Raw genomic sequence first — 56,755 nt, 5'->3', positions numbered from 1 at the left:
TCGCGCACCGCCTTCTTGGCGGCCAGGTCCACCGTGAAGCCCTCGGTCGCCACGACCACCTCGTCCTCGCCGGACCCGGCGGACGGTTCGGCCCGGCGGACGGCGGCGCGCAGCCTGGCCAGCAGCTCGTCCATGCCGAAGGGCTTGGTGACGTAGTCGTCGGCGCCCGCGTCCAGGGCCTCGACCTTCTCGTCGGAGCTGTGCCGGGCGGAGAGGACCAGGATCGGCACGCGGGTCCAACCGCGCAGCCCCCTGATCACCTCCACCCCGTCCATGTCCGGCAGGCCGAGGTCGAGGACGACCACGTCGGGGTGGCGGGCCGCCGCGAGCTCCAGTGCGCTCGCGCCGTCGGCGGCGGCGTCGACCTCGTACTTGCGTGCCTTCAGATTGATCACGAGGGCTCGGACGATCTGCGGCTCGTCGTCCACCACGAGCACCCGGGTCATTGGGGTCCTGCCTTCTGTCGTGTCGTCCGGTCACGGTCGTGACCGGTGTCGAGGGGGTGGTCCGTACCGGCGCCGTCCACCGTGCCACGGGCCGGTGCCGGGCCGCGGGGCACCGCGCGCAGGGTCAGCACCATGGTCAGCCCGCCGCCGGGGGTGTCCTCGGCGGCGAGGGTGCCGTTCATGGACTCGGTGAAACCGCGGGCGACGGCCAGTCCCAGGCCGACTCCGGCGCCGCGCGGGGCGTCCCCGTACCGCTGGAAGGGGGCGAAGATCCGGTCCTTCGCCTCGTCGGGGACCCCCGGCCCGCGGTCGACGACCCGCACCTCGACCCGGTCGTCGAGGCTGCTGGCCGCCACCAGTACCGGTGTGCCGGCCGGGCTGTACTTGACGGCGTTCTCCACGACGTTGGCCACGGCCCGCTCCAGCAGCCCGGGGTCCACCGCCACCATCGGCAGCGACTCGGGCACGTCCAGCAGCACGCTGTCCTCCGGTACGCCGCCCAGCGCCATCGGGACCACCTCGTCGAGGTCGATCTCCCGGATCAGCGGGGTGACGGTCCCGGTCTGCAGCCGCGACATGTCCAGCAGGTTGCCCACGAGGTGGTCGAGGCGGTCGGCCCCGTCCTCGATGCCCTCCAGGAGCACGGCGCGGTCCTCCTCCGACCATTCCACGTCGTCGGAGCGCAGCGAGGTCACGGAGGCCTTGATGGAGGCCAGCGGCGTACGCAGGTCATGGCTGACGGCGGCCAGCAGGGCGGTCCTGATCCGGTTGCCCTCGGCCTGCCGGCGGGCGTCCTCCGCCTCGCCGACCAGCCGCTGGCGGTCCAGGACCACGGCGGCCTGGGCGGCGAAGGCGCCGAGCACCCGGCGGTCCTCGGCGGGCAGGACCCGCCCGGACAGGGCGAGCGCCATGTGGTCGCCGATGGGCATGTCCACGTCGGCGTCCTCGGGCCGGGCGACCGGGCCGGGGCCGACGCTGCCGGCCGGTTTCCAGGGCTCCAGGTCGTTCGCCCGCTCCAGCAGGGCCACCGACTCCATGGCGAAGGTCTCGCGCACCCGCTCCAGCAGCGCGTCCAGCGTGGTCTCCCCCCGCAGCACGCTCCCGGCGAGGAAGGAGAGGATCTCGGACTCGGCGCGCAGCCGGGCGGCCTGGTGGGTGCGGCGGGCGGCCAGGTCCACCACCGAGGCCACCGAGACGGCGACGCCGAAGAAGACGGTGATGGCCACGATGTTCCTGGGGTCGGACACGGTGAACCGGTGGAGCGGCGGCGCGAAGAAGTAGTTCATCAGCAGCGAGCCGAGGGCGGCGGAGGCGAGGGCCGGCCAGAGCCCGCCCAGCAGCGCGGCGGCCACCGTCAGCGCCAGGAACAGCAGCATGTCGTTGGCGAGCCCGAGGTCGGCGTCGACGTGGGTGAGCAGCAGGCACAGCAGCACCGGGAAGACCGTACCCACCACCCAGCCGGCCACGATCCGGTTGCGGCCGAGCCGGGCCGCCGAGCGGGCGACGGGCAGGCCGCGCCCCTTGGCGACCTCCTCGTGCGTGACGATGTGGACGTCGAGGTCGGGTCCCGAGTCGCGGGCCACGCTCGCGCCGACGCCGGGGCCGAGGACGTACTGCCAGGAGCGGCGGCGGCTGGAGCCGAGCACGATCTGGGTGGCGTTGACCCCGCGCGCGAAGGCGAGCAGGGCGTCGGGGATGTTGTCGCCGATGACGTGGTGAAACGTTCCTCCGACGTCCTCCACCAGCGTCCGCTGGACCGCGAGCTCCTTCGGCGAGGCGGCGGTCAGGCCGTCGCTGCGGGCGATGTAGACGGCGAGGATCTCGCTGCCCGAGCCCTTGGCCGCCATCCGCGACGCGCGCCGGATGAGGGTGCGTCCCTCGGGCCCGCCGGTGAGCCCGACGACGATCCGCTCCCGCGCCTGCCAGGTCGAGCGGATGCCCTGCTCGCCCCGGTACTGCTGGAGGTACTCGTCCGCCCGGTCGGCCACCCACAGCAGTGCGAGCTCGCGCAGGGCGGTGAGGTTGCCCGGCCGGAAGTAGTTGGAAAGGGCCGCGTCGACCTTCTCGGGCTTGTATATGTTCCCGTGCGCCATCCGCCGGCGCAGCGCCTGCGGGGACATGTCGACGAGCTCGACCTGGTCGGCCCGGCGGACGACCTCGTCGGGCACGGTCTCCCGCTGCCGCACCCCGGTGATCGCCTCGACCACGTCCCCGAGGGACTCCAGGTGCTGGATGTTGACGGTCGACACGACGTCGATGCCGGCCCGCAGCAGCTCCTCCACGTCCTGCCAGCGCTTGGCGTTGCGCGATCCGGGGACGTTGGTGTGCGCGAGCTCGTCCACGAGCGCTATGGCCGGTCGGCGGGCGAGGAGCGCGTCCACGTCCATCTCGGTGAAGGTGGCCCCGCGGTAGGTCAGGGTCCGGCGTTCCACCTGTTCGAGTCCGTGGAGCATGACCTCCGTACGCGGCCGCCCGTGGTGCTCGACGAAGCCGACGACGCAGTCCGCGCCCCGCTCCGTCCTGCGGTGCCCCTCGGAGAGCATCGCGTAGGTCTTGCCCACGCCGGGTGCCGCGCCGAGATAGATCCTGAGCTTGCCGCGTCCCATGCGCTCATTCTCGGGGACGTACGGGCCGGGCACGCACCGATCCCGTCCCGGGGGCCGATCCCTGACGGATCTCTGACGCGGGCCGCGGCGCCTCCTCCGCGGTGCGCGAAAGCCGGTGGGCCCCACCCCGAAGGAGTGGGGCCCACCGGCCGGAAAGACGACGAGCCCCCCTGTGCGCGGGGGCCGTCCGGGATCCGCGGGTCAGCGGACCTCGGTGATCTCCGGGCCGCGCTCCAGCTGGCCCATGCCGCCGCCGAAGCGGGAGCCTTCCTGCTCCTCCGTCTGCACGCCGTCCGGCACCATCTGGGCGTCGTTCGGCAGCTTCAGGACGATCGGGTCGCGCGGGGCCATCGGGCCGTCGCCGCGGACGACGACGGTGTCCCGGAAGATCTGCTCCAGCACGCCCGCCGACTCGGGGCGCACCGCGCCCTGGCCGGAGATGACGCCCCGCAGGAACCAGCGCGGGCCGTCCACGCCGACGAAGCGGACCAGCTGGGCGCCGGTCTGCCCGTCGGGCAGCGGGACGGGAACCTGCGCGCGCAGCTCCCAGCCCAGGGTGCCCTGGACCTCGTCGATGATGCCGCCCTGCTGGGTGATGCCCGCGGCGATCTCGTCGCGGACCTCGCCCCAGATGCCTTCCTTCTTGGGCGCGGCGAAGGCCTGCAGCTGCACGGCGCTGTCGCCCAGCACCACGGTGGCGGCCACGATGGCGTCCCCGGCGACCTCGACGCGCAGTTCCATGCCGTCGACACCGGGTACGAAGATGCCGCCCAGGTCGACCCGGCCGTCGGCCGGGTTCCCGAGTACCTCGGAGACGTCCCAGGGGCCGTCCGGCCGCGGGGCCGGGGGCAGGTTGATCCGGCGCGGCGCGGCAGCGCCGCCGTCCGACTCGCCCGCGTCGTCCTGCTCAGCGGCGGCGACGCCGTCTACGACCTGCTCGGCCGCGCCGCCGTCATGGGCGGAGTCGTTCTTCTTGCGACGTCCGAACACGTCACTGTCCTTCCCGGTCGGTTACGACCGAAGCGTAGCCATTCCCACCCTGCTGACCAGCCCCGGATCCGGCCACGGCCGCATGACCGCCGGTGGAGCCGAAGCCCCCCTCGGCCCGGGCCGAGCCGGGAAGTTCCGCCACCTCGTGGAAGCGCACCTTCTCGACCCGCTGGACAACCAGCTGGGCAATGCGGTCGAAACGCTCGAACCTGACGCTCTCGCGAGGGTCGAGATTGACCACGATCACCTTGATCTCTCCACGGTACCCGGCATCCACCGTCCCCGGGGCATTCACGAGCGCGAGCCCGCAGCGTGCGGCCAGACCCGAGCGCGGGTGCACGAAGGCCGCGTACCCGTCGGGGAGGGCGATCGCGACCCCGGTGGGCAGCACCGCGCGCTCACCGGGCTCCAGTACGGCGGCCTCGGTGGTGACCAGGTCGCAGCCGGCGTCACCGGGGTGCCCGTACGCCGGAATCGGAACCTCCGGGTCGACGCGGCGAATCAGCACGTCGACGTCATGGCGGGATCCGTTGTTGTTCAGGGACATCAGGGGTTCACCTCAAAGGCGCGTGCGCGCCTGACCTGGTCCGGGTCGGCCATGGCCGCCTGGATCTCCTCGGGCCGTCCGTTGTCGATGAAGTGGTCGACCTTCACTTCGATGAAGAGCGCGTCGGCGCGGACCGCGACCGGGCCCTCCGGCCCGCCTATCCGGCCCACGGCCGTGCAGTAGATCTTCCGGCCGGCGACGGCGGTCACCTCGGCCTCCAGGTACAGCACGGTGTCCACGGGCACCGGCCGCACGAAGTCCGTCTCCAGCCGTCCGGTCACGGCGATGACGCGCAGCAGCCAGTTCAGCGAGCCCAGTGTCTCGTCGAGTGCGGTGGCGAGCACCCCGCCGTGGGCGAGCCCGGGCGCGCCCTGGTGGGCGGGCTTGACGGTGAACTCGGCGGTGACGCGCACGCCGTCGCCGGCCCGGGCCTCCAGGTGGAGTCCGTGCGGCTGGCCCCCGCCGCAGCCGAAACAGTGCTCGTAGTGGGCACCGAGGAGCTCACCGGGTGCCGGCGCGTCGGGATGCCGGACCGGTGCGGCGGCATCGGCCGGGGGCGTCAACGCTGTGTTTCGTCCACTCACAGCCGCAGACCTTACCCGCGCGGCTACCCGCCGGTCGCCTCGTGGCAGGCTTGAGCACATGCAGCTCTCCACCGCGCACCACGACGAACGCCTGACCGCCCCCCGCTCCTGGTGGGGCATCGCCGTCATGACCGGCCTCGCCGGCGCGCTGATGCTGCTGCCCCTGGGCACGCTGCCGCTGCTGGCCGGCCTCGTGGGCGGCACCGCGCTGGCCGGGCTGGTGGTGAGCTCGTACGGCTCCGCGCGCGTGCGTGTGGTGAACGGTGCGCTGGCCGTGGGCGACGCCCGGATCCCGGTGTCGGCGCTGGGCGAGGCCGAGATCCTGGACGCCGAGCAGGCGCGCGCCTGGCGCACGTACAAGGCGGACACCCGGGCCTTCATGCTGATGCGCAGCTACGTGCCGACGGCGGTCCGTATCGAGGTCACCGACCCCGCCGACCCCACCCCGTACGTCTACGTCTCCACCCGCGAACCGCAGGCCCTGGTCTCGGCCCTGCGCGCGGCGCGGGCGGCCTGATCCGCCGGGTCCACGGCGGGGCCGCGGACGCCGTCAGTCGCGCCTGAAGTGACCCGGCCCCTCCAAGGCGGCCCTGGTGGCCTCGGGAAGGGGCTCCACGGGCCGCTCCAGGGGCGGCAGGGTGCGCAGGGCCTCCCAGGCCACCGCCTGCCTGCGCAGGTCCGCACGGACCTTCTCGGCGAGTTTGCGGGTGTCGCGGCGGTTCATGACCGCTCCGACCGCCGCGCCCACCATGAACGGCATGAGGTTCGGCAGGCTGCGGATCATCCGCTTCATGATCTGCTGGCGCAGTTCGCGCTTCATCTGCCCCCCGAGCGCCGCGTTCAGCGTCGTGGGCTTGGTGAGGTCGACCCCGCGCTCTTCCGTCCACGCGGTCAGGTAGGCGAACGTGCGCTCCTTGAGGTTGCCGTGCGGCCGCTGGCCGTAGACCTCGTGGAGCTCCGCGATGAGTTTCAGCTCGATCGCCGCGACGCCGGTGATCTCCGCCGCGAGTTCGGCGGGCATCGCGGGCGGCACGGGCAGCATGGCCGCCGCGCCGATGCTGGCGCCGACGGTCGCCGAGGCGGCGGTGGCGCCCGAGATCAGCTTGTCGGCGAGCTGGTCGGGACCGAGGCCGGGGAACTGCGCGCGCAGCGTCGCCAGGTCCCGGACCGGAACGCGCGGTGCGTTCTCGATGATGCGGTCGGTGATGTAGAGGGCGGCGCCGCGCACGCCTTCGCCGCCCTTGCGCACGCCGTTCCTGACGGCTTGCAGCCGACGGCCCCCGGCACCGCGCCGGGACTCCTCGCCGGGCTCCGCGACCGACGCCGCCGGGGCGGTGTCGGAGGGAGCGGCGAGTACCGCACTGGCGGAGCCGCCGGGGGCTTCGGGACCCGTCTCCGGGTCCGTGGTCACCACCTGCGTCTCCGCCGGATCACCCTGCTTTCGGAAGGGGCGCCTCCGAAAGGGTGTCGAGCCAGCCACGGCCGACGCCTCTCAGTCGCAGTCGCGACAGATCGGCTGACCGTTCTTCTCACGTGCCAGCTGGCTGCGGTGGTGCACCAGGAAGCAGCTCATGCAGGTGAACTCATCGGCCTGCTTGGGCAGGACTCGAACGGCCAGCTCCTCGTTGGAGAGGTCCGCGCCGGGAAGCTCAAGGCTCTCGGCCGAGTCGAATTCGTCCATGTCGACGGACGAGGACGACTTCTCATTGCGTCGAGCCTTCAGCTCTTCAATGCTGTCGTTGTCGACGTCGTCGTCGGTCTTGCGCGGGGTGTCGTAGTCCGTTGCCATTGTTCGCTCTCCCCCTCTGGGTGTTAGCGGTGTCTCAGCGCACGTAACGCACGAGAGGCCGGACTTGTGCCCGACCTGAGGCGGAGATTTTGCCTCACATCAAGGTCTGTTACTCAATCGACACCCAGCCGCCGACCTGAAGGGGCGATCGGCTGGGATGACGACCGGGACCGTACACGGTCCGGGCGCCGTCTTGCACAAACGCCACCCCGTGTATTTCCCGCCATTCGGGGGGCCGGAAACCCGGACTTCCCGGGCGTTCCGGCCGCCCCCGGGTCACCGAACGCACATGACCCGCCACCGCCGACTGTGATCGATCACACAGGGGCGAATGGGTTCAGGGGCCAAGTATTCAGCCAAAAGCGAACACGGGGTGGGGGGTCTCACAAAGGCAGAGTGACACGCATCACGAGGCCACCGCCTTCCCGGGGCATCGCCTGGATCCTGCCGCCGTGTGCGCGCGCCACGGAGCGCGCGATCGACAGACCCAGTCCTACACCCTTGTCGCTGCCCGTGCGCTCCGTACGCAGCCGCCTGAACGGCTCGAAGAGGTTGTCCACCTCGTACGCGGGAACCACGGGACCCGTGTTCGACACCAGGAGCACCGCCTGGCCGTGCTGGGCCTCGGTGGTGACCTCCACCCAGCCGTCCTCCGGCACGTTGTACCGGACGGCGTTCTGCACCAGGTTGAGGGCGATCCGCTCCAGCAGGACGCCGTTGCCCTGCACCACGGCCGGCTCGCGCTCGCCGCGGATCTCCACGCCCTTGGCGTCGGCCTCGGCCCGCACCTGGTCGACGGCGCGCGAGGCGACCTCCGCCAGGTCCACGGGCTTGCGCTCGACGATCTGGTTCTCGCTGCGGGCCAGCAGCAGCAGGCCCTCGACCAGCTGCTCGCTGCGCTCGTTGGTGGCGAGCAGGGTCTTGCCGAGCTGCTGGAGCTCCACCGGGGCGCCCGGATCGGACAGGTGCACCTCCAGCAGGGTCCGGTTGATCGCCAGCGGTGTCCGCAGCTCGTGCGAGGCGTTGGCGACGAACCGCTGCTGGGCCGTGAAGGCCCGCTCCAGCCGGTCCAGCATCTCGTCGAAGGTGTCGGCGAGCTCCTTGAGCTCGTCGTCCGGCCCGTCCAGCTCGATCCGCCGGGTCAGGTCGGAGCCGACCACCCGGCGGGCGGTACGGGTGATCTTGCCCAACGGCGAGAGCACCCGGCCGGCCATCGCGTAGCCGAAGGCGAAGGCGATGATGCTCAGGCCCAGCAGGGCCATCAGCGAGCGGCTGAGCAGGTCGTCCAGGGCGTGCCTGCGCTGTTCGAGGGCACACTTGCTGATCGCAGCGTTGAACTGGTCGTACGACTGGCCGATGCCCACGCCGGGACAGGCGGTGCTGGAGACCTGGACGTTCTGGCCGCCGACGATCTGGAACGGCATGGCGTTGCCCTGCCGCAGCGCCTGGGCCGCCAGCAGGTAGATGATCGACAGCAGCAGGATGCCCGCGATCAGGAACATCCCGCCGTAGAGCAGCGTGAGGCGTATCCGGATGGTCGGCCTCAGCCACGGGAAGGGACCCTCGGGCTGGCCGGGGTCCCAGGTCGGTTTCGGTGGCGCCGTCGGTGGCGCCGGGGTGGTCGCCACGTGGTCAGATCCGGTATCCGGAGCCGGGCACCGTCACGATGACGGGCGGCTCGCCCAGCTTGCGGCGCAGGGTCATCACCGTCACGCGCACCACGTTGGTGAACGGGTCGGTGTTCTCGTCCCAGGCCTTCTCCAGCAGCTGCTCGGCGGAGACCACGGTCCCCTCGCTGCGCATGAGGACCTCCAGCACCGCGAACTCCTTCGGGGCCAGCTGCACCTCCTTGCCTTCACGGAAGACCTCGCGCCGGTTCGGGTCCAGCTTGATCCCGGCCCGCTCCAGTACGGGCGGCAGCGCGACGGTGGTGCGCCGGCCGAGGGCCCGCACACGGGCGGTCAGCTCGGTGAAGGCGAAGGGCTTGGGCAGGTAGTCGTCCGCCCCGAGCTCCAGGCCCTCCACGCGGTCGCTCACATCTCCGGAGGCGGTCAGCATCAGCACGCGGGTGGGCATGCCGAGCTCGACGATCTTCCGGCACACGTCGTCACCGTGCACGAGCGGGAGGTCCCGGTCGAGCACGACCACGTCGTAGTCGTTCACGCCGACCCGCTCCAGGGCGGCGGCGCCGTCGTACACGACGTCCACGGCCATGGCCTCCCGGCGCAGGCCGGTGGCCACCGCATCGGCGAGCAGCTGCTCGTCCTCGACGACGAGTACGCGCACGTCGTTTCCTTCCTCCGAGCCCAGAAGGGCACACGTGTATTGCGTCGTACATCCTGCCCGTTTCAGCCGTAAACCGGCTGTAAGACGGGTCATGGAGGGGGCCCGCGGGACGGAAGTGAGGATTCCCTCGCCTCCGGAGGTTTCTGCGCCCAGGGTGCCGGGGAGGACGTGAGCACACCCCATCCACTCCCTGACGGCGGTATTGCCACGTGCCGCCGCCGACCCACGAAGAGGGGGCGAACCCATCATGGACGCATTCAGCGCGGGTCTCCTGCAGCGCATCAGGGCCACGCAGTCGGATCTCAGGCACGCCCGCGAGACGGGCGACGACTTCCTCGCGGAAGTGGAACAGGCGGAGCTGGAAGACCTCCAGCGTCTGGCCGCCGAGCACGGTGTGCCGGTCACGGCCGCCGCGCCCGCCTGCTGACCGGCCGCTGAGCGGCTGCTGAGCGGCTGCGAGAGCCGACTCCGGGACGCACGTGGACCCCGGCCGCCCGAAGGGGCGGCCGGGGTCCACGTGCGTCCACCGCCGCAGCGCTCAGTCGTGCCAGGCCCCGGCCTCTTCCAGCAGCGGCTGGAGCGAGGCGAACACGGCCGGGGTGGCGGCCAGCGCCAGCTCGCCCGAGGCCGGCTCCCCGGGACGGCCGCCGGTCACGGCACCGGCCTCCCGGGCGATCAGGTCGCCGGCGGCCAGGTCCCAGGGGTTCAGGCCGCGCTCGTAGTAGCCGTCCAGCCGCCCCGCGGCCACGTCGCACAGGTCCAGGGCCGCCGAGCCGCCCCGCCGGATGTCGCGCACCAGCGGGATGATCCGCTGCACCACGTCGGCCTGGTGCGCCCGCCGGGCCTGGACGTAGGCGAAGCCGGTGCCGACCAGCGCCTGGTCCAGCGGGGCCGCCGAACGGCAGGCGAGGCGTGCCGTGCCCAGCCAGGCGCCGCCCCCGAGCACCGCGTGGTAGACCTCCCCGCGCATCGGCGCCGCCACGACGCCCACCACGGTCTCGCCCCCGTACTCGGCGGCGATGGACACGCCCCAGCTCGGGAGGCCGTAGAGGTAGTTCACGGTGCCGTCCAGCGGGTCGACGACCCACCGCACCCCGCTCGTCCCCGGGGTGTCCGCGCCCTCCTCGCCCAGCAGCCCGTCCTCGGGCCGCCGCTCGGCGAGGATGCCGGTGATCAACTTCTCCGCCGCGATGTCCATCTCGGTCACCACGTCGATCGGGCTGGTCTTCGTCGCCGCCACCGCCAGGTCGGCCGGGCGGCCGTCGCGCAGCAGCGCCCCGGCCTGCCGGGCGGCCTCCATGCCGGCCTCCAGCAGCTCGGCCTTCAGCTCTTCGGAGATCACGCTCGTCCTCCTCGTTCCGGGGCGTCGTACGGGCTGTCCGCGCCCGCGGCGGCCGGCCGCGGGGCCCGGGCCGGGCAGCAGCCCGCCGCGCACAGGTCGTGGCTCTGTCCCAGCGTGCCCACCCAGCACTCCTCGGCCGCCTCGCCGCGCTCCTTGGCGGCCCGCTCCAGGACGAGCTCCCGCACGGCCCCGGCGAAGCGCGGGTCGGCGCCGACGGTCGCGGAGCGCGCGACGGGCAGGCCCAGCTCGGCAGCCTTGGCCGTGGCCTCGGTGTCCAGGTCGTACAGGACTTCCATGTGGTCGGAGACGAAGCCGATGGGGACCATGACCACGGCGGGGGCCCCCTCGGCGTGCAGGGCCTCCAGGTGGTCGCAGATGTCCGGCTCCAGCCAGGGGATGTGCGGGGCGCCGCTGCGGGACTGGTAGACGAGCTGCCAGGGGCGGGCGACGCCGGTCCGTACCGCGACCTCGTCGGCGATGACCCGGGCGACGTCGAGGTGCTGCTTGACGTACGCGCCGCCCTCACCGCCCGCGGTGTGGTCCTCGACCGGGCCGGAGGTGTCTGCGGCGGCGGTCGGGATGGAGTGCGTGGTGAAGGCGAGGTGCGCTCCGGCGCGCACCTCCTCGGGCAGGGCGTCGAGCGAGGCCACCACGCCGTCGATCATGGGCTCCACGAAGCCGGGGTGGTTGAAGTAGTGCCGCAGCTTGTCGACCCGTGGCGGCTCCACGCCGTCCCGCTCCAGCGCGGCCAGGGCGTCGGCGAGGTTCTCGCGGTACTGCCGGCAGCCCGAGTACGAGGCGTACGCGCTGGTGGCGAGGACCGCGATCCGGCGGCGCCCGTCGGCGGCCATCTCGCGCATCACGTCGTCCAGGTAGGGGGCCCAGTTCCGGTTGCCCCAGTAGACCGGCAGGTCCAGCCCCTGTCCGGCGAAGTCCTTGCGCAGGGCGTCGAGCAGCTCGCGGTTCTGCCCGTTGATCGGACTGACCCCGCCGAAGCCGAAGTAGTGCTGTCCGACCTCCTTGAGCCGCTCGCGCGGGATGCCGCGCCCGCGCGTGACGTTCTCCAGGAACGGGACGACGTCGTCGGGCCCTTCGGGTCCTCCGAAGGAGAGCAGCAGGAGTGCGTCGTACGGGGCGGCGGAGCCGGCGTCGGGGGCACGGAACTGGTCTGACATGCCTCGAATCCTGCCACCCGGCCTCCCCGCCCGGTAACGGACCCGGCGCCGTCTCACACATCGGATGACAGGTAAGGTCACCCTAAGTTCCTGCCCGGCGCCTTCCCCGTGCGTGCGCTTCGTCGGCGGACGTAATCTGTGTGAGCCAATCCAGTCCCTTACGGAGGGCACCTTGCCCAGTCCCTACCGCGCGATATTCGCGGCCCCCGGCACCAAGGGGTTCACAGCCGCCGGCCTCATAGGCCGGATGCCGCTGTCCATGGTGGGCATCGGTGTCCTCACGATGATCACCGAGCTGGGCGGCAGCTACGCCCTGGCCGGCGGGATCACCGCGACCATCGCCCTCTCCGCCGCGGCCGTGGGCCCCCAGGTCTCCCGGCTGGTCGACCAGCACGGACAGCGCCGGGTGCTGCGCCCCGCCACCCTGATCGCGGCCGCTTCGGTGACCGGCCTGCTGATCTCCGCCGCCCGGGGCTGGCCGAGCTGGACGCTCTTCGTCTTCGCTGTCGTCGCCGGGTGCGTGCCCAGCGTCGGCTCGATGGTCCGGGCCCGCTGGACGGCCCTGTTCCGCGACACCCCCCAGCTGCACACGGCCTATTCGTTCGAGTCGATCGTCGACGAGCTGTGCTTCATCGTCGGCCCGCCGCTCGCCGCGACGCTCTCGGCCGGCTGGTTCCCCGAGGCCGGCCCGGTGGTCGCCGTCGTCTTCCTGGTGGCGGGCGTGTGGTGGCTGACGGCCCTGACGGCGACCGAGCCGAAGCCGCATCCGCGCCACGAGCACTCGGACCTCTCGTCCGCGCTGCGCTCCCCCGGCCTGCAGGTACTCGTGGCGACCTTCGTCGCGACCGGCGCGATCTTCGGCTCCGTGGACGTGGCCACCCTCGCCTTCGCCGAGGAGCACGGCAGCAAGTCCCTCGGCGGCGTCCTCCTCGCCGTGTGGGCCTTCGGCTCCTGCCTGGCGGGCATCGTCTTCGGCCTGCTGCACTTCAAGGGCAAGGCCGAACCTCGCTGGGTCGTGGGCATCAGTGCGATGGCCGTGAGTATGATCCCCCTCCTACTGGCCGGGAACCTTCCGTTTCTGGCCGTGGCGCTCTTCGTCTCGGGCCTCGCCATCGCTCCCACGATGATCACCACGATGGCCCTGATCGAGGCGCACGTACCACACGCGAAGCTGACCGAGGGCATGACCTGGATCAGCACCGGCCTCGCGGTCGGTATCGCGCTCGGGTCCTCCGTGACCGGCTGGGTCGTCGACGCGGCCGGCGCGCGGACCGGGTACGTCGTCTCCATCTCGGCGGGAGCGGCCGCGGCGGCGGTTGCGTTCGCGGGATACCGCCGGCTGACGAGGCCGGCGCAAGGGGAGGAGCCAGCAACCGATGGGGACGGCGACAGCACGGAACGGCAGCACGGCGACCGCGTGGCGTAACTGGGCGGGCAACGTCACCGCCACGCCCACCCGCGTGGTGACCCCGGCATCGGTCGGGGAGCTCCAGGAGGCGGTCCGCCGGGCCGCCGAGGAAGGGCTGCGGGTGAAGGCCGTCGGCACCGGCCACTCCTTCACCGCGGCCGCCGCGACCGACGGGGTCCTCGTCCGGCCGCAGGCCCTGGCCGGGATCCGGTCGCTCGACCGTGCCGCGGGCACCGTCACGGTGGCGGCGGGCACGGCGCTGAAGGACCTGAACCGGGTCCTCGCCGCCGAGGGCCTCTCGCTCACCAACATGGGCGACATCATGGAGCAGACGGTCTCCGGCGCCACCAGCACCGGCACCCACGGCACCGGCCGGGACTCGGCCTCCATCGCCGCCCAGATCCGCGCCCTGGAGCTGGTCACGGCGGACGGCGAGCTGCTGACGTGTTCCGAGAAGGAGAATCCCGAGGTCTTCGCGGCGGCCCGGGTGGGCATCGGTGCGCTCGGCATCGTCACCGCGATCACCTTTGCCGTGGAGCCGCTCTTCTTCCTGACCGCCCGTGAGGAGCCCATGGGCTTCGACCGGGTGACGGCCGAGTTCGAGGAGCACTTCGCGGAGAACGAGCACTTCGAGTTCTACTGGTTCCCGCACACCGGCAACTGCAACACCAAGCGCAACAACCGCAGCCAGGGCCCGGCCGCCCCGCCCGGACCGGTGAGCGCCTGGGTCGAGGACGAGCTGCTCTCCAACGGCCTCTTCCAGGCCGTCAACACTCTGGGCCGGGCCGTCCCGGGCACCATCCCCTCCATAGCCCGCGTGGCCAGCCGCGCCCTGTCGGCGCGCACCTACACGGACATCCCGTACAAGGTGTTCACCAGCCCGCGCCGGGTGCGGTTCGTGGAGATGGAGTACGCCCTCCCGCGCGAGGCCGTGGTCGAGGCGCTGCGGGAGCTGCGGGCGATGGTCGACCGCTCCGGGCTGCGGATCAGCTTTCCGGTGGAGGTGCGGACGGCTCCGGCGGACGACATCGCGCTGTCCACGGCCTGCGGGCGCGACACGGCCTACATCGCGGTGCACATGTACAAGGGCACCCCGTACCAGGCCTACTTCACCGCGGCCGAGCACATCTTCACGGCGCACGGCGGCCGCCCGCACTGGGGCAAGGTGCACACCCGGGACGCGGAGTACTTCTCCCGGATCTACCCGCGCTTCGGCGAGTTCACCGCGCTGCGGGACCGCCTCGACCCGGACCGGGTCTTCGGCAACGACTACCTGCGGCGCGTCCTGGGGGTCTGAGCGGGGTCAGGAGGCACTGGGCCGCGCCGACGGCGTGGCAGCGCCGGTACCCGGTGTCGGGGTCGGGTCCGGCGCCGACGGCGTGGGGGTCGGCGCCGGCGCCGGCCCGCGCGTCGGCTCCGAGGGGCCGGGCGCCGGCTCGCCGGAGCGCGACGGGCCCGGGTCCGGGCCCGGGCTCCGGCCGCTCTCCGGACGGGAGGGGCTCGGGGAGGTACCCGGGCCGGGGGCGTCGGTGCCGCCCCGCCGTTCCTCCTCCCCGCCGGCCGGACCGCGTTCGGACGGGCCGGGCCGGTCCTCGCCCGCGGTGCGGGTTCCGCCGGAGAAGAGCGTGCCGCCGCCGCTGCTGACGGAGGTGCCCGCCACGGCCTCGTAGGTGCCGAGGCCTCCGACGGCGATGGCGAAGGCCGCGCCGGATGCCACCGCGGTGCGCTTCCATCCGCGCATCCGGGTTCCGTGCACGGTGGGCTCGCCGAACTCCCCGGCCGGTCCGGAGGCCGTGGCCGCGGCCCCGCCTTCCCCGCGGGGCGCGGGCGCCTGACGGGCCTTCGGCCGGGCCCCTTCGCGCAGCTGGTCGCCGGTGCGCCGGAAGAGGTGCTGGATGACGGGTCCGCCCGCGGTGGCGACGACGCTGACCACGCCGGCGCCGAGGATGGTCCCGTAGACGCCCATCTTCGAGGCGAGCAGCGCGGCCGCGACGGTGGCGAGGGAGGATCCGGCGACCTGGGCCACGCTCAGGTCGAGCTTCTTCGCCTCCGGTTCGGTCCCGACGTCACGCGTCGCCTTCTGACCCATCGCCATCCCCTGTGTGCCCGGCCTCTCGTGCTTCTCCTCTTTCAGCAATTACTGACAGCTGAGCGAAGGGGATAGTTCCGTTTCGGGTGATTCTGTGAAGCAGGACACCCGCGTTCGGGCACAGGACGCAGGTGGGACCCGACAGCGGGCAGCCCAACTCCCGCCGTCCGAGGAAACTTCGGCGGCGCGGCGGTCCACCCAGGTGGCCCGAATGGAGTACTGTGGCGAGCCCTGGGTCTGTCCTTCCTTTCGGATGTCCGGATCCGGGAGAGGGGGCCGGCTGACGGAAAGCGGCACTCGAAGACCGGTGATGCCGCGGCATTGCACGGATCCTGCTGCGCACAGTAACCATTCGGTCACTGTGCGTGCCCAACAGGTAACCGTGCCATAACGGCGATCAAGGGCGCATGCCCGACACGCCGGTTTAACTCGGCAAGGTTGTGGCAGGCTGCACCCGGGCAGGCCACACTCGACTAGCGGAAGCAGCGACGCACGTGACGTCGGCAGGCACCACCCGGGAGGTCCCCATGCCCGAACTGCGTGTCGTGGCCGTCTCCAATGACGGCACACGACTGGTGCTCAAAGCTGCGGACAGTACGGAGTACACGCTTCCGATCGATGAGCGGCTTCGGGCTGCCGTACGCAACGACCGTGCGCGCCTGAACCAGATCGAGATCGAGGTCGAGAGCCACCTCCGGCCCCGCGACATCCAGGCCCGCATACGAGCCGGTGCCTCCGCGGAGGAGGTCGCCCAACTCGCCGGCATCCCCGTCGACCGCGTACGCCGCTTCGAGGGCCCCGTGCTCGCCGAGCGCGCCTTCATGGCCGAGCGCGCCCGCAAGACCCCGGTGCGTCGCCCCGGCGAGAACACCGGGCCGCAGCTCGGCGAGGCCGTGCAGGAACGCCTGACCCTGCGCGGGGCCGAGAAGGAGTCCGTCCAATGGGACTCGTGGCGCCGCGACGACGGCACCTGGGAGGTCCTCCTGGTCTACCGGGTCGCCGGCGAGCCGCACTCGGCGAGCTGGACCTACGACCCGCCGCGCCGGCTGGTCGTGGCCGTGGACGACGAGGCCCGTTCCCTCATCGGCGAGTCCGAGGACCTGCCGGCGACGCCGGAGCCGAGCTTCCCCTTCGTGCCGAGGATCGCGCGCCTGCCGCGCGACCGGCCGCTGGACCGCGCCCTGGACCGGCAGCTGGAGCGGGCCGAACCCCGGCCCGCGCCCGTACCGGAGCCGGAGGAGGAACGGGACACGCTGACCAGCCTGCTGGAGGCGGTACCGAGCTTCCGCGGCGACATGGTCGTACCCGAGCGCACCGAGCCGACGGACACGGAACCGGAGGCGGAGGAGCCGCCGGCGCCCGCCGCGTCGGCGGGCGCGGGCGCCGCGTACGCCGATGTCCTGATGCCCCGCACGGTGGCGGGCCACCGCGACCGGCTGACGGGCACCACGGACCGGCAGGCCGAGGCAGACGGGGTCCGCCCCGGGCGCCGTGCGGCGGTGCCGAGCTGGGACGAGATCGTCTTCGGCACCCGCCGCAAGAAGCAGGAGTAGCCCCTCGGGGCCGGGCGGTGCCCGGCCCCGTCACGGCTACTGGGGGTCCGGGCCCGTGGCCACCGGGCGGGCCGGGTCCATACACCAGTGCGACCAGCTGCCCGCGTAGAGGTCGGACTCGATACCGGCCACCTCCAGGGCGAGCACCTCATGGGCTCCGGAGACCCCCGAGCCGCAGTACACGCCCACCGGGGTCCCCTCCGACGCGCCGAGCGCCTCGAACCGGGCCCGCAGCGCGTCCGCCGGCAGGAAGCGGCCGTCGGGGCCCATGTTCTCGGTGGTCGGGGCCGACAGCGCGCCGGGGATGTGGCCGCCCACGGGGTCGATGGGCTCGACCTCGCCGCGGTACCTCTCCCCCGCCCGGGCGTCGAGGAGGACGCCTTCGCGCGCCCGCAGCGCCGCCGCGTCGGCGTCGAGCAGCCCGAGCGCCCCAGCGGTTGGCTTGAAATCGCCCTCCACCGGAATCACCCGTTCGGCCGTGAGCTCGCCTCCCGCCGCCGTCCAGGCGGCCAGACCGCCGTCCAGGACTCGCACGTTCGGGTGACCCGTCCAGCGCAGCAGCCACCATGCGCGGGCCGCCGCCCAGCCCTGGCCGCCGTCGTACACGACCACGGGCGCGGCCGCCGGGACCCCGGCCCTGCGCATCGCCGCGCCGAAGGCCTCCGGGTCCGGCAGCGGGTGGCGCCCGCCCGACCCGGCCGGACCTGCCAGTTCGCGGTCGAGGTCGACGTAGACGGCACCCGGCAGGTGTCCGGCCTCGTACGCGGGCCGCTGGTCGGGGCCGCCCAGCTGCCAGCGGACGTCCAGCAGGACCGGCGGCCTGGCGCCCGCCAGTTCGTTCCTCAGTTCGGCGGCGGAGAGGATCGCAGTTTTCGCAGTCATGCCGGCCATCTTCCTCCCCGCCCGGCACCCGTGTAACAGGGCCGTCATCAGCGGGGCACCCTGTTCCGGTCAACTCCGGTCCGGACCACAGGAATGCGGCGCGGCCGGGGCGCGCCGCGTCCGCCGGAGTGGAACCATCAGCACCGGTGACGGCACGACGGAGGAGACGGCTGACATGACCGAGGCAGCGGAAGCGACCCGGCGCACCCCCGGCACCCCGTGCTGGGTGAGTCTCATGGTGCACGGCCTCGGGAGCACCGAGGACTTCTACGCCGACCTGTTCGGATGGGAGTACGTGCCCGGGCCCGAGCAGCTCGGACCGTACGTCCGTGCCGTGCTGGACGGACAGGAGGTGGCCGGGATCGGCGAGATGCCGCCGGACGGACACCTTCCGATGGCGTGGACGACGTACCTGGCCACGGACGACGCGGACGCGACCGCCGAGTCGGTCCGGGCCTGCGGCGGCACGGTCGCGGTGGGACCGCTGGACGCCGGCATCGCGGGGCGGGTGGCGATCTGCTCGGACCCGCTGGGAGCGGTCTTCGGGCTGTGGCAGACACAGGCCCGCCTGGGCGCCCGGCCGGGCGGCGGTCCGGGCACCCCCGTCTGGCACGAGCTGATCACCCAGGACACCTCGGCGGTCGGCAAGTTCTACGAGCACGTATTCGGCCATGAGGCGCAGACCGACGTCACCGCCTCGGACGACTTCGACCACCTCACCCTGAACCTGGCGGGCCGGCCCGTCGCCGCCGTGCACGGCGTGGGCCGCTCCCTGCCGCACGACCGGGGGCCGCACTGGCTGGCGTACTTCGAGGTCGAGGACACCGACGCGGCCGCGCGGCGGGTCGAGGAGCTCGGCGGGCGCATCGTCGACCCGCCGCGGGAGGGCCTGCGCGGGCGGCAGGCCACGGTCGCGGACCCGGAGGGCGCGGTGTTCGCCCTCGTGCACTCACGCTCCTGAACGGCGGCGGCAGGACTCAGCCGGCGGGCCGCGCCGGCGGCCGCCCGAAGTGCCGGGCGGTGGGCACCAGCGCGGCCGCCGCGGGGACGAGGAAGCAGGCCGCGGCGCACACCCCGAGGACCGGGGTGACCCCGAAGGCATGGATGGCCGGGGCGATGAGCGCCAGGCCCACCGGGGCCAGGCCGTAGGACACGAGGAAGTCGAGTGAGGAGACCCGGGCGAGCTTGTCCGGGGCGACCTCGCGCTGGGTGGCGGTGAACCAGGGCACGTTGAACAGCTCGATCCCGATGCCGGCGACCGCGTAGGCGCCGATGACCACGGCGGGGTGCACCGGGAACATCAGGCTCAGCGGCGCGAAGCCGTAGGCGGCCAGTCCCGCGAAGGCGGCCCAGCCCCGGGAGCTCGGCCGGAACCGGGCGGTGACCAGGGCTCCGCCGAGCGCGCCGACGGTGTAGGCGGTCATGGCGGCGGCCAGCACCCACTCGGTGTCGTAGCGGTCACGGCTGATCAGGGGCAGGGCGACGCTGGTGGCGGAGTAGCCGAGCGCGATCACGGCGGTGAGGGCGCCCAGTCCGGCGAGGAACCAGGGGTGGCGGCGGGCCTCGCGTATCCCGTCGACGAACTCGGCACGCAGGGAAGCCCGCTGCGGCCGGGGCGGGGCGCCCGCGCCGGCCGCGGCTCCCCGACCCGGCAGGAGTGCCGCGACGAGCCAGAGCAGGCCGATGCCGAGCAGCAGGGTCGAGACGTCGGTGAAGGCCGCGAGCAGCGCGGTCAGTGCGGGCCCGGCCAGTGTGGAGGCGCGCACCGCCAGGGTCGTCGCGGCGTTGGCCTGCTGCCTGCGCCCGGCGTCGACGACCTCGGCCGTGAGCGCCTGGAAGGCGGGGCGGCACGCTCCCTGGCCGGCGCCGGCCAGGGCCGCGGCCGCGGTCATCAGCAGCAGGGAGCGCCCGAGTCCGACGGCGAGCAGGGGTGCGGCGGCCGCGGCCGCGAGGGCGGACCACAGGACGACGGCCCGGCGGGAGTGACGGTCGGCCAGGACCCCGCCGACGGCCACGGCGGCGAGGAAGCCGGCGGTGCGCGCCGCGAGGACGAGGCCGAGGCCGACCGCGCCCAGTTCCCGTTGCAGGACGGCGAGGCCCAGGACGAAGGGCAGGGCCCAGGTCGCGAGACCGGATGCGGTGGTGCCGGCCCACAGGCGCAGGAAGGCGGCGTCGCGCAGGACGGAACGCTCCTGCGGTGGACGGTTCTTGGGCTCCGCGGGGGCAGGTGTGGTCGCCACGATGTGGTGCTCCTCATTCCATTAATGAAAACGATAACCATTACAGTACTCTGTGAACGCGGCACTCCTGCCCGGTGCACGACCACGCCCTCACCCACGCCCTCACCCACGCCCCCAGACGGAGAACCCATGCGCCACCGCGCCCGAACCGGCCTCGCCCTGACCCTCGTTCTCGCATCCGCCGCCGCCACCGCCGGCTGCTCGACCACCACCGGCCGCGGCCCGGACCGCACCGCGCAGGGCGCTCCCGCCGCCCGGACGGCCGTCACCAGCTGCGGCAGCGGGCTCTCCTTCGACGGACCCCCGAAGCGCACCGTCGCCCTGGACCAGACCTCGACCGAGACCCTGCTGGAACTGGGCCTGCAGGACCGGATGGCCGGGACCGCGAACCTCAAGACGAAGATCCCGGCGCAGTACCGGGCCGCGTACGCGAAGGTCCCGGTGATCGCCCCCAAGATCGCGACCGGCGAGCAACTGCGCGCCGCGACACCCGACTTCGTGGTGGCCGGCTCCGCCGACCTCTACACGAAGGACCGGGCGGGCACCCGGGAGGAACTGGGGGCCCTGGGGGTCCCCGCCTTCGTCAGCGCCGTGGACTGCCCCCATCACAACGAGCCCGGTAAGTCCCCCTTCGAACTGCTCTTCTCCGACTACGAGGCGCTGGGCAGGGTCTTCGGCGCCGAGGACCGGGCCGCCGCCCTCGCCGGGGAGCAGCGCGCCGCCGTCGCCAGGGCCGGCGAGAACGCAGCCGCCACTGCCCGGGACGGCAAACAGCCCACGGTCGTCTACCTCTACTCCGTCTTCAACGGCATGCCGTACGTCGCGGGCCGGACCGGGCTGCCCAGCGAGATGAGCCGGATCGTCGGCGCGAAGAACGCCTTCGACGACGTGGAGGAGGACTGGCCGGAGGTGTCCTGGGAGGAAGTCGCCAGGCGCAACCCGGACTTCATCGTGATCGGCGACCTGTCCGAGCGCGGCCGGCCCGGTGACAGCGCCGCCGAGAAGCGCAGGGCGATGGCCGAGGACCCGGTGGTCTCCAAGCTGGCGGCGGTGCGCGACAACAGGATCGTCGAGGTGCCCGGCATCGAGCTGGACCCCTCCGTGCGCTCCGTGCACGCACTGGGCCTGCTGGCCGCCGGGATGAAGGACCTCGGGTATGTCCGCTGACGCGGGCGGCCGGGCGGCCCCTGCGACGGGACCGGCGGACCGGGCGCCGGCCCCGTCGACGGGCCCGTCCGTCGACCTGCTGCATCCCTCGGCCCGCACGGCGGGCCCGGCCGCCCCCGCGCCGTCCCCGCCGGCTCCGGCCCTTCGTTCCGGCCCCGCGCGGGCGGGACTGCTCCTCGCCATGGGGCTCGTACTGGCCGCCTCGGTGGCGGCCGCCACCCGTGTCGGCACCGCCGACGTGGGATGGACCGACCTGGCCCGGGTCCTCGGGGGGCGGCTCGGGCTGGACACCGAACCGCTGCCGCCGCTGCTGGACTCGCTCGTCTGGGACCTGCGGCTGCCGCGGGTCCTGATGGCCGCCCTGGTCGGCGCCTCCCTCGCGGTCTGCGGCACGGTCCTGCAGGCCGTCACGCGCAACGCGCTCGCCGACCCCTACCTGCTCGGGGTCTCCTCGGGCGCCGGGGCGGGCGCGGTCGCCGTGGTCGTCCTCGGCGTGGGCGCGGGCACCCTCGGGATCACCGGCGGCGCACTGGCCGGGGCGCTGCTCGCCTTCGCGGGCCTGCTGCTCCTGCTGCGCCGTACGGGGCTGGACTCGGTCCGCATCGTGCTGACCGGTGTGGTCGTGGGCCAGCTCTTCACCGCCCTGACGTCGCTCGCCCTGATGGCCTCGGCCGACGCCGACACCACGCGCGCCGTCACCCACTGGCTGATGGGCTCGATGGCCCCGGCCCGCTGGGACGCCGTGGTGGTCTGCGCGGTCGTCACCCCCCTCGGGCTGGCCGCGGCCTGGCTGTGCTCGAACGCCCTGGACGGGCTCGCCTTCGGCGCGGACACCGCCGCCTCCCTGGGGATCGGCGTCCGGCGCACCCGGATGCTGCTGCTCGTGGTGACGGCCGTGCTGACCTCGGTCGCGGTGGCCACGGTCGGCGCCATCGGCTTCGTCGGGCTGATCGTCCCGCACGGGGTGCGCTTCCTGGCCGGGCCGCTGCACCGGGTGCTGCTGCCCCACGCGGCCCTCGCCGGCGCGGTGTTCCTGGTGTGGACCGACGCCCTGGCGCGGGTGGCCTTCGCGCCCCGGGAAGTGCCCGTCGGCGTGATCACCGCGCTGATCGGGGTCCCGCTCTTCCTGCTCGTCCTGCGCAGGAGGGGGGAGCTGTGAGGATCACCGCCGAAGGGCTGAGCTGGTCCGCCTCGGGCACGCCCGTCGTCCGCGGGGTCGGCCTGGACATCGCGCCGGGCGAGACCGTCGGGCTGCTCGGGCCCAACGGCTCGGGCAAGTCCTCGCTGCTGCGCTGTCTGGCCGGGCTGCGGGTGCCCGACGCGGGCACGGTGCGCTACGACGGCCTGCCCGTACGGGACTTGAGCGCCCGCGCGATCGCCCGCCGGGTCGCCTTCGTCGCCCAGGACTCCGGCCTCGACACCGACCTGCGCGTCGCCGACGTCGTCGGGCTGGGCCGGACCCCCTTCCGCGACCGCTGGCACGGACCGGACGCCCACGACCGGGCCGTCGTCGCGGCCGCGCTCGAACGCGTCGGACTCACCGCGCTCGCCGGGCGCCGCTGGCAGCACCTGTCCGGCGGCGAGCGCCAACGGGCCCACATCGCGCGCGCGTTCGCCCAGCAGCCGTACGGACTGCTCCTCGACGAACCCACCAATCACCTCGACGTCAAACACCAGCTGGAGCTGATGGAGCTCCTCGCCGAGGCCGACCAGACGGTCCTCGTCGCCCTGCACGACCTCACCCTGGCCGCCCGCCACTGCGACCGGCTGCTGCTCATGCACGAAGGCGTACTGGTCGCCTCGGGCGCCCCCGCCGACGTCCTGACCACCGCGAACCTCGCCCGGATCTTCGAGGTGGACGCCGAACTGTCCGCCGACGCCCTGGGCCGGCCGGCGGTCACCTACCGCGGGCCGCTGCGCGGCAGCGTGCCCGGACCCCCCTCCCGAACCCCTCTCCGACAAGGAACCCCATGACGAACCGGCCCGAACCCCAGCCCCGGAGCCGCACCCAGCCCCAGCCCCGGCCCCAGCCCCAGCCCCCGGCTCGTACCGCGACCGCACCGGCGGCCGGTGTCGACGCCCTGATCGAGGCCGTGCTGGCGGGCGAACACGGACCGCTGCCCTCCGACCTGGTGGCGACCAGCGTGTTCTGGATCCACCACGGAACCCGGCTGGCCGGCGGCGACACCACCTACCTCAACCAGTACGTCCTCGTCCGGCTCGGCGACTCCTTCGGCGGCTGCGCCTTCGAGGCCGGCGAGATCGGCCCGGAGGTCTGCCGCGACTCCTCCGGCGCCCCGCTCGACGTCCTGCTGCGCGAGGCGCCGCGCCCGCTGCGGATCGCCGCCCTCGACGCCTACCTGGCCCATCGGTTCCCGCACCGCGACGCCGGGGCGGAGACGGTCACCCTGCCCGCCGGCACCCCGGAGGTCCGCGCCCGGGCCCGCGACGCGGCGATCGCCGGGCTGCTGGACATCGGCCCCGGCGCCGAGGTCGGCCTGATCGGCGTGGTGAACCCGCTGGTCGCGGCGATCCGCGAGCGCGGCGGCGAACCGCTGCCCTGCGACTTCAACCTCCGAGCAACCCAGTGGGGCGACCCCGTCACCACCGACATGCACGAGGTGCTGGAGCGCGCCGACGCCGTCGTCGCCACCGGCATGACCCTGAGCAACGGCTCCTTCGACACCGTCCTGGAGCGCTGCCGCACGCGGGGGATCCCGCTCGTCGTGTACGCGCAGAGCGGCAGCGCCGTCGCCCGCGCCTTCCTCGGCGCCGGGGTGACCGCGCTGTCCGCGGAGCCCTTCCCCTTCTCCCAGTTCAGCGCCGACCCGACCACCCTGTACCGCTACCGGACGGCGGGCCCGGCATGATTCCGGCGGCCCGCCGGGGCTCCCCCGGCGCCGACCGCCGCGGCACCCACCGCCGCGGCGCCGGGCACGCCTCCTGCCACCACGGCGAGATCCTCCAGGGCGTCTTCCTCGACGCCGCCGGGCGCCGGTGCGCCGGCCTGGTCACCCTGCCGATGAGCGGCCCGGGCAGCCGGGCCGAGTTCACCCGGCGGCCCGGCACCCCGCCGGAGCGGCTCACCGTACGGCCCGGAGACCGTACGAAAGCCGCGCGCGCGGCGGCCCTGGCCGTCGAGGAGTGCGCCCGGCGGTGCGGCGAGCGCCCCTGCGGCGGGGAGCTGCGGGTCTCCGGCGACATCCCGGTGGGACTGGGCATGGGCAGCTCCACCAGTGATGTCATCGCCGTGGTCCGCGCGGTCGCCGCCTCGTACGGGCTGCGGCTCCCGCCCGCCGCCGTCGCCCGGCTCGCGGTCCGTGCCGAGCTGGCCTGCGACCCGCTGATGCTCGGCGCCCGACCGGTGCTCTTCGCCCAGCGCGAGGGGCGGGTCCTGGAGGTGCTCGGCCACCGCCTGCCGCCCCTCGTCGTCGTGGGCTGCGCGCTGGGCGGGGGCGCGCCCGTGGACACCCTCTCCCTCCCGGCCCCGGTGCACGACGACCACGACGTACGCGCCTTCGAGCGGCTGCGGGTGCTGCTGCGGCGGGCCGTGGCCACGGGTGATGCCGCGCTGCTCGGCCGGGTGGCGACGGCCAGCGCCCGGCACGGCCAACGGCTCCTGCGCCATCCGGAGTTCGACGCGCTGGTCGGTATCGCCCGGCGGTTGGGGGCGGTGGGCGTCCAGATCGCGCACAGCGGCTCGGTGGCCGGGCTGCTGCTGGACCCGGCCGCCCCCGGGCTGCGCCACCGGGTCCGCGGCTGCGTACGGGCCCTGGAGAGCGACGGCATCCCCACCACCCGCACCTTCACCACCTTCCCGGCCGCCCCGGGCCTCCCGGACCCGGCGGACCTCCCGAACTTCCCCACGACCAAGGAGTCCCCGAGTGGACCAGCACATCGCGGAGGCCATCGGCCGACCGGACCTGATACGCCTCGACGACCGGCTCGTCTGCCTGCGCTTTGAGACGATGAAGGTGGTCTCCGCCCTCGCCGCGGTCCGCCACCTGCTCGACACGGGGGCGGTGCGTCCCGGCGACACCCTGCTGGACAGCTCCAGCGGGATCTACGCGTACGCCCTCGCCCTGGCCTGCCACCGGCACGGCATGCACTGCCACATCGTCGGCTCGACGACGGTCGACCGCACCCTGCGCACCCAACTCGCCGTCCTCGGGGCGACGCTGGAGCAGATGGAGCCCTGCAGCGACCTGAAGCTGGACCAGAAGCGGCGCGTCGAGCGCGTCCACGAGATCCTGGCCGAACACCCCGGGTACCACTGGATGCGGCAGTACCACGACGACGTCCACTACCTGGGGTACCGGGCCGTGGCCGACCTGATCCGCACGTCCACGGAGGGGCAGGAGCTCACCGTCGTCGGCGGGGTCGGGTCGGGCGCGTCCACCGGAGCCCTCGCCCACTACCTGCGCGAGGACGCGCCCCGCACCCGGCTGGTCGGCGTACAGCCCTTCGGCAGCGTCACCTTCGGCGCGGAGCACGTCGCCGACCCGGAGATCATCATCGCGGGCATCGGCAGCTCCATCCCCTTCGGGAACGTCCGCCACGCGTCGTACGACACGCTCCACTGGATCTCGTTCGACGCCGCCCTGGCCGGCGGCGTCGACCTGCTGCGCCGGCACGCGGTGTTCGCCGGGCTGTCCACCGGGGCGGGCTACCTCGCCGCCCGCTGGGAGCGTGACCGGTCGCCGGAGCGCACGGTCCTCTTCGTCGCCGCCGACACCGGCCACCGCTACGTGGACACCGTGTACGCGCGGCACCGCGAGGCCGTGCCCGTCGGCTCGCTGGCTCCCCGGCAGGTCGCCGGCCGGGACGGACTGGCCCTGCCCTGGTCCCGGATGGACTGGAACCGGGCGGACCCTCCGTCGTAGAGACCGTGGCGGGATTCGAACCCGCGTCACCGGATTTGCAGTCCGGCCCCTGGGCCACTCGGGCACACGGTCGTGGTGGCGCTTCGGGTACGACCGTAGGCGCATCCCCGGCCCGGGTGAAGGGAGCGCCGCGGCCCGACACACGACTGCCATACGCCGTTCACGAAGCCGCGTACGCGCGGCCGTCGCGGCCACGGGCCGAAGGTGCGAAGGCGTCGTGGGGGTGCTCCAATGAGCTGGAAGGCTGCCCCTCCGCCGTGTGCCGGGGAATGCGTCGCCGGAGCCAGGCGGCGGCCCACGGCGCGGCCACCTCCACCGGACAGCCTGTGAGGAGCGGTGATGAGCGACGACATCGAAACGATGGGGCCTGTCGACTACCTGATCGTCGAGTTCCCCGGCAACAAGATGACCGGTGAGGGATTCCCCCTGCTCGTCGACCTCGTGGATCGCGGCATCATCCGCATCCTCGACCTGGTCTTCGTCCGCAAGGATGCCGATGGTTCGGTCGTCGCTCTGGAACTGAAGGACGCCGGCGGCGGCGAGATGGACCTGTCCGTCTTCGAGGGCGCGGCCTCGGGCCTGCTCGGCCAGGACGACATCGACGAGGCGGGTGCCGCCCTGGAGGCGGGCAGCTCCGCCGGGATCCTGGTGTACGAGAACGTCTGGGCGGCGCCGTTCGCCCGGGCCCTGCGGCGCGGCGGCGCGCAGCTGGTGGCCGGCGGCCGCATTCCCGTCCAGGCGCTGCTGGCCTCGCTGGACGTGATGGAGGCGTGAGCCCGAGCCGCGGGCGGCGGGCAGCGGCCCGGACTCCCGACCCGCGGTGCACGACGACCCACGGACCGGACGCGTGCCGCGGCCGTCCGCCCCTCGGCAACCTGGGAGATGACCCCCCATGCCCGGACTTCTTCGCGGTATCGCCCGCACCGCCGTCGTGGCCGGAACGGCCACCGCGGTCTCCAACCGCGTGTCGCGGCGGCAGGCGGGCCGCTGGTCCCAGCAGGAGTACGACCAGCAGCAGGCCGCACCGCCCCCGCCCCCTGCGCAGCCCGTGCAGGCCGCACCGCCCCCGCCCCCGGGCGACGACATGAGCAGCAAGCTCGACCAGCTGCAGAAGCTGGGCGAGCTGAAGGCCCAAGGACTGCTCACCGAGGAGGAGTTCGCCCAGCAGAAGGCCAGGCTCCTCGCCGACTGAGAGGCCGACCGGTCCCGGGGGACGGAAGGGGATGACCCCATGACGGCACCGCGCACCCCGGCACCGGCACCCGCCGAACCGCCCCCGGAGGGCGACCGGCTGCGGGACATGCTGCGCACGCCGGGCTACCTGAAACTCCTCCTCCTGTGCGCACTCATCGGCATCCCCGTCTCCCTGGCGGCGTTCTGGTTCCTGGTGGCGCTCCACGAGCTGGAGCACCTGGTGTGGAGCGACCTCCCGGAAGCACTCGGCTGGAGCGGCCCGCCCTGGTGGTGGCCGCTGCCTCTGCTGCTGGTGGCCGGTGTCCTGGTCGGGCTGGTGGTGACCCGCCTGCCCGGTGCCGGCGGGCACATCCCCGCCTCCGGGCTGCACGCCGGAGGGGCCACGTCGGCCGCGCTGCCGGGCGTCATCCTGGCGGCGGTGCTCAGCCTGCCGCTGGGTGCGACCCTCGGCCCGGAAGCCCCGCTGATCGCCCTCGGCGGGGGGCTCGCCCTGCTGTTCCGGGACCTGGCCCAGGCGCCCGCGACCCCGCAGAGCACGGCGATCCTGGGGGCGGCCGGGGCGGCCGCGGCCATCTCCGCGATCTTCGGCAATCCGCTGATCGGCGCCGTGCTGCTGATGGAAGTGGCCGGAGTGGGCGGACCCCAGCTGTTCGCGATCATGCTGCCGGCCCTGCTGTCCAGCGGGGTCGGCGAGCTCGTGTTCACCGGCTTCGGCCGCTGGACGGGTCTGGCGACGGGCAGCCTCAAGCTGGACCTGGCCGCGCCCTTCCCCCGCCTCGACGCCCCCGACGTGCTGTGGTCGCTGCTCCTGGCGGTGTTCATGGGCGCCTTCATGCACTTCGTCCTGGCCGGCGGCCGCTACGCCTCCGTGTACGTGGCCAAACGGCCCGTGGCCCACACGGCCGTCTGCGCCGTGGCGGCCGGCGCCTTCGGCGCACTGTACGCGCTCGTCACCGGAGACTCCCCCGTCGACGTGGCCTCGTCCGGCCAGGCCGTGATGAACAGCCTGGCCTCCGATCCGCAGGCCTGGGGCATCGGGGCGCTGATCGCGGTCCTGCTGTGCAAGGGCGCGGCGTACGCGCTCTGTCTGGGCAGCCTGCGCGGCGGGCCGATCTTCCCCGCGCTGTTCCTGGGCGCGGCCGCGGGTGTGCTGTTCGCGCCGCTGCCGGGACTGGGCGTCGTTCCGGGCCTCGCGGCCGGCATGGCGGCCGCGGCCACCTGCGCGCTGAGGCTTCCCGTGAGCAGCGTGGTGCTCGTCGTCCTGCTGCTCGGCAGCGGCGCGATGATCCCCGTGATCATCCTCGCGTCCGTGGTGGCCTTCGTGGTCACCGAACTGCTGCCGCCCGGGCCCGAGGTACCCCCGGTGGGCAGGTCGGTCGCGGCCCCCGCGGCCGGCGCGAAGTGAGGAAGGAGCGTGTCATGACGAGTCACGTGGGCGGAGCCCGACCCGAGGGCGCTCCGTCGGCCGCGCACAAGGGCGGCTTCAGCGCCCGCAACGGCTGGCTGTACTTCGCCGGGTTCCTGATGGTCTTCGGCGGACTGATGATGCTCTTCTCGGGCATCTCCGCGATCGCCAGGGACGACGTCTTCATCCCCACCCCGCACTACGCGTACGAGTTCGACCTCACGAGCTGGGGCTGGATCCACCTCATCCTGGGCGTCGTGGTCCTCTGCGCCGGGCTCGCCGTGATCCGGGGCGCCGTGTGGGCCCGGGTCGTGGGCCTGGCACTGGCGGGCCTCAGCATGGTCGCGAGCTTCATGTGGCTCCCGTACACGCCGTTCTGGGCCCTGGTGCTCCTGGTGATCGACGGCCTGATCGTCTGGGCGCTGTGCACGGCACCCGGTCTGACGGAGGGCTGAGCCACGGTGCCGGCGGAAGCCGCGGGGCCGACGCCCCTGGTGCTCGTCGTCGGCGTGTCCGGTTCGGGCAAGACGACGGTGGCCGGGCTGCTCGCGGACCGGCTCGGCTGGCCCCACCGGGACGCGGACGAGTTCCACTCCCCGGCCAACCGGGCCAAGATGGCCGCCGGACACCCCCTCGACGACGCCGACCGGGCCCCGTGGCTCGCGGCCATCGGCGCCTGGATGGACCAGGAGGCCGGCGCGCACCGCCCGGCGGTCGTCACCTGCTCGGCGCTCAAGCGCTCCTACCGGGACCGGCTGCTGCGCGGGCGGCCCGGGGCGCGCCTGCTGTACCTGCACGGAACGCCGGAGCTCGTGCGGGCGCGCCTCGGCGCCCGGCACGGCCACTTCTTCCCGCCGGCCCTGCTGGACAGCCAGTTCGCCGACCTCCAGGAACCGGGACCCGACGAACATCCCGTGGTCGTGGAGGTCGACCAGCCGCCGCAGGCCGTGGCGGCTGCCGCGCTGTCCCTGCTGGGCCTCGCCGCCCCTTCCCCACCGCCCGAGGAGGCTTCCATGTCCGCGCAGACGCCCCGGTCCGCAGGCCCGACGGGTGAGCAGTGGGAGCTGCGCCACGGCGGGCAGAGCGCCGTCGTGGTCGAACTCGGCGGCGCCCTGCGCCACTACGAGGCGGACGGCGTCCCCCTGCTGGACGGCTTCGCCGCCGACGAGCCCGTCACCTCGGGCCGCGGGCAGATCCTCGTGCCCTGGCCCAACCGGGTCGGCGGCGGCCGCTACCGCTTCGACGGCGCGGACCTGCAACTCCCGCTGAGCGAGCCGGAACGGCACAACGCGATCCACGGGCTGCTGCGCTGGACCCCGTGGCGGCTGCTCGCCCACTCCGGCGACGCGGTGCGGGTCGGGACCACCCTCCACCCGCAGCCCGGGTACCCCTTCCTGCTGGAGGTGTTCGCCGAGTACCGGCTCGACGACGACGGCCTGGCGGTCCTGGTCGGCGCCGTCAACTCGGGCGGCGCGAGGGCCCCGTACGGCGTGGGGCAGCACCCGTACCTGACGGTCGGCACCGATCTCGTCGACACGGCGCTGCTGACCGTGCCCGCCCGCCACCGGCTGACCACCGACGACGAGGGCCTGCCGACGGGCGAGGAGCCCGTCGAGGGCACCGAGTACGACTTCCGCTCCGCCCGACCCATCGGAGCGGGGGCCCTGGACACCGCCTTCACCGGGCTCGAACGCGACGCCGACGGGCGGGCCGTGGTCCGGCTGGCGCACCCGTCGGGGCACCGCGGCACCGACCTGTGGCTCGGCGAGGGCACCCGGTACGTGCAGGTCTACACCGGCGACACACTGGCCGAGCCCGGGCGGCGCCGGCGCGGTGTGGCCGTGGAGGCCATGTCCTGCCCGGCGGACGCCTTCCGCACCGGCAGCGGTCTCACCGTTCTGGAACCGGGGGCCGGCCATGCGCTGCGCTGGGGGCTGCGCCCCTGGGGAACCTCCGGCTGAGGCGGCGATCCGATGACCCCGAACCCCGGACCCCCCGTCCCGCGGCCCATGAGCGCGGAGGACTTCCGGACGCTGTACGAGCGGCTGCGCCGCGGGGCCCGGTCCGGCCCGGACGGCGGCCGGCGCGGGGCACTGCGCCACCTGACGCCCGCCCGTGTCGCGGCGGCCGCGGCCGAGGTCCGGCTCGGGCGCACGGTGTCCCTGGCCGCGCCGATCGAGACCCGGCCGGGGCCGGACAACCCGGAGCCGGCGAAGCACAGGATGACCGGGCCCGCACCCGGGGAGGCGGGGGCCGACGGGCTGCACTTCGCCCTCGACCGGTTCGCCATGAACGTCCACGGGGACGCGGACAGCCACCTCGACGCGCTGAACCACGTGCTGTACGACGGCGAGCTCTACGACGGGGTCCCGGCCGGGGACGCGACGGCCCCGGAGGTCCGCTCGCTCTCCGTGGACCTGGTCCGGGAGGGCATCGTCGGACGGGGCGTGCTGCTGGACATACCGCGGCTGCGGGGCGTCCCCTGGCTGGAGCCGGGGGACCACGTGACGGCGGACGACCTGACGGCCGCGGAGTCCGCCCAGGGTGTCCGCGTCGGCCCCGGGGACCTGCTGCTGGTCCGGGTGGGGCACCGGCGCCGCCGCGGGGAGCTCGGGGCGTGGGAGGCGGCCCGGGCCAGGGCGGGCCTGCACCCGCGGGCCCTGCCGTTCCTGGCCGAACGGGAGGTCGCCGTCCTGGGCGGCGACGGAAACAACGACACCGCCCCCAGCGCGGTGGCGGACGTCGCCTTCCCCGTGCACGTCCTGGCGGTGCACGCGATGGGCGTGCACCTCATGGACTACCTGCAGTTCGAGGAGCTGGCGGGCCTCTGCGAGCGGGCCGGCCGCTGGAGCTTCCTGTGCATGGTCGCCCCGCTGCGGCTGCCGGGCGCGACCGGCTCTCCGGTGAACCCGATCGCCGTGCTGTGACGGCGGTCCGCGCCCGGGCCCCTCGGGCCGGGTCGCCGTCCGGACGAAGGGCGGCTAGCTTCGAATGGGTGGGAATGCTTGGCCTCCGCTCCGCGGAGTGACAGGTCCCGGCCCTCCGGGCGGGGCCACGAGCCCAAGGACGGTGGTCGACGTGGGCGACTCTCCCCACTACGACGTCATCATCATCGGCACCGGCGCCGGGGGCGGTACCCTCGCCCACCGGCTGGCGCCCTCCGGCAAGCGCGTGCTCCTCCTCGAACGCGGCGGCTTCCTGCCGCGGGAGCGGGACAACTGGGAGTCCACCGCCGTGTTCGTCAGGGGCAAGTACCGGGCGCCGGAGTTCTGGTTCGACAAGCACGGCAACGAGTTCCCGCCCGAGGTCAACTACTACGTCGGCGGGAACACCAAGTTCTACGGAGCCGCCCTCTTCCGGCTGCGGCCCGAGGACTTCGGCGAGATCCGGCACCACGGCGGCATCTCCCCCGCCTGGCCGCTGCGGTACGAGGACCTGGAGCCGTACTACACGCAGGCCGAGCACCTCTACCGCGTGCACGGACGCCACGGGGAGGACCCCGGCGAAGGGCCTGCGAGCGCCCAGTACGCCCACCCGCCCGTCGAACACGAGCCGCGGATCCAGCAGTTGAGCGACGACCTGGAGAAGAAGGGGCTGCACCCCTTCCACCTGCCCATCGGGGTCGACCTCGTCCAGGACGCCGACGGCAGGGCCGTTCCCTCCAGCGTGTGCATCCGGTGCAACCGGGTGGACGGCTTCCCCTGCCTGGTGCGCGGCAAGTCCGACGCCCAGGTGATCTGCGTGGAGCCCGCCCTCGAACACCCGGGCGTGGAGCTGGTCACCGACGCCCACGTGGTCCGGCTGGAGACCGACGCGACCGGCCGTACCGTCACCGCCGTCGTCGTCAGGCTCGCCGACGGCTCCGAGACCCGTTTCTCCGCGGACGTCGTGGTCGTCTCCTGCGGTGCGGTCAACTCCGCCGCCCTGCTGCTGGCCTCGGCCAACGACGCCCATCCCCGGGGACTGGCCAACAGCTCCGACGTGGTGGGCCGGCACTACATGCGGCACAACAACCTGGCCCTGATGGCGGTGTCGAAGGAGCCCAACCCCACGCAGTTCCAGAAGACCCTCGCGCTGCACGACTGGTATCTGGGCGCGGACGACTGGGACTTCCCGCTGGGCGGCATCCAGATGCTGGGCAAGTCGGATGCCGAGCAGATTCACGGGGAGGCCCCGCGCTGGGCCGGAGCGGTCATGCCGGACATGCCCTTCGAGGTGCTGGCGCACCACGCGGTGGACTTCTGGCTGTGCGGCGAGGACCTTCCGATGCCCGACAACCGGGTCACCCTGGACGGCGACGGCGCCATCCACCTCGCGCTCGACGAGAAGAACAACATCGAGGGCCTCAGCCGGCTCCGGCACAAGCTCCAGAGCATGCTCGGCCACCTGGGCATGCACGAGCACCACCTGCTGCCGCACAGCATCTACCTGCACAAGGGCATGCCGATCGGGGCGACCGCGCACCAGGCGGGCACCGTCCGCTTCGGCACGGACCCTGCCTCCTCCGCGCTGGACGTCACCTGCAAGGCCCACGACCTCGACAACCTCTACGTGGTCGACACGAGCTTCTTCCCGAGCATCGGCGCGGTCAACCCGTCCCTGACCGCCATCGCCAACGCCCTGCGGGTGGGCGACCACCTCCTGGCCCGGCTGAACTGACCCCTCCCGGAGCCGGCGCGGACCTGCGCCGACCGGAGGAAGATCCTCGGCCGAACGGCGCAACCGGGGCCCGCCCGGCGGGCCGCCCGCCACGGCCGGTGATTACGTGGGCGGTCGGTCCGGCCCACTGCGGCCGGGGCGTGCCGGGCCCGCTCATCGAGGAGGCAGCACAACGTGGATTCCACCGTGGGCGCACCGCAGGGTCTGATTCCGGCTCACCTGCTGAAGGGCCAGAAGGCGCTGGTCACCGGCGCCAACTCCGGCATCGGGAAGGCGACCGCCATCGGGCTCGGCCGGGCCGGCGCCGACGTGGTCGTCAACTACGTGGCGGACCAGGAGTCCGCCGAGGCGGTCGTCCGGGAGATCGCCTCGTTCGGGGTGCGCGCGGCGGCGTACGAGGCGGACGTGTCCCAGGAGGACCAGGTCGTCGCCATGGTGGACCGGATGGTCCGGGAGTTCGGGACGATCGACATCATGGTCGCCAACGCCGGCCTGCAACGGGACGCCGCGTTCACCGAGATGACCCTCGCCCAGTGGCAGAAGGTCCTGGACGTCAACCTGACGGGGCAGTTCCTGTGCGCCCGGGAGGCGACGAAGGAGTTCGTGCGGCGCGGCGTCGTCCCCGAGGTCTCCCGCGCGGCGGGGAAGATCATCTGTATGAGCTCGGTGCACCAGGTGATCCCCTGGGCGGGCCACGTCAACTACGCCTCCTCCAAGGGCGGCGTGCAGATGATGATGGAGACCCTGGCCCAGGAGCTCGCCCCGAAGAAGATCCGGGTGAACGCGGTCGCCCCGGGGGCCATCAAGACGCCGATCAACCGCGGCGCCTGGGAGACCGAGCAGGCCCGCGAGGACCTGCTGAAGCTGATCCCGTACGACCGGATCGGCGATCCGGACGACATCGCCCACGCGGTCGTCGCGCTCGCCTCCGACCTCATGGACTACGTGGTGGGGACCACCCTCTACGTCGACGGCGGGATGACCCTCTTCCCCGGGTTCGCCACCGGCGGCTGATCCCTCCCCCCGCCCAGGCCGTCTCAGCGAAGGCACGCATGCACACCACGGTTCTCCTGCTGGCGGCGGACGCCCCGGCGCAGCTGCTGCCTGCCCGGCAGCTCATGGCCTTCACCCTGGCCTCGCACATCATCCTGGTGCCGATGGGGGTGGCCCTGCCGTTCATCACCCTGCTGATGCACTACCGGGGGATCCGCCGCAACGACCCCACCGCGCTGCTGCTGGCGCGGCGCTGGTCGGCCGTGATGGCGGTGCAGTTCGCCGTCGGAGTCGTCACCGGCACCGTCCTGTCCTTCGAGTTCGGCCTGCTCTGGCCGGGGCTCATGGGCAAGTGGGGCGACGTGTTCGGCATCGGCTTCGGCGTCGAGGCATGGGCGTTCTTCCTCGAAGCGGTGCTCATCGCCGTCTACCTGTACGGCTGGCGCCGGCTGAAACCCCGTACGCACTTCCTGCTCGGGCTTCCGCTGCCGGCCGCCGCGCTGATGGGGGCGTTCGGCATCCTGGCCGCCAACTCGTGGATGAACACCCCGCGCGGCTTCACCCTGGACTCCGCCGGCAACCCGGTCGACGTGAACATCTGGAAGGCCATCTTCACCCCGATGTTCGGGCCGCAGTACTGGCACTTCGTCGTGGCGATGATGCTCACCGCCGGCTACGTGGTGGCCGGGGTCTACGCCGTGGGCTGGCTGCGCGGCCGCCGGGACCACTACCACCGGCTCGGCTTCACCGTGCCCTTCACCGTCGCCGCCATCGCCACCCCGATCCAGTTCTTCCTGGGCGACTCCATCGCCCGGCAGGTGTTCCAGAAGCAGCCGGTGAAGTTCGCCGCCATGGAGATCGTCTGGGAGACCGACACCCACATGCCCGAGTACCTGTTCGGCCGTCTGCATCCGGACGGGACGGTCTCGGGCGGCATCAAGATCCCCCAGCTCGACTCCATCCTGGCCGGCTTCAGCCCGGACACCAAGGTGATGGGGCTGACCGCCGTCCCGGAGAGCGACCGGCCCAACGCCACCCAGGCGACCATCGCCCACTGGGCCTTCGACCTCATGGTCGTGATCGGTTCCGTGCTGGTGCTGCTCGCCCTCTGGTACGCCGTGGTCTGGCTGCGCCACCGCAGACTGCCGGCGTCCAAGTGGTTCTGGCGCAGTGCGGCCTGCGCGGGCGTCGCGTCCGTCGTGGCCGTGGAATGCGGCTGGGTCACCACCGAGGTGGGGCGCCAGCCGTGGATCGTCTACCAGAACATGCGGGTCGCCGAGGCGGTCACCGCGACGCGCTCGACAACCTTGTGGATCATGTTCGGGCTGGTGATCGTGGTGTACGTGTTCGTCTTCGGCGCGTTCCTCGCCGTCCTGCTCAAGATGCGCACCAGATGGCGGCTCGCCGACGCGCAGCAGGGGGCGGGGAGTCCGGGCGAGGCACCGGAGGCGGACACCCCGTACGGACCGCGCTCGGCCGTCCCGTCCTCGTCGTCGTCATCGTCGTCCGCGTCCGGGGACGGCCGCCCGTGACCGCCGACGTCATCGCCTTCGTGCTGCTGCTCGCCGTGACCGCCTACACCTGCGCCGGCGGCACCGACTACGGGGCCGGCTTCTGGGACCTGACCTCGGGCGGGGCGGAGCGGGGCAAGCGCCCCCGGTGGCTCATCGACCACGCCATGGCCCCGGTGTGGGAGGTCAACAACGTCTGGCTGATCTTCATCTTCGTCATCATGTGGACGGGGTTCCCGGTCTTCTTCCAGACGGTGTTCTCCGCGATGTGGGTGCCGCTCGCCCTGGCCGCCGTCGGCATGGTCCTGCGCGGCGCGGGCTTCGCCTTCCGCAAGGCCTCCCGGCGGATCGCCGGACGGCGCCTGTTCGGGACCCTGTTCGCGGTGTCCTCGCTGGTGACCCCCTTCTTCCTCGGCGCGGCCGTCGGCGGGATCGCCTCCGGCCGGGTCGCGCTCGGCACGGAGGCCTCGGCCAGGGCCTGGTCCAACCCCACCTCCCTCGTCTTCGGACTGCTGGCCATCGCGACCACGGCCTTCCTCGGCGCCGTGTTCCTCTCCGGTGACGCCCGCCGCTTCGACGCACCCGATCTGGTCGACCACTTCCGGGGGCGGGCGCTGGGCGCGCTCGCCGTGGTCGCCGTACTGGCCGTGGTCGCGCTGTTCGTCACGCGCACGGACGCCCCCCACGTGTGGCACGGCCTCACCCACGGCATGGGGCTGGTCTTCGTCCTCCTGGCCGCGGCGGCGACGTTCGCCACGGCATGGCTGCTGCTGCGGCCGCCGGGGACCTGGGTGCGCGTCACCGCGGTGGGGGTCGTCGCGGCGGCCGTCCTGGCCTGGGGCATGGCCCAGCGGCCCTACCTCATCCCCACCTCGCTGACCGTTGCCGAGGCCGCGGGCGCCCCCTCCACGCTGACGTGGCTGGCGTTCGTGACGCTGGTCGCCCTGGTGATCGTCGCCCCGGCCGTCGTCCTCCTGTACTGGCTGGACACGCACGGCGAACTGGAGTCGCTCACCGACGCCGACCTCCAGCGCGGAGGCGCCGAACCGGGGAAGAGCGCCGATGGGAGCTGACGGCCGCCCGCCGGGGCCGGACGCCCAGAGGGGAAGACGGCGGTGACCGAGGACCAGATCCTCCTCGGCATCGCCCTGACGGTGGCGCTGGCCGCGTTCTCCCAGATCCTGGCCAACAGGCTGCGCGTGCCGGCGCTGATTCTGCTGCTTCCGGCCGGTTTCGTCGCGGGGGCGCTGACCGACATCATCCACCCGGACAACCTGATCGGGGCGGAGTTCGACGCCCTGGTCTCCCTCTCGGTGGCGGTGATCCTCTACGACGCCGGGCTCGGGCTCAACCTGCGCCAGCTCACCGGCCGCACCCGGGGCATCGTGGGAAAGCTGCTGGTGGTGGGCGTGCTCGGCACGTTCCTCGCCGTCGGTTTCATCGCACCCGCACTGTTCGGCATGTCGCTCGCCACCGGCGCGATGCTGGGCACGATCCTCGTGGTGTCCGGCCCGACGGTGGTGGGGCCGCTGCTCGAGTACGTGCGGCCGACGGACAGGGTGCGGCGCATCCTGATCTGGGAAGGGACGCTGATCGACCCGATCGGCGGCATCCTCGGCGCGCTCGTCTTCCACGCCGTCTCCTCCTCCCACCGGATCGACATCGGCCGGGGATACCAGATCGGCCAGTTCCTGATCAGCATGGGCGTGGGCCTGGTCGGCGGAGCCGTGGGCGTCGCCCTGCTGTGGGTGACGCTGCGGGTCCTGCGGCTCGGCGAGACGCTCGGCACGCTCGCCCAGCTGGCCGTCGTGATCACGGTGTCGGCGGGCTGCGACATCGTCCGCGACGACACCGGGCTGATCGCCGCGATCGTCACGGGGCTGGCGGTCACCAACATCCCCGGTTTCGACATGCCCGCCCGCCGTCCCTTCTTCGAGACCCTGGTCCAGCTGATCATCGGGCTGCTCTTCGTCTCGATCTCGTCGACCGTCACCCCGGCATCCCTGACGCCGGTGCTCCTTCCCTCCCTCATCCTCATCGTGTTCCTCGTGCTGGTCCTGCGGCCCCTGATCGCCTTCGCGTCCACCCGGAAGTCGGGACTGGGCCGCGGGGAACGAGGCTTCCTCGCCTGGATGGCGCCGCGCGGCATCGTCGCAGCCTCCACGGCCTCCGCCTTCTCCGCCACCCTGTCCGACAAGGGCTTGCCCGGGGCCTCGAAGATCCTCCCGGTCACCTTCCTGGTGATCGTGGGAACAGTCCTGCTCTACGCGCTGACCGCCGCCCCCATGGCTCGAAGACTGGGGGTCGTCCGCCCTTCCCGCACCCGTCCCCTGCTGGTGGGCGGAGACGGCTGGGTCGTCGACATGGGCAAGGCGCTGCGGTCGGCCGGACTCGACGTCCTCATGTGGGCCGGGGACGAGGACGAGCGGGAGCGGATCAAGGATGCCGGAATCGAACTGGCGCAGGGCGAGCTGCTGGCCACGGCCACCAACCCGCGCGCCCGTCTGGAGGGCGTCACCGCCGTCTTCCTGCTCACGGACGACGACGACTTCAACGCCCTGGCCTCGATCATGGTGCAGGGCAACGTCGAGGGCCCCGTGTACCGGGTCGGGCCTCCCCACGAGAGCCACGGCGTCGTCGCCCCCTACACGGGCGGCGACATCCTCTTCGGCACCCAGCTGGTCCGGCACGTGCTGGCAGAACGCTACCGGCAGGGCGCCCGGTACCTGGTGCAGCCTGCCTCCGGGCCGGTCCCGGCGGACTTCGAGACGCTGTTCGTGGTGCGGGCCGACGGCACGCTCGTTCCGGTCACCGAGGGCGGGGCCGGGGCCGTTGCCCCGGCCGAGGACGACCTCCTCGTACTGCTGGGTCCCGTACCGCCCACCGGGACCCGACCCGGGCCCGGTTGAGGGCCGCGTCCAGGACGGCGACGGCGTGCGGAGCACGGCGGGCAGCCTTAACGTGGGGCTGAAGGCCGCCCCGCACCGCGAACGGAAGGTCGGAGGTCACCCGTGCCGTTGCCGCACAGACGCACGAAAGGGCCCGTCGGGCAACCGGAATCCCACTACGGCCCCTGATGTCCTGGGCCTCCCGGTTCCGGGTGCTGCAGTACACGAAGGCCAGCCTCTGGATCGTGCCGCTGCTCGGTCTGGTCCTCGGCGTACTGCTGGCGGAATGGGCCGTCTCCGTGGACGGCACGGGGCTGCCGGCCGGCTGGCGGTACTCCGCCTCGACGGCCAGTGGCGTGCTCACCGCCATCGTCGGCGCGATGATCGCCCTGCTCGGATTCGTCGTGACCATCGGCGTGCTCGTCGTCCAGCAGGCGACGGGCACGCTGTCCCCTCGCTACATGCGCCTGTGGTACCGGGACCGGCTGCAGAAGGCGGTGCTGGCCACCTTCACCGGGACCTTCTCCTTCTCCTTCGCCCTGCTGCGCACCATCGAGTCGGACTCCGTGCCCGACCTCGGGGTCACCCTGGCCGGGGCGGCCGTGTCCGTCAGCCTGTTGCTGCTGCTCGTGTACCTCAACCGGTTCACCCACAACCTCCGGCCCGTCGCCATCGCCGAACTGGTCGGGCGGTTGGGCAAGACGGTCCTGGTCCGCGGGGAGGCCGCGGTCCTCGGCGCCGCGCCGTCGGCCGGCGCCCCGGGGGCTCCGGCCGACGGCGGCCCGGTCGCCTGCGTCCGGGCCGAACACGGTGGTGTGATCCAGGCGTTCCACCCGGGACGGCTCACGGCGCTGGCGGAACGCCACAACTGCGTCCTCGTGGTCACCCGCCTGGTCGGGGACTACGTGCCGCCGGGCGCCGTCGTCGTCGAGGTCCACGGCGGGACGCCGGCCCCCGAGCCGCGGCAGGTGACCGGGCTGATCGCCTTCGGCTCGGAGCGGACCATCGAACAGGACCCCGCGTTCGCGCTGCGGGTCCTCGTCGACATCGCCGTCCGGGCGCTCTCCCCCGCCGTGAACGACCCGACCACCGCGGTCCAAGTGCTCAACCAGATCGAGGCGTTCCTCCACACGGTCGGCCGGGCCGGCCTGCGCGATCGCTACGTGCTGGGCGACCGCCACGGCACGCCGCGGCTGGTGGTCCAGGGCCGGGACTGGGAGGACTACCTCCAGCTGGCCGTGACCGAGATCCGCGAGTACGGCACCTCGTCCGTCCAGATCTGCCGGCGGCTCCGCTCCCTGCTGGAGGGCCTGCTCACCGCCCTGCCGCCCGGCACCCTGCCGGCCGTCCGCACGGAACTGGCCCTGCTGCGGGAGTCGGTCGAGCGCGAGTACACCGACCCCGCCCGCCGCGCCCTGGCCCGCACCCCCGACCCCCAGGGCATCGGCGCCCGCCACCGCCCGGGGTGACCGGCGGCGGTCAGCCGTGGAAGACGAGGATGCGAGCGGGCACCACACGGACGAGCACACGCTCGTCGTCCGGACCGTCCCAGGGGTGCGGCTCGGTGCCGCGGTGCCGCAGGTGCTGGAAATCGATCAGTTCCCGGCCGTCGCCGTCGATCCGTGCCGTGCCGCGGATCTCCACGTAGTGGTCCTGGTCGTCGGGTGGGGAAACGAGCACCGTGACGTGGGGGTTGCGCACGATGTCGGCGTCCTACGGCCTCTGACCGTCGCGAACAGGAGGTCTTCCTCGGTGCAGTGCGCCCACACGACGGACAGCTGCGGTCGGCCGTCGGCTTCCACGGTGGCGACGGTCGGGCACGCCCCTGCTCCGAGCCAGGGCCCGACCTCCTTCGGGAGCACCCCGTTGCCGGGTGAGACCGGCGGGGTCCAGGTGTGGTCCGTCCTCATCACCCGTCGGCGCTCCCCCGAACGGCGGGAACTCCCCGGAGGGCTGGTCTGGTCGACCCCCAGGAGTCCTTCCACGAAGCCGCCGTGCGCGAGACCTACGAGGAGACCGGAGTCCTCGTCGAGGTGAACGGCCTGGTGGCGGTGTACCAGCATCCGAACGGCTGCACCCGCTCTACCGCCCCCGTCTGGAAGACGTGCTCGCCGCCACCGGCACCGCCACCCTGCGCGTCCACGAGGGCACGTCCGTCCTGTCCCTCCTGGCCTCCGCCCGCATCCACTAGGGGGCGGACCGGTCGCAGCCCCGGTGCCGTCCGCGTCAGGGGCGGTTGACCGGGAGGACGTCCGGGGAGAGGGCGGCCGCGTGGGCCGCGGCGGAGGTCATGCGGCGGCGGTGGTGGCGGCGGCAGAGGACCTCGTAGCCGATCTCCTCCGACGGGCGGTTCACGTCGCCGACGACGACCTGCTCGCCCTCGACGACCATCACGCCGCCGACCGTACGGGCGTTGTGCGTGGCCCGGGCGCCGCACCAGCACAGGGCCTCGACCTGGAGCTGCTCTATCCGGTCGGCGAGCTCGATCAGGCGCTGCGAGCCCGGGAAGAGCTTCGTGCGGAAGTCCGTGGTGATGCCGAAGGCGAAGACGTCCATCTCGAGGTCGTCGACGATCCTGGCCAGCTGGTCGATCTGCTCCGGGGCGAGGAACTGGGCCTCGTCGGCGATGACGTAGTCCGCCCGGCCGCCCTGCGAGAGCTCGCCCACGAGGTAGGCGTAGAGGTCCATGGCGTCGGTGACCTCGACGGCTTCCGTGACCAGGCCCAGGCGGGAGGACAGCTTGCCCTCGCCGGCGCGGTCCTGGCGGGTGAAGATCACGCCCTGCAGACCGCGGGCCGAGCGGTTGTGCGTGATCTGGAGCGCCAGAGTGCTCTTTCCGCAGTCCATCGTTCCGGAGAAGAACACCAGCTCGGGCATGGGAAGTAGGGGCCTTTCGGGATCGTGGGCGGGTACGGGGACGGCCGGGGGGGTCAGGTGCGGATTTCGAGCAGCGGGACGAGCTGTTCCGCCGCGGTCATGGAGCCGTGCATTCCGGCGAGCGCCGACTCGTTCGGCTCGTTGCGCGACGCGGTGATCGCGACATCGGCCTGGGCCGCCGCGACCACGTCGCCGATACGGCCGAGCACGCGCTCGTCGCACTCCCCCGGCGGGCCGAACCAGCCCAGCTCCAGGGCCTCTTCCCGGCTCGCCACCCAGAAGCGGTCGCCGAGCACCTCGCGCCAGACCGTCAGCACGTCGGCCTGCGCCCCCGGCACCGCGTACACGTGCCGGGCCCGGCCCTCTCCGCCCAGCAGGGCGACGCCGGCGCCCAGCTCCCAGTCCTCGTCGAAGTCGATCCGCGCGTCCTCGTCGAAGGGGACGTCGACCATGCCGTGGTCGGCGGTCACGTACAGGGCGGTGCGCGGCGGGAGCTGCTCGGCGAGCCGCTGGACGAGCCGGTCCACGTACATCAGCTGGCCGCGCCAGGCGTCGGAGTCCACGCCATGGCGGTGGCCGGCCCCGTCGAGCTCGCTGTAGTAGGTGTAGACGAGCGAGCGGTCACCGGCTGCGAGGCGCTCGGCGGCCACGTCCATCCGCTCCTCGCCGGTCATCCGGCCCAGGAAGGTGCCGCCGCTGAGGGCGACCTTGGTGAGCGGGGTGGTCTGGAAGGCGGGCGAGGACACCTGCGCGGTGGCCACGCCGGCCTTGTCGGCCTCCTGGAACACCGTCGGGTACGGCTGCCACGGCTTCGGCGGGGCCCACGGGTGCCAGCGGAGCTGGTTCATCAGCTCGCCGGTGGCCGGGTTGCGCACGGCGTAGCCGGGCAGCCCGTGGCGGGCCGGCGGCAGCCCGGTGCCGACGGAGGCCAGCGAGGTGGCGGTGGTCGCGGGGAAGCCCGCGGTGATCGGGCGTCCGGTGCCGCCGCGGGAGCTGCCGAGGAGGGAGGCGAGGTACGGGGCCTCGTCCGGGTGGGCCTTGATCTGCTCCCAGCCCATGCCGTCGACGAGGAACACGCAGTTGCGGTCGGCCGGGGTCAGCTCGGCGATGGCGGCGCTGTAGCCGGGCACGCCCTGCCCGGCCACGAGCGTCGGCAGCAGGTCGGCGAGCGACCCGGCGCCGTACTCCGGGACGGGGGCGCCGGCCAGGTCCAGCAGCTCCGGCTCGGTCCAGTCCTGCGGTGCGGAGTACACCATCAGCGGGCGGAGGGGGAGGACGTGGCCGCGGTCGCCTCGCTCAGCGCCTGCGCGAAGACGAGGGTCTGGCGCACCGCCTCCGGCCCGTCGCCGGCCTCGCTGACCCGCAGGCTGAGGTCGTCGGCGGTGGAGTTGCCGGTGTAGCCGTGGTCGGAGTCGCAGTTGGGGTCGCCGCAGGCGGCCGGCTCCAGGTCGATCCGCGAGACCGCGCCCCAGCCGATGGTCAGGACGACCTCGCGGGGCAGGGTGCCGGGGGTGTAGGACTCCGGGTTGGCGACGACGCGGCTGAGCACGACGGAGGAGATGCTGGAGAGCTTGACCGACTCGGTGGAGGTGGTCGCGTACGGGGACGGGGACCCGGCGTCGGCGGCCTGCTCGTCGGTGTGGCTGACGATGAAGCGGTTGCCGGTCAGGACCAGCACGGTGACGTGGCGGCGCACCTCGTTGGAGTCGAAGGTCGTCTCCTGGTGGACCAGGTACGACGAGATCGGCTCGCCGCCCACCGCGGCCTCCACCGCCTCGGCCACGAGGGCCGGGTAGTAGCCGCTGCGCTCGATCGCCGTGCGCAGCCCCTGGGTCGTCGTACCGGATTTCGCCATGGGGTCAATGGTAAGGCCCCTCGGCTGCCGTCCTACCGCGCCGTACCCGCTCAGTAACTGGGGAGGGTCCGCGGCCCGAGATCGCCGCGGGCGGGCGGATGGGCGACCCGGACCGTGGCGCTGAGCACGGAGATCCCCTCGGCGGCGACGACGACCGGTTCCAGGGAGACGCCGATCACCTCGGGATGGTCGTCCACCAGCCGGGACAGCCGCAGGAGCACCTCCTCCAGGGCGGGGGTGTCGACCGGGTCGCTGCCGCGCCAGCCGAAGAGGAGGGGCGCCGCCCGGATGGACCGGATCAGTCCGGCGGCGTCCCGGTCGGTCGCCGGGACCAGCCGGTGGGCGGTGTCGCCGAGCAGCTCGGAGGCGACCCCGGCGAGCCCGAAGGAGAGGACGGCGCCGGCGGCCGGGTCGATCACGGACCGGACGACGGTGTCGACGCCCCGCGGCACCATGGCCTGGACCACGGGCTGGAGCTCCGCCGGCTTGCCCAGCGCGTCGGTCAGCTCCTCGTACGAGCGCCTCAGCTCGGCCTCGTTCGTGAGGTCGAGCCGTACGCCGCCCAGGTCCGCGCGGTGGCGCAGGTGCGGGGCGGTGGTCTTGAGGGCGACCGGGTAGCCCAGGACCACGGCGGCCCGGACGGCGGCGTCGGCGCTGGGTGCGGGGAGCGTCGGCAGGACCCGGATCCCGTAGCGCGCGAGCAGCTCGCGGGCGTCCCAGTCGCTCAGCTTCAGCACGGCCCCGCCGTCGACGTCCGCGAGCAGCCCGGCGAGCTGGGCCGCGGCGCCGGCCTCGTCGATGTCCTCGTACTCGGGGACCTGCCCGGCGTCCGCGAGGGCCCGCCGCCACTGCCCGTAGCGCACGGCCTCGGCGACGGCCTTCACGGCGCGCTCGGCGGCGGGGTAGCTGGGGATCCGGTCCGGGTCGGCGGTGGCGGTGGTGGCCGCGAGGGCGGCCGGGGTCCAGGGGCTGCTGTCCGCGGCGGGCCGGTCCGGCGCCGCGGCGGCGGGTCCGCGGGTCGCGGACAGGGCCTGCACCAGCTCGGCGAGTTCCACGTGCACGACCGCCACCGGCTTGCCGGGGGCCTCGGCGACGGCCTCGCGGAGCGCGTCGGCGAGGTCGTCGGCGAGGGCGTGCTCGCTGACCCACGGGATGGCGGTCACGACCACCGCGTCGCAGTCGTCGGAGGCGAGGGCGGCGGCCAGCGCGGTGCGGAAGTCCGCCGGGGACGCCGCGGTGGTCAGGTCCAGGGGCGGCAGCGGCCGCAGGCCCTGCGTCAGGCAGGCGTCGTAGGTGAGGACCCCGAGGGACTCGGAGTTGCCGAGGATCGCGATCCGGGGTCCGGCGGGCAGCGGCTGGGAGGCCAGCAGCAGGCCGACGTCCACCAGCTCCGTGACCGTGTCGACCCGGATGACGCCGGCCTGCCGCAGGAGGGCCGAGACGGTGTCCTCCGACAGCCGGGTGCCGGGGACGACGTGCCCGGCGGGGGTGTGGCGGCCGCCCTTGGCGACGACGACGGGCTTGACGGCGGCGGTCCGGCGGGCGAGGCGGGTGAACTTCCGCGGGTTGCCCAGGGTTTCGAGGTAGAGCAGGGCGACGTCGGTGGCCTCGTCCTCGTACCAGTACTGGAGGATGTCGTTGCCGGAGACGTCGGCCCGGTTGCCCGCCGAGACGAAGGACGACAGGCCCTCGCCGCGCCGCAGCAGCGCCGAGAGCAGGGCGATGCCGATCGCCCCGGACTGCGTGAACAGGCCGGTCCGGCCGCGCGTCGGCATCGGCGCGGGGGTCAGCGAGGCGTTGAGCTCCACCTCCGGGGCGGTGTTGATCACCCCGTAGGCGTTGGGTCCGATGAGGCGCATCCCGTACGAGCGCACCTGCCTCAGCAGCTCGCGCTGGCGGGCGAGTCCGGCCGGGCCGCTGTCCCCGTATCCGGCGGAGAGGACGACGAGGCCCTGCACGCCGTGCTCGCCGCAGGCGGCCACCGCGTCGGGCACCCGGTCGGCCGGGACCGCGATCACCGCGAGGTCGACGGGGGCGCCGACGGCCTCGACGGAGCGGTAGGCCCGCACCCCGTCGAGGAGGTCGCGCGTGACGGCCTCGTTGACGGCGTAGAGGTGGCCGTGGAAGCCGCTGTCGCGCAGGTTGCGCAGGGCGGCGGCGCCCACGCCGGCGCCGGAGCGGCTGACCCCGACGACGGCCACGGAGCCGGGGGCCAGCAGGCGCTGCACGGAGCGGGCCTCGGCGCGCTGTTCCCGGGCGCGCTGCACGGCGAGGGACTCCGCGGTGGGTTCGAGGTCGAGGGTGAGGTGGACGGAGCCGTCCTCGAAGCTGCGCTTCTGCTCGTAGCCGACATCCGTGAACACCTTGATCATCTTGGTGTTGGCGGGCAGCACCTCGGCGGCGAACCGGCGGATGCCGCGCTCGCGCGCCACCGCGCCGATGTGTTCGAGGAGCGCGGAGGCGACCCCGCGGCCCTGGTGGGCGTCCTGGACGAGGAAGGCGACCTCGGCCTCGTCGGCGGGAGCGGAGGCGGGCCGGCCGTCGGGACCGATGCGGTCGTAGCGGACGGTGCCGATGAACTCCTCGCCGATGGTCGCGGCGAGGCCCACCCGGTCCACGTAGTCGTGGTGCGTGAAGCGGTGCACGTCGCGGTCGGAGAGGCGGGGGTAGGGCGCGAAGAAGCGGTAGTACTTCGACTCGTCCGAGACCTGCTCGTAGAAGCTGACGAGCCGGCCGGCGTCCTCGGTGGTGATGGGCCTGATCCGGGCGGTGCCGCCGTCGCGGAGAACGACGTCCGCTTCCCAGTGGGCCGGGTAGGACGGGTCCGACTCTATGGTCATGCGCATACCTTACGGCCGGACCGGGCCGGGCGGCGCTCGCGCGGCGTGGTAGGCAAGGCGGACAAACCGGTGCAAGCTGGGGAAGGTCGAGGAGCGGCGAAATTCGGGCCGAAGGTCGGTCGGAGCATTCAGGGTGCCGTGAGAGACTGGTCTAGACAACCGTAAGAACCTGAAGGGCATCACCATGGCAGAGCGCCGCGTCAACGTCGGTTGGGCCGAGGGCCTGCACGCTCGTCCCGCCTCGATCTTCGTCCGTGCGACGACCGCTTCCGGCGTCCCGGTGACCATCGCGAAGTCCGGCGGCGACCCCGTCAACGCCGCCTCCATGCTGGCGGTACTGGGCCTGGGCGCCCAGGGTGGCGAGGAGATCGTCCTCGCCTCCGAGGCCGAGGGTGCGGAGGCCGCACTGGACCGCCTCGCGAAGCTGGTCGCCGAGGGTCTCGAAGAGCTCCCCGAGACCGTCTGACCCTTCGGGTTCATCCCGCGCAACGCGAACGGCGAGGCCGCGACCCCCGCAAGGGGCCGCGGCTTCGCCGTTTCCGGAACCGGGGAAATGCGGCCCCACGGAAAAGCCGACCGGCGCCGCCGCTCCGGGCAGCATTCCACCGCGCAGCATTCCGCGGCACGACGTTCCGCCCGCCCGCAGGAATTCGGCGCAGGGCATCGCCCCGCGCATCGAATTCGCGCTATTCCACCCTTTGTATACGGCTCCTGTTAATGCCGGCCGCTCGGCATGTTTACGGCAGGTTGCGAACTGCTCACCGCCGACCGCTGCCGCAGCCGGTGCGCGGCCGCCGCGCGGTCGGCGTGGACCGCGGCCAGCGTCCGCGCCCGCTCGGCGTCACCGCGGGCCACCGCGTCCACGATCGCACCGTGTTCCGCCCAGGACTCCGCGGGCCGGACCGGCGCCTCCACCACGAACATCCACGCCACCTTGTGCCGCATCTGGGTGAGCAGCGCGATCAGTCCGGGGCTGCCGGAGGCCTGTGCGAGCGTCTCGTGGAACCAGCCCCCCAGCGCCCGCAGATCCTCGCCCTGGCCCCGCCTGGCCCGCTCCTGACCCAGCCTGACCAGCCCGCGCAGCACCTTGAGGTGCGCGTCGGTACGGCGCCGGGCGGCCCTGGCGGCCGCGAGCGGCTCCAGCAGCATCCGCAGCTCCAGCAGATCCGCCGCCTCCTGCGCGGTCGGCTCGGCCACACAGGCCCCGGCATGCCGCCGCGTGGTCACGAAACCCTCGGACTCCAGCGTCCGCAGGGCCTCGCGGACCGGGACGCGCGAGACCCCGTACCGGCGGGCCAGTACCTCCTCGGTCAGCCGGCCACCCGGTTCGAACACCCCGGAGACGATGTCGTCGCGAATTGCCGTGCATACCGCGTGCGCAGGAATACGCAAGACCGAACCTCCGCCTATTTCCGACCACCAGCCCCCATGCGCACTCACGCGCACGCATCGACTCTATTGCAGCACAGCATAATTTCGAGAGCGGACGGAAATCCGAAACATTGCGTCCGAACGCAAAAACACGAAGACCCCGGCTCGGGAGGCGGGGTCTTCGTGAAGCGGTGCGCTGGCGCTGTGCCCGGTGGGCGGCGCGGAGGGGTCAGAGGCTGACGCCGTGCGAGCGCAGGTACGCGATCGGGTCGATGTCCGAGCCGTACTGCGAGCCGCTGCGGGCCTCGAAGTGCAGGTGCGGGCCGCTGGAGTTGCCGGTGGAGCCCGACAGGCCGATCTGCTGGCCCGGGGTGACCTGCTGGCCGACGGAGACGTTCAGCGACGACATGTGGCCGTACTGCGTGAACGTGCCGTCGTTGTGCTTGATGACGACGTTGTTGCCGTACGCGCCGCCCCAGCCGGCCTCGACGACGGTACCGAAGCCCACTGCGTGGACCGAGGTGCCGGAGGCGGCGTGGAAGTCGATGCCGGTGTGGCTGCCGGAGGACCACATGCCGCCGCCCGCCTTGTACTGCGTGCTGACGTAGGAGTCGTCCAGCGGGGAGACGAAGGTGTTGAGGCGCTTGCGCTCCTCCTCGCGGGCGGCGCGCTCGGCGGCCTCGCGCTCGGCCTTCGCCTTGGCCTCGGCGAGGCGCTTGGACTCGGCGGCCTTCTGCTTGGCGTCGGCCTCGGCCTGCGCCTTGGCGGCGGCGTGCTCGGCGGCGCGCTGCTGGGCCTCGGCCTGGTCCTCGATGTCGCCCGCCAGGTCCTCGGCGACGACGACGGCACCCAGCCCGTTCTCCGGGGCGGAGCTGCTGTGGTTGTCCGCGGCGAAGGCCGGGGCGGCGAGGGAGCCGACCACGCCCGTGGTGGCGATCGCGGCGATACCGGCGTAGCCGGCGGTCTTCTTGCTCAGGCGGCTGGAACCACGGTGCTTGCCGGTACCAGCGGGACGACTGCCAAACGCCATGAAGGGTTTGATCCTTTCCTTCCTTCTCGCCTACCGGGTTAGCTGACGGGTTCGGAGCAGGAAGGTCTCCTACGGGCCTCCTCTTGCGAGGGGGTCCGATTCACCCCAGGGACTGATGTGGGTCCCCGGCTCCCCAGGCTCGCGCCTGACGGGGACTCGGCGATCGCTGCCCGGTGCCGCGGGTGCGGCGGGCACAACTGACGGACAGCACGCCCGACGCTAGGCGGATCATCAGTCAATCGCCAAACAGACGCGCCTTTTTGTTGCGTACGCCACACCGCATACAAGCAACCTCACCACTAAACGGACAAAAAGGGGCTCCGGCGGAAAACCGCCGGAGCCCCTTGCGCCCTGCGTCAGTTGGTGACGACGGTGACCTCACCGATCCCGAGGGCCCGCACGGGCTCCTCGATCAGTGCGGCGTCGCCCACCAGGATCGTGACCAGCCGGTCCGCCGGGAACGCCTTCACGGCCGCCGTGGTGGCCTCCACGGTGCCGGTTTCGGCCAACTGCGCGTACAGCTGTGCCTGGTAGTCGTCCGGCAGCTCCTGCTCGACCTGGTCGGCCAGGGTGCCGGCGACCGAGGCGGCCGTCTCGAACTTCAGCGGAGCCACGCCCACCAGGTTCTGCACGGCCACATCGCGTTCGGCGTCGGTCAGGCCGCCCTCCGCGAGGGTGCGCAGCACCTTCCAGAGGTCCTCCAGCGCCGGTCCGGTGTTGGGGGTGTCCACCGAGCCGCTGATGGCGAGCATCGAGGCGCCCTTGCCGTCCGCGGTGGAGCGCAGCACCTGGCCGAAGGCGCGCACCCCGTAGGTGTACCCCTTCTCCTCGCGCAGCACCTTGTCCAGGCGGGAGGTGAGGGTGCCGCCCAGGCAGTACGTGCCGAGCACCTGGGCCGCCCACACCCGGTCGTGGCGGTCCGCCCCGATCCGGCCGATCAGCAGCTGCGTCTGGACCGCGCCGGGCCGGTCGACGATGACCACGCGGCCGGTGTCGTCGGCGGTCACCGGCGGGACGGGGCGGGCCTCGGCCGTGTCGCCGGTCCAGGCGCCCAGGGTGTCCGCCAGCACGGCGTCCAGGTCGATGCCGGTCAGGTCGCCGACGACCACCGCGGTGGCGGTGGCGGGGCGTACGTGGGCCTCGTAGAAGGCGCGTACGGCGGCGGAGTCGATCCGCGCGACCGTCTCCTCGGTGCCCTGGCGCGGCCGGGACATGCGCAGGGACGCCGGGAAGAGCTCCTTGGAGAGCTGCTTGGCGGCGCGGCGCTGCGGGTTGGCCAGCTCGTGCGGGATCTCGTCGAGCCGGTTGCGCACCAGCCGGTCGACCTCGGCGTCGGCGAACGCGGGGGCGCGCAGCGCCTCGGCGAGCAGGCCCAGCGCCTTGGCCAGCCGGGAGGCCGGGACCTCCAGGGAGACCCGCAGGCCGGGGTGGTCGGCGTGCGCGTCGAGGGTGGCTCCGCAGCGCTCCAGCTCGGCCGCGAACTCCTCGGCGGTGTGCTTGTCGGTGCCCTCCGACAGGGCGCGCGCCATGATGGTCGCCACGCCGTCCAGGCCCTCGGGCTCGGCGTCGAGGGGCGCGGTGAGGTTGATCTCGACCGCGACGACCTGCTGGCCCGGGCGGTGGCAGCGCAGCAGGGTCAGCCCGTTGGGCAGCGTCCCGCGCTCGGGGGCCGGGAAGGCCCACGGCTGCGGCTCGCCGGCCTGCGGGCGCGGGTGGAAGGTCATCGTGACGGCTGCGGTGTCGCTCACTGCTCCGCCCCCTCGTTCTCGTCGCTGTCGGCGTTCTCTTCGCCCTCTTCGCCTTCGGCGCCGTCCGCCGCGAGCGGCTCGTAGACGAGCACCGCGCGGTTGTCCGGGCGCAGTCGGGCCGCGGCCGCGGCCTGCACCTCCTCGGCAGTGATGTCGAGGACGCGCCGGACGGCGGTGAGGGCCAGCTGCGGGTCGCCGAACAGCACCGCGTACCGGCACAGTTCGTCGGCGCGGCCGGCCACCGTGCTCAGCCGGTCCAGCCACTCGCGCTCCAGCTGCGCCTGCGCGCGCTCCATCTCCTCGGCGGTCGGGCCCTCGGCGGCGAACCGCGCGAGCTCCTCGTCGACGGCCGCCTCGATGGCGGGGATCTCGACCCCGCTGGAGGTCTTGACGTCCAGCCAGCCCAGCGACGGCGCCCCGGCCAGGCGCAGCAGGCCGAAGCCGGCGGCGACGGCCGTCTGGTCGCGGCGTACCAGCCGGTTGTGCAGCCGCGAGGACTCGCCGCCGCCCAGGATGGTCAGGGCCACGTCGGCGGCGTCGCACTCGCGGGTGCCGTCGTGCGGCAGCCGGTAGGCGGCCATCAGCGCGCGGGCCGGGACCTCCTCGACGATCTCCTCGCGCAGCTGCTCGCCCATGATGTCGGGCAGCGAGCCGTCACGGGGCGGCTGCTTGCCGTCGTGGGCGGGGATGGTGCCGAAGTACTTCTCGATCCAGGCGAGCGTCTTCTCCGGGTCGATGTCGCCGACGACCGACAGCACCGCGTTGTTGGGCGCGTAGTACGTACGGAAGAAGGCGCGGGCGTCCTCCAGGGACGCGGCGTCCAGGTCGGCCATGGAGCCGATCGGGGTGTGGTGGTACGGGTGGCCCTCGGGGTACGCCAGGGCGGTCAGCCGCTCGAAGGCGGTGCCGTACGGGACGTTGTCGTAGCGCTGGCGGCGCTCGTTCTTGACGACGTCGCGCTGGTTCTCCATCGACTCGTCGTCCAGGGCGGCCAGCAGCGACCCCATCCGGTCCGCCTCCAGCCAGAGCGCGAGCTCCAGCTGGTGGGTCGGCATCGTCTCGAAGTAGTTGGTGCGCTCGAAGCTGGTGGTGCCGTTGAGGGAGCCGCCGGCGCCCTGGACCAGCTCGAAGTGCCCGTTGCCGGATACGCTCGCCGAACCCTGGAACATCAGGTGCTCGAAGAGGTGAGCCAGGCCGGTGCGCCCCTTGACTTCGTGGCGCGAGCCGACGTCGTACCAGAGGCAGACCGCGGCGACCGGGGTCAGGTGGTCCTCGGACAGCACCACGCGCAGGCCGTTGGCCAGCCGGTGCTCGGTCGCTGTCAGGCCGCCGGAGCCGGCCTGGGCTGTGGCCGTGTGACCCATGGGCATGTGGTCCCTTCGATCGCGATGTAGAGATTTCCGTCAGACCTGCCACTGTATGCAAGCGCGTCGGCCACCGGATAAGTTCCCGGGCCAGACCTGGGTCGGAGTCGGCGTTGTCGGTCGCTCGGGACACAATGGTCCGCGTCGTACGTCCTGACGGACCCGGCACGCCCCAGCCAGACCCCACCAGACCAGCCAGACACCCAGCACATCCCATTCTTGGTTAAGGAGCCGCGCAGCGATGGCCCGCCGCAGCACGAAGACCCCGCCGCCGGAGGATTTCGAGGAGAAGATCCTCGACATCGACGTCGTCGACGAAATGCAGGGCTCCTTCCTCGAGTACGCGTACTCGGTGATCTACTCCCGTGCCCTGCCCGACGCCCGGGACGGCATGAAGCCGGTGCACCGCCGGATCGTGTACCAGATGAACGAGATGGGTCTGCGTCCCGACCGCGGGTACGTGAAGTGCGCCCGCGTCGTCGGCGAGGTGATGGGCAAGCTCCACCCCCACGGCGACGCCTCCATCTACGACGCCCTCGTGCGCATGGCCCAGCCGTTCTCGATGCGGCTGCCGCTGGTCGACGGCCACGGCAACTTCGGTTCGCTCGGCAACGACGACCCGCCGGCCGCGATGCGCTACACCGAGTGCAAGATGGCCGACGCCACGTCGCTGATGACGGAGTCGATCGACGAGGACACCGTCGACTTCACCGCCAACTACGACGGCCAGGAGCGGGAGCCGGTCGCGCTCCCCGCCGCCTACCCGAACCTGCTGGTCAACGGCGCGTCCGGGATCGCGGTCGGCATGGCGACCAACATGCCCCCGCACAACCTCGGCGAGGTCATCGCGGCCGCCCGCCACCTGATCCGGTACCCGCACGCGGACCTGGAGGCGCTGATGCGCTTCGTACCGGGTCCCGACCTGCCCACGGGCGGCCGGATCGTCGGCCTCTCGGGCATCAAGGACGCCTACGAGAACGGCCGCGGCACCTTCAAGATCCGCGCCACGGTGGCCGTGGAGAACGTGACGGCGCGCCGCAAGGGCCTGGTCGTCACCGAACTGCCCTTCACGGTCGGCCCCGAGAAGGTCATCGCGAAGATCAAGGACCTGGTCGGCTCGAAGAAGCTCCAGGGCATCGCCGACGTCAAGGACCTCACCGACCGCGCCCACGGCCTGCGCCTGGTCATCGAGATCAAGAACGGCTTCCACCCGGAGGCCGTGCTGGAGCAGCTCTACAAGCTGACGCCGATGGAGGAGTCCTTCGGCATCAACAACGTGGCGCTGGTGGACGGGCAGCCGCTCACCCTCGGCCTCAAGGAGCTGCTGGAGGTCTACCTCGACCACCGCTTCGAGGTCGTCCGGCGGCGCAGCGAGTTCCGCCGCACCAAGCGCCGGGACCGGCTGCACCTCGTCGAGGGCCTGCTCGTGGCCCTCATCGACATCGACGAGGTCATCCGGCTCATCCGCGACAGCGAGAACTCCGCCCAGGCCAAGGCCCGGCTCATGGAGCGGTTCTCGCTGAGCGAGACCCAGACCCAGTACATCCTGGACACCCCGCTGCGCCGGCTCACCAAGTTCGACCGCCTGGAGCTGGAGTCCGAGCGCGACCGGCTGACGGGCGAGATCGACGAGCTGACGGGGATCCTGGAGTCCGACAACGAGCTGCGCAAGCTGGTCTCCGCGGAACTGGCCGCCGTTGCGAAGAAGTTCGGCACCGAGCGCCGTACGGTCCTGCTGGAGTCGGCGGGCACCACGGTGGCCGCCGTTCCGCTGGAGGTCGCGGACGACCCGTGCCGGGTGCTGCTGTCCTCGACGGGCCTGTTGGCCCGTACGGCGAACGGCGAGCCGCTGCCGCAGGACGAGGGCGGCGCCCGGGCCAAGCACGACCTGATCGTCTCGCAGGTCGCGGCGACCGCGCGGGCCGACGTCGGCGTGGTCACCTCCGCGGGCCGGCTGCTGCGGCTCTCGGTGATCGACCTGCCGCAGCTGCCGGACACGCACGCCGCGCCGAACCTCGCGGGCGGCGCGCCGGTCTCGGAGTTCCTCTCCGGGCTGGAGGCGGACGAGAAGGTGGTGTGCCTGACCTCGCTGGACGAGTCCTCGCAGGGTCTGGCGCTGGGCACCGAGCAGGGCGTGGTCAAGCGCGTCGTGCCGGACTACCCGGCCAACAAGGACGAGCTGGAGGTCATCACCCTCAAGGACGGCGACCGGATCGTCGGCGGGGTGGAGCTGCGCACGGGCGAGGAGGACCTGGTCTTCATCACCGACGACGCCCAGCTGCTGCGCTACCCGGCGGCCCAGGTCCGCCCGCAGGGCCGTCCTGCGGGCGGCATGGCGGGCATCAAGCTCTCCGAGAACGCCAAGGTGATCCACTTCTCGGCCGTCGACCCGGGCCGTGAGGCCGTGGTGTTCACGGTGGCCGGCTCGCACGGGACCCTGGACGACTCGATGCTGTCCGGGAAGCTGACTCCCTTCGACCAGTACCCGCGCAAGGGTCGGGCCACCGGCGGCGTGCGCTGCCAGCGGTTCCTGAAGGGCGAGGACCTGCTGGTCCAGGCCTGGGCCGGCGGCTCCCCCGCCCGCGCGGCGGCCGCGAACGGCACTCCGGCCGAGCTGCCGGCACCGGATCCGCGCCGGGACGGCTCGGGGACGGCCCTTCCGGCGGTCGTGGCGACGCTGGCGGGACCCGCACTGTAGGGGTTCCGGACCATTCGGGTGGTACGTCCTGGGGACGTACCACCCGAATGGCGACTAGTGTTTTCCCTCTTGGCACTGTCGGGTGGGGCGGGAGAACACAGAGCTGATGAGTCGTCGGTCGGGCGGTTTGATCGGGGACTGGGCCGAGGCCCAGCGCCGGATGCAGCAGACGCAGCTGATCCAGCACCGCGAGGCGGAACGCCGACAACGGGCGTACGAACGCGATGCGGCCCGCAGCCGTCGGCAGCACCGGGAGTCCGAGGCCCGGCGGCGCACCGCCGAGATCGACGCCGAGGTGGCCGCCCTGCAGGGCCTGCTGGTCACTGGATGTCGGGCGCCTGCCTTCCGGATGACCACCCTGGTGCGATCCGAACAGCTGGAGCCGTTCAGCCCCGGCACCCTGGCGCAACCGGTGCCGATGCCCCGGATCGAGCAGTTCCAGCACCAGAGCAGCGGCTGGACCCTCGGGTCGGCCAACCGGGCCCAGGCCGAGCGGGAGGCACACGCCCGGTACACCCAGGCCTGGCAGGCAGCGAATGCCGCCGAGGCACAGCGGCAGCAGCAACTGACGGCGTACCGGCAGCAGTACGACCAGTGGGCCGCACAGCAGCTCGCCGCGATCCGGGCGCACAACGACGGGCTCACCGAACTGGCCGGGGCGCTGCGCTCGGGCGCTTCGGAAGCGGTGGTCGAATACTTCTCGGCCGCCCTGTACACCTCCACGGCCTGGCCCGAGGCGCTGCCCCGCCAGGTGACGGCGGCGTACGACCCGACGAAGCGCGAGCTCGTCCTGGACTGGGAGCTGCCCGGGTACGCGGTGGTGCCGGAGGCCCGCTCGGTCCAGTATCTGCCGAGTACGGACCAGGACAGGGTGAAGCCCCGCTCGGTCACGGAACGACGGGCGCTGTACCGGGACCTGCTGGCGCAATCCACGCTGCTGGTCATACGTGAGATGTACGCGGCGGACGAGTTCGGTGTGCTCGACTCGGTCGTGGTGAACGGCTTCGTCGACTGCCCCGATCCTGCGACGGGCCGTGAGGCACAGTTCGTGCTCGCCTCGGTGTCGGCGCCCCGCTCCGCCTTCGCGGGGCTTCGGCTGGAGCAGGTCAGCGCGGTGGACTGCCTGGTGGAGGGGTTGCGCGGGCAGCTGTCGACGCGGCCCGACCAGCTGACGGCCGTGCGTGCGGGGCGCAGGCCCGACGAGGTCGGCGGCGGAGTCGTCAGCCACGGCGGTCACGCGGGCGACGACGAGGACGAGCCGGACCTCTTCGTGATGGACCCCATCGCCTTCGAGAACCTGGTGGCGGAGCTCTTCCGGGCGATGGGCATGGAGGCGGTGACCACGCAGCGGTCCGGTGACGGCGGCGTCGACATCGAGGCGAACGACCCGTCCCCGATCACGGGCGGACGGATCGTGGTCCAGGTCAAGCGCTACCGCAACACCGTGCCGCCCACGGCGGTACGGGACCTGTACGGCACGGTCCAGGACAAGGGGGCGAACAAGGGGGTGCTGGTCACCACCTCGTCCTTCGGGCCGACGTCGTACACCTTCTCCAACGGCAAGCCGCTGGAGTTGGTTCCCGGGGAGAAGCTGGTGGAGCTCCTGCACCAGTACGGGCTGCGCGGGCGCCTCGGTGGCGGCCCGGCGGCCCCGGCCCCGGTCCCGGCGCAGCGCGCTCCCGAGCCCGCGCCGTCGGACGACCACAACGTGCTCGGCATGACCTGGTCCGGCCGGGTCGCGCTGGACGTGTGCGCGCTGGTCTGCACGGGCAACCGGGTGCTCAGCGAGGACCACTTCGTGTTCTTCAACAACCCGCGCACGCCGGAGGGTTCGGTACGCGCCCGAGCGCACGCGGCGCCGGACAAAGCGGCGCTGGAGGTCTCCTTCGAGGCCCTGCCGCGCGAGGCCGACCGGCTGGTGCTGGTGGCCGCCGTGGACCCGGAGGCCGATCCGCATGCCGACCTGGCCGGTTTCACCGACGCTCGGATCCGGCTCCTGGACGCGGCGGGCGCGGAGGCCGGGCAGCTGGAAGTCTCCGACGGCCGGGCCGGCGAGACCGCGCTGGTGCTGGGCTCGTTCCGGCGCAGGCCGAACGGCGACTGGGACTTCGTGATCGGCGGCAAGGGATACCGGGGCGGCCTGGGGGACCTGCTGCGCGAGTACGGCGTCGAGGTGGCGTAGAGGTGGACCGGGTGGACGGGTCCGGCAACGGGTCTCCGGAGCCGGTCCGGTGGGGCTGGATCGTCATCGACACGGCGACGCGCCACCTGTACGGCTTCCGGCCGAAGCTCGTCCATACCCCGCGCGTCCTGGAACGGCTGCGGGAGGAGCGCT

51 protein-coding genes, 1 tRNA gene and 1 riboswitch (1 of these 53 running past the window's edge) are annotated in these 56,755 nt (G+C 73.0%); of the genes, 28 read left to right on the top strand and 24 right to left on the bottom strand.

What is annotated here, in order from left to right:
- The 5 genes from E6U81_RS08345 to E6U81_RS08325 form a co-directional block, all read right to left on the bottom strand.
- A protein-coding gene (locus E6U81_RS08345; RefSeq protein WP_136229446.1) for a response regulator crosses the window boundary here: on the bottom strand, window positions 1–446 show its 5' portion. The gene continues 241 nt to the left of window position 1, outside the view; only the first 446 of its 687 coding nucleotides appear in the window; it begins with the start codon at window positions 444–446; its stop codon lies beyond the left edge, outside the window.
- On the bottom strand, window positions 443–3,052 hold the full coding sequence (locus tag E6U81_RS08340) for a sensor histidine kinase KdpD (protein ID WP_168714584.1): 2,610 nt from the start codon (window positions 3,050–3,052) through the stop codon (window positions 443–445). The genes E6U81_RS08345 and E6U81_RS08340 overlap by 4 nt, the downstream gene beginning before the upstream one ends.
- Before the next feature lie 201 nt (window positions 3,053–3,253).
- Window positions 3,254–4,042, bottom strand: a complete 789-nt coding sequence (locus E6U81_RS08335) for a DUF3710 domain-containing protein (protein ID WP_136229445.1) — start codon at window positions 4,040–4,042, stop codon at window positions 3,254–3,256.
- 1 nt (window position 4,043) lies between these two features.
- A complete protein-coding gene (gene dut / locus E6U81_RS08330) occupies window positions 4,044–4,589 on the bottom strand; it encodes a dUTP diphosphatase (protein WP_136229444.1) in 546 nt (181 codons plus the stop codon).
- On the bottom strand, window positions 4,589–5,173 hold the full coding sequence (locus E6U81_RS08325; protein ID WP_136229443.1) for a PaaI family thioesterase: 585 nt from the start codon (window positions 5,171–5,173) through the stop codon (window positions 4,589–4,591). The genes dut and E6U81_RS08325 overlap by 1 nt, the downstream gene beginning before the upstream one ends.
- A gap of 58 nt (window positions 5,174–5,231) precedes the next feature.
- On the opposite strand from E6U81_RS08325, the gene E6U81_RS08320 reads away from it, so the two are divergent.
- Window positions 5,232–5,690: a DUF3093 domain-containing protein gene (locus tag E6U81_RS08320; protein ID WP_136229442.1), complete on the top strand. Its 459-nt coding sequence runs from the start codon at window positions 5,232–5,234 to the stop codon at window positions 5,688–5,690.
- Window positions 5,691–5,723: 33 nt separating this feature from the next.
- Here the strand turns inward: E6U81_RS08320 and E6U81_RS08315 are convergent, their stop codons facing one another.
- The 4 genes from E6U81_RS08315 to E6U81_RS08300 all read right to left on the bottom strand — a co-directional run bounded on the left by E6U81_RS08315 (window position 5,724) and on the right by E6U81_RS08300 (window position 9,248).
- The gene (locus tag E6U81_RS08315; RefSeq protein WP_136229441.1) at window positions 5,724–6,653 is read right to left on the bottom strand and encodes a hypothetical protein; all 930 of its coding nucleotides are present in this window, start codon (window positions 6,651–6,653) and stop codon (window positions 5,724–5,726) included.
- A 12-nt stretch (window positions 6,654–6,665) separates the two neighbouring features.
- Complete coding sequence (locus E6U81_RS08310) at window positions 6,666–6,962, bottom strand: DUF4193 domain-containing protein (RefSeq protein WP_030036261.1); 297 nt, start codon at window positions 6,960–6,962, stop codon at window positions 6,666–6,668.
- A 383-nt stretch (window positions 6,963–7,345) separates the two neighbouring features.
- A complete protein-coding gene (locus E6U81_RS08305; RefSeq protein WP_136229440.1) occupies window positions 7,346–8,590 on the bottom strand; it encodes a HAMP domain-containing sensor histidine kinase in 1,245 nt (414 codons plus the stop codon).
- 4 nt (window positions 8,591–8,594) lie between these two features.
- Window positions 8,595–9,248, bottom strand: coding sequence for a response regulator transcription factor (locus E6U81_RS08300; protein ID WP_030008767.1), 654 nt, complete (start codon window positions 9,246–9,248; stop codon window positions 8,595–8,597).
- Between the two features lie 247 nt (window positions 9,249–9,495).
- Here E6U81_RS08300 and E6U81_RS08295 point away from each other — a divergent pair, with 247 nt between their 5' ends.
- Entirely contained in the window at window positions 9,496–9,675 is a 180-nt protein-coding gene (locus E6U81_RS08295; RefSeq protein WP_136229439.1) for a hypothetical protein, read from the top strand.
- Window positions 9,676–9,786: 111 nt separating this feature from the next.
- Here E6U81_RS08295 and E6U81_RS08290 read toward each other — a convergent pair whose 3' ends face one another.
- Complete coding sequence (locus E6U81_RS08290) at window positions 9,787–10,548, bottom strand: inositol monophosphatase (RefSeq protein ID WP_240803725.1); 762 nt, start codon at window positions 10,546–10,548, stop codon at window positions 9,787–9,789.
- Window positions 10,549–10,586: 38 nt separating this feature from the next.
- Window positions 10,587–11,765, bottom strand: a complete 1,179-nt coding sequence (locus tag E6U81_RS08285) for a ferrochelatase (RefSeq protein ID WP_136229438.1) — start codon at window positions 11,763–11,765, stop codon at window positions 10,587–10,589.
- 172 nt (window positions 11,766–11,937) lie between these two features.
- Between E6U81_RS08285 and E6U81_RS08280 the strand changes: the two genes are divergently transcribed.
- Both E6U81_RS08280 and E6U81_RS08275 read left to right on the top strand, forming a co-directional pair.
- Window positions 11,938–13,191, top strand: a complete 1,254-nt coding sequence (locus E6U81_RS08280; protein WP_136229437.1) for an MFS transporter — start codon at window positions 11,938–11,940, stop codon at window positions 13,189–13,191.
- Complete coding sequence (locus E6U81_RS08275; protein ID WP_136229436.1) at window positions 13,142–14,470, top strand: D-arabinono-1,4-lactone oxidase; 1,329 nt, start codon at window positions 13,142–13,144, stop codon at window positions 14,468–14,470. Before E6U81_RS08280 ends, E6U81_RS08275 begins: the two co-directional genes overlap by 50 nt.
- Before the next feature lie 6 nt (window positions 14,471–14,476).
- Here E6U81_RS08275 and E6U81_RS08270 read toward each other — a convergent pair whose 3' ends face one another.
- Window positions 14,477–15,262, bottom strand: a complete 786-nt coding sequence (locus E6U81_RS08270) for a hypothetical protein (protein WP_240803714.1) — start codon at window positions 15,260–15,262, stop codon at window positions 14,477–14,479.
- Between the two features lie 527 nt (window positions 15,263–15,789).
- On the opposite strand from E6U81_RS08270, the gene sepH reads away from it, so the two are divergent.
- Window positions 15,790–16,815, top strand: a complete 1,026-nt coding sequence (sepH, locus tag E6U81_RS08265; RefSeq protein ID WP_136229434.1) for a septation protein SepH — start codon at window positions 15,790–15,792, stop codon at window positions 16,813–16,815.
- Between the two features lie 36 nt (window positions 16,816–16,851).
- Here the strand turns inward: sepH and E6U81_RS08260 are convergent, their stop codons facing one another.
- Window positions 16,852–17,697 (bottom strand): sulfurtransferase, encoded by an 846-nt coding sequence (locus E6U81_RS08260; protein ID WP_136229433.1) that lies wholly within the window; start codon window positions 17,695–17,697, stop codon window positions 16,852–16,854.
- 175 nt (window positions 17,698–17,872) lie between these two features.
- On the opposite strand from E6U81_RS08260, the gene E6U81_RS08255 reads away from it, so the two are divergent.
- Window positions 17,873–18,658, top strand: a complete 786-nt coding sequence (locus E6U81_RS08255) for a VOC family protein (protein WP_136229432.1) — start codon at window positions 17,873–17,875, stop codon at window positions 18,656–18,658.
- A 16-nt stretch (window positions 18,659–18,674) separates the two neighbouring features.
- Here the strand turns inward: E6U81_RS08255 and E6U81_RS08250 are convergent, their stop codons facing one another.
- The gene (locus E6U81_RS08250; RefSeq protein WP_136229431.1) at window positions 18,675–19,937 is read right to left on the bottom strand and encodes an MFS transporter; all 1,263 of its coding nucleotides are present in this window, start codon (window positions 19,935–19,937) and stop codon (window positions 18,675–18,677) included.
- Between the two features lie 129 nt (window positions 19,938–20,066).
- Here E6U81_RS08250 and E6U81_RS08245 point away from each other — a divergent pair, with 129 nt between their 5' ends.
- From E6U81_RS08245 to E6U81_RS08220, 6 genes are read left to right on the top strand one after another with little or no spacing between them, the layout of a single operon-like run.
- Complete coding sequence (locus E6U81_RS08245) at window positions 20,067–21,104, top strand: ABC transporter substrate-binding protein (RefSeq protein WP_136229430.1); 1,038 nt, start codon at window positions 20,067–20,069, stop codon at window positions 21,102–21,104.
- Window positions 21,094–22,263 carry an iron ABC transporter permease gene (locus tag E6U81_RS08240; RefSeq protein ID WP_240803713.1) on the top strand — a complete coding sequence of 390 codons (1,170 nt, stop codon included), beginning with the start codon at window positions 21,094–21,096 and terminating at the stop codon, window positions 22,261–22,263. The genes E6U81_RS08245 and E6U81_RS08240 overlap by 11 nt, the downstream gene beginning before the upstream one ends.
- The gene (locus tag E6U81_RS08235) at window positions 22,260–23,078 is read left to right on the top strand and encodes an ABC transporter ATP-binding protein (RefSeq protein WP_136229429.1); all 819 of its coding nucleotides are present in this window, start codon (window positions 22,260–22,262) and stop codon (window positions 23,076–23,078) included. Before E6U81_RS08240 ends, E6U81_RS08235 begins: the two co-directional genes overlap by 4 nt.
- Entirely contained in the window at window positions 23,075–23,974 is a 900-nt protein-coding gene (locus E6U81_RS08230; protein WP_136229428.1) for a DUF364 domain-containing protein, read from the top strand. The genes E6U81_RS08235 and E6U81_RS08230 overlap by 4 nt, the downstream gene beginning before the upstream one ends.
- Entirely contained in the window at window positions 23,971–25,068 is a 1,098-nt protein-coding gene (locus E6U81_RS08225) for a GHMP kinase (RefSeq protein WP_136229427.1), read from the top strand. Before E6U81_RS08230 ends, E6U81_RS08225 begins: the two co-directional genes overlap by 4 nt.
- Window positions 24,989–25,987, top strand: a complete 999-nt coding sequence (locus E6U81_RS08220) for a pyridoxal-phosphate dependent enzyme (protein WP_136229426.1) — start codon at window positions 24,989–24,991, stop codon at window positions 25,985–25,987. Before E6U81_RS08225 ends, E6U81_RS08220 begins: the two co-directional genes overlap by 80 nt.
- Here the strand turns inward: E6U81_RS08220 and E6U81_RS08215 are convergent.
- Window positions 25,988–26,059, bottom strand: a tRNA-Cys gene (locus E6U81_RS08215).
- A gap of 267 nt (window positions 26,060–26,326) precedes the next feature.
- Between E6U81_RS08215 and E6U81_RS08210 the strand changes: the two genes are divergently transcribed.
- The 12 genes from E6U81_RS08210 (at window position 26,327) to E6U81_RS08155 (ending at window position 40,106) form a co-directional block, all read left to right on the top strand.
- A complete protein-coding gene (locus tag E6U81_RS08210) occupies window positions 26,327–26,761 on the top strand; it encodes a DUF6325 family protein (protein ID WP_206309878.1) in 435 nt (144 codons plus the stop codon).
- Between the two features lie 118 nt (window positions 26,762–26,879).
- Window positions 26,880–27,179, top strand: a complete 300-nt coding sequence (locus E6U81_RS08205) for an SHOCT domain-containing protein (protein ID WP_136229425.1) — start codon at window positions 26,880–26,882, stop codon at window positions 27,177–27,179.
- 39 nt (window positions 27,180–27,218) lie between these two features.
- Window positions 27,219–28,586, top strand: a complete 1,368-nt coding sequence (locus E6U81_RS08200) for a chloride channel protein (protein ID WP_136229424.1) — start codon at window positions 27,219–27,221, stop codon at window positions 28,584–28,586.
- A gap of 119 nt (window positions 28,587–28,705) precedes the next feature.
- Window positions 28,706–29,041, top strand: coding sequence for a hypothetical protein (locus E6U81_RS08195; protein ID WP_136229606.1), 336 nt, complete (start codon window positions 28,706–28,708; stop codon window positions 29,039–29,041).
- 6 nt (window positions 29,042–29,047) lie between these two features.
- The gene (locus tag E6U81_RS40440; protein WP_136229423.1) at window positions 29,048–30,547 is read left to right on the top strand and encodes a gluconokinase, GntK/IdnK-type; all 1,500 of its coding nucleotides are present in this window, start codon (window positions 29,048–29,050) and stop codon (window positions 30,545–30,547) included.
- A gap of 48 nt (window positions 30,548–30,595) precedes the next feature.
- Window positions 30,596–31,513: a cyclase family protein gene (locus E6U81_RS08185; protein ID WP_136229605.1), complete on the top strand. Its 918-nt coding sequence runs from the start codon at window positions 30,596–30,598 to the stop codon at window positions 31,511–31,513.
- Window positions 31,514–31,664: 151 nt separating this feature from the next.
- On the top strand, window positions 31,665–33,245 hold the full coding sequence (locus tag E6U81_RS08180; protein ID WP_136229422.1) for a GMC family oxidoreductase: 1,581 nt from the start codon (window positions 31,665–31,667) through the stop codon (window positions 33,243–33,245).
- A gap of 219 nt (window positions 33,246–33,464) precedes the next feature.
- Complete coding sequence (locus E6U81_RS08175; RefSeq protein ID WP_136229604.1) at window positions 33,465–34,259, top strand: SDR family oxidoreductase; 795 nt, start codon at window positions 33,465–33,467, stop codon at window positions 34,257–34,259.
- Window positions 34,260–34,297: 38 nt separating this feature from the next.
- A complete protein-coding gene (locus E6U81_RS08170) occupies window positions 34,298–35,770 on the top strand; it encodes a cytochrome ubiquinol oxidase subunit I (protein ID WP_136229421.1) in 1,473 nt (490 codons plus the stop codon).
- Window positions 35,767–36,822 carry a cytochrome d ubiquinol oxidase subunit II gene (locus E6U81_RS08165; protein ID WP_136229420.1) on the top strand — a complete coding sequence of 352 codons (1,056 nt, stop codon included), beginning with the start codon at window positions 35,767–35,769 and terminating at the stop codon, window positions 36,820–36,822. Before E6U81_RS08170 ends, E6U81_RS08165 begins: the two co-directional genes overlap by 4 nt.
- 42 nt (window positions 36,823–36,864) lie before the next feature.
- The gene (locus tag E6U81_RS08160) at window positions 36,865–38,658 is read left to right on the top strand and encodes a cation:proton antiporter (RefSeq protein ID WP_136229419.1); all 1,794 of its coding nucleotides are present in this window, start codon (window positions 36,865–36,867) and stop codon (window positions 38,656–38,658) included.
- A 167-nt stretch (window positions 38,659–38,825) separates the two neighbouring features.
- Window positions 38,826–40,106 (top strand): DUF2254 domain-containing protein, encoded by a 1,281-nt coding sequence (locus E6U81_RS08155; protein ID WP_136229418.1) that lies wholly within the window; start codon window positions 38,826–38,828, stop codon window positions 40,104–40,106.
- A gap of 10 nt (window positions 40,107–40,116) precedes the next feature.
- Here E6U81_RS08155 and E6U81_RS08150 read toward each other — a convergent pair whose 3' ends face one another.
- The gene (locus E6U81_RS08150) at window positions 40,117–40,338 is read right to left on the bottom strand and encodes a hypothetical protein (RefSeq protein WP_136229417.1); all 222 of its coding nucleotides are present in this window, start codon (window positions 40,336–40,338) and stop codon (window positions 40,117–40,119) included.
- Window positions 40,339–40,532: 194 nt separating this feature from the next.
- Between E6U81_RS08150 and E6U81_RS08145 the strand changes: the two genes are divergently transcribed.
- Window positions 40,533–40,877 carry an NUDIX hydrolase gene (locus E6U81_RS08145; RefSeq protein WP_240803712.1) on the top strand — a complete coding sequence of 115 codons (345 nt, stop codon included), beginning with the start codon at window positions 40,533–40,535 and terminating at the stop codon, window positions 40,875–40,877.
- On the opposite strand, the gene E6U81_RS08140 is transcribed toward E6U81_RS08145, so the two are convergent.
- Genes E6U81_RS08140 through E6U81_RS08125 form a run of 4 tightly spaced genes read right to left on the bottom strand, consistent with a single transcriptional unit; the run spans window position 40,864 to window position 46,209 of the window.
- Window positions 40,864–41,514, bottom strand: coding sequence for a thymidine kinase (locus E6U81_RS08140; RefSeq protein ID WP_136229416.1), 651 nt, complete (start codon window positions 41,512–41,514; stop codon window positions 40,864–40,866). The two genes, E6U81_RS08145 and E6U81_RS08140, sit on opposite strands and share 14 nt — an antisense overlap.
- Before the next feature lie 53 nt (window positions 41,515–41,567).
- Window positions 41,568–42,770: a nucleotide pyrophosphatase/phosphodiesterase family protein gene (locus E6U81_RS08135; protein ID WP_136229415.1), complete on the bottom strand. Its 1,203-nt coding sequence runs from the start codon at window positions 42,768–42,770 to the stop codon at window positions 41,568–41,570.
- Window positions 42,770–43,369 carry a DUF5998 family protein gene (locus tag E6U81_RS08130; protein WP_069924106.1) on the bottom strand — a complete coding sequence of 200 codons (600 nt, stop codon included), beginning with the start codon at window positions 43,367–43,369 and terminating at the stop codon, window positions 42,770–42,772. The genes E6U81_RS08135 and E6U81_RS08130 overlap by 1 nt, the downstream gene beginning before the upstream one ends.
- A gap of 50 nt (window positions 43,370–43,419) precedes the next feature.
- Window positions 43,420–46,209, bottom strand: coding sequence for a bifunctional GNAT family N-acetyltransferase/acetate--CoA ligase family protein (locus E6U81_RS08125; protein ID WP_136229414.1), 2,790 nt, complete (start codon window positions 46,207–46,209; stop codon window positions 43,420–43,422).
- Window positions 46,210–46,393: 184 nt separating this feature from the next.
- Between E6U81_RS08125 and E6U81_RS08120 the strand changes: the two genes are divergently transcribed.
- Window positions 46,394–46,675 (top strand): HPr family phosphocarrier protein, encoded by a 282-nt coding sequence (locus E6U81_RS08120; protein WP_030026990.1) that lies wholly within the window; start codon window positions 46,394–46,396, stop codon window positions 46,673–46,675.
- Window positions 46,676–46,923: 248 nt separating this feature from the next.
- On the opposite strand, the gene E6U81_RS08115 is transcribed toward E6U81_RS08120, so the two are convergent.
- The 4 genes from E6U81_RS08115 to E6U81_RS08100 form a co-directional block, all read right to left on the bottom strand.
- Window positions 46,924–47,601 carry a GntR family transcriptional regulator gene (locus E6U81_RS08115; protein ID WP_136229413.1) on the bottom strand — a complete coding sequence of 226 codons (678 nt, stop codon included), beginning with the start codon at window positions 47,599–47,601 and terminating at the stop codon, window positions 46,924–46,926.
- Window positions 47,602–47,809: 208 nt separating this feature from the next.
- Complete coding sequence (locus E6U81_RS08110) at window positions 47,810–48,610, bottom strand: M23 family metallopeptidase (protein ID WP_136229412.1); 801 nt, start codon at window positions 48,608–48,610, stop codon at window positions 47,810–47,812.
- A 12-nt stretch (window positions 48,611–48,622) separates the two neighbouring features.
- A riboswitch (cyclic di-AMP (ydaO/yuaA leader) is annotated at window positions 48,623–48,782 on the bottom strand.
- Between the two features lie 184 nt (window positions 48,783–48,966).
- Window positions 48,967–50,334 carry a pitrilysin family protein gene (locus tag E6U81_RS08105; protein WP_136229603.1) on the bottom strand — a complete coding sequence of 456 codons (1,368 nt, stop codon included), beginning with the start codon at window positions 50,332–50,334 and terminating at the stop codon, window positions 48,967–48,969.
- Window positions 50,335–50,354: 20 nt separating this feature from the next.
- Window positions 50,355–51,728 (bottom strand): pitrilysin family protein, encoded by a 1,374-nt coding sequence (locus tag E6U81_RS08100; protein ID WP_206309877.1) that lies wholly within the window; start codon window positions 51,726–51,728, stop codon window positions 50,355–50,357.
- A 235-nt stretch (window positions 51,729–51,963) separates the two neighbouring features.
- Between E6U81_RS08100 and E6U81_RS08095 the strand changes: the two genes are divergently transcribed.
- Together E6U81_RS08095 and E6U81_RS08090 are read left to right on the top strand one after the other, a co-directional pair.
- Window positions 51,964–54,420, top strand: a complete 2,457-nt coding sequence (locus E6U81_RS08095) for a DNA topoisomerase IV subunit A (protein ID WP_136229410.1) — start codon at window positions 51,964–51,966, stop codon at window positions 54,418–54,420.
- 106 nt (window positions 54,421–54,526) lie between these two features.
- Window positions 54,527–56,602, top strand: coding sequence for a restriction endonuclease (locus tag E6U81_RS08090; protein WP_206309876.1), 2,076 nt, complete (start codon window positions 54,527–54,529; stop codon window positions 56,600–56,602).
- The last annotated feature ends 153 nt before the right edge of the window (window positions 56,603–56,755 follow it).

This window comes from Streptomyces sp. A0592, assembly GCF_004795115.1.
In the GTDB taxonomy this organism is placed as follows: Bacteria; Actinomycetota; Actinomycetes; order Streptomycetales; family Streptomycetaceae; genus Streptomyces; species Streptomyces erythrochromogenes.
The sequence above is the reverse complement of the archived record's forward strand: the minus strand, read 5'-3'. Positions and strand labels throughout refer to the sequence as shown.

Coding starts and splice junctions, on each gene's coding strand:
- E6U81_RS08240 (WP_240803713.1), top strand. CDS start 21,094: ATGTCCGCTGACGCGGGCGGCCGGGCGGCCCCTGCGACGGGACCGGCG.
- E6U81_RS08140 (WP_136229416.1), bottom strand. CDS start 41,514: ATGCCCGAGCTGGTGTTCTTCTCCGGAACGATGGACTGCGGAAAGAGC.
- E6U81_RS08285 (WP_136229438.1), bottom strand. CDS start 11,765: ATGTCAGACCAGTTCCGTGCCCCCGACGCCGGCTCCGCCGCCCCGTAC.
- E6U81_RS08095 (WP_136229410.1), top strand. CDS start 51,964: ATGGCCCGCCGCAGCACGAAGACCCCGCCGCCGGAGGATTTCGAGGAG.
- E6U81_RS08130 (WP_069924106.1), bottom strand. CDS start 43,369: ATGGCGAAATCCGGTACGACGACCCAGGGGCTGCGCACGGCGATCGAG.
- E6U81_RS08195 (WP_136229606.1), top strand. CDS start 28,706: ATGGTCTTCGGCGGACTGATGATGCTCTTCTCGGGCATCTCCGCGATC.
- E6U81_RS08260 (WP_136229433.1), bottom strand. CDS start 17,697: ATGACTGCGAAAACTGCGATCCTCTCCGCCGCCGAACTGAGGAACGAA.
- E6U81_RS08110 (WP_136229412.1), bottom strand. CDS start 48,610: ATGGCGTTTGGCAGTCGTCCCGCTGGTACCGGCAAGCACCGTGGTTCC.
- E6U81_RS08310 (WP_030036261.1), bottom strand. CDS start 6,962: ATGGCAACGGACTACGACACCCCGCGCAAGACCGACGACGACGTCGAC.
- E6U81_RS08125 (WP_136229414.1), bottom strand. CDS start 46,209: ATGACCATAGAGTCGGACCCGTCCTACCCGGCCCACTGGGAAGCGGAC.
- E6U81_RS08270 (WP_240803714.1), bottom strand. CDS start 15,262: ATGGGTCAGAAGGCGACGCGTGACGTCGGGACCGAACCGGAGGCGAAG.
- E6U81_RS08210 (WP_206309878.1), top strand. CDS start 26,327: ATGAGCGACGACATCGAAACGATGGGGCCTGTCGACTACCTGATCGTC.
- E6U81_RS08105 (WP_136229603.1), bottom strand. CDS start 50,334: ATGACCTTCCACCCGCGCCCGCAGGCCGGCGAGCCGCAGCCGTGGGCC.
- E6U81_RS08340 (WP_168714584.1), bottom strand. CDS start 3,052: ATGGGACGCGGCAAGCTCAGGATCTATCTCGGCGCGGCACCCGGCGTG.
- dut (WP_136229444.1), bottom strand. CDS start 4,589: ATGTCCCTGAACAACAACGGATCCCGCCATGACGTCGACGTGCTGATT.
- E6U81_RS08295 (WP_136229439.1), top strand. CDS start 9,496: ATGGACGCATTCAGCGCGGGTCTCCTGCAGCGCATCAGGGCCACGCAG.
- E6U81_RS08120 (WP_030026990.1), top strand. CDS start 46,394: ATGGCAGAGCGCCGCGTCAACGTCGGTTGGGCCGAGGGCCTGCACGCT.
- E6U81_RS08100 (WP_206309877.1), bottom strand. CDS start 51,728: ATGCCCATGGGTCACACGGCCACAGCCCAGGCCGGCTCCGGCGGCCTG.
- E6U81_RS08230 (WP_136229428.1), top strand. CDS start 23,075: ATGACGAACCGGCCCGAACCCCAGCCCCGGAGCCGCACCCAGCCCCAG.
- E6U81_RS08205 (WP_136229425.1), top strand. CDS start 26,880: ATGCCCGGACTTCTTCGCGGTATCGCCCGCACCGCCGTCGTGGCCGGA.
- E6U81_RS08320 (WP_136229442.1), top strand. CDS start 5,232: ATGCAGCTCTCCACCGCGCACCACGACGAACGCCTGACCGCCCCCCGC.
- E6U81_RS08135 (WP_136229415.1), bottom strand. CDS start 42,770: ATGGTGTACTCCGCACCGCAGGACTGGACCGAGCCGGAGCTGCTGGAC.
- E6U81_RS08290 (WP_240803725.1), bottom strand. CDS start 10,548: ATGGAGGCCGCCCGGCAGGCCGGGGCGCTGCTGCGCGACGGCCGCCCG.
- sepH (WP_136229434.1), top strand. CDS start 15,790: ATGCCCGAACTGCGTGTCGTGGCCGTCTCCAATGACGGCACACGACTG.
- E6U81_RS08255 (WP_136229432.1), top strand. CDS start 17,873: ATGACCGAGGCAGCGGAAGCGACCCGGCGCACCCCCGGCACCCCGTGC.
- E6U81_RS08200 (WP_136229424.1), top strand. CDS start 27,219: ATGACGGCACCGCGCACCCCGGCACCGGCACCCGCCGAACCGCCCCCG.
- E6U81_RS08225 (WP_136229427.1), top strand. CDS start 23,971: ATGATTCCGGCGGCCCGCCGGGGCTCCCCCGGCGCCGACCGCCGCGGC.
- E6U81_RS08155 (WP_136229418.1), top strand. CDS start 38,826: ATGTCCTGGGCCTCCCGGTTCCGGGTGCTGCAGTACACGAAGGCCAGC.
- E6U81_RS08170 (WP_136229421.1), top strand. CDS start 34,298: ATGCACACCACGGTTCTCCTGCTGGCGGCGGACGCCCCGGCGCAGCTG.
- E6U81_RS08185 (WP_136229605.1), top strand. CDS start 30,596: ATGAGCGCGGAGGACTTCCGGACGCTGTACGAGCGGCTGCGCCGCGGG.
- E6U81_RS08090 (WP_206309876.1), top strand. CDS start 54,527: ATGAGTCGTCGGTCGGGCGGTTTGATCGGGGACTGGGCCGAGGCCCAG.
- E6U81_RS08275 (WP_136229436.1), top strand. CDS start 13,142: ATGGGGACGGCGACAGCACGGAACGGCAGCACGGCGACCGCGTGGCGT.
- E6U81_RS08245 (WP_136229430.1), top strand. CDS start 20,067: ATGCGCCACCGCGCCCGAACCGGCCTCGCCCTGACCCTCGTTCTCGCA.